Raw genomic sequence first — 57,671 nt, 5'->3', positions numbered from 1 at the left:
AACAGGCCAGGGAGGAAGGAATCGAGAAGGCCGACGTGCTGGTACCGACCGGCGGCGGCGGCTTCATTTCCGGCGTTGCGCTGGCCTTGAACGCCAAGGCCCCAGGGTTTCTCGTGCATCCTTGCGAGCCGCAAGGCTTTGACGACGTGACGCGCTCGCTGGCTTCCGGAAAGATCGAGCGCAACGCGACCCAGGGCGGTTCGCTCTGCGATGCGATCGTCACGCCGCAGCCCGGCAACATCACCTTCCCGATCATGTCGAAGCTCTGCGGCGCAGGTCTCGTGGTGACCGACGACGAAGCGTTGCATGCGGTGGCACTTGCCTTCAGCCGGCTGAAGATCGTTGTCGAACCCGGCGGGGCGGTGGCATTGGCGGCCGCTCTTTTCCATGGCGAGACGCTGGGTGAGACCGTGATTGCCGTCTGCTCCGGCGGCAATATCGACCCGGATATCTTCCGTCTGGCGCTGGATCGTTTTGGCGCCTAAAGACGCTCGCAAGGCGGTTGGGAATAATAAACCGTTAATTGCGAAGAAGGGCCGTTAAGAAAAAAGGATTTTCTACGGAACTGGTGGCTGGTTGGAACATTATCTCTATCGGCTTGGTAGAGATAAGCTAGCATAGGTCAACGTCCGAAAAGGGCGAAAGCAGAACCCGGGAGACATCCATGCGTCATATCGAGCATCAGACACGGTCTTTCGCAAACCGCGGTATCGCGGGCAAATGGCAATGGGCGGCGAATGCGGCGCTGGTGACGGCAGCCTTCATCTTTGTCGGCGCTGTGACGCTCGGCCTTTTCCCCTGAGCCTTTCAGGTTTCGCCTTTTCAAATCGAGCTTGGTTCTCCCAAGACCGAAACACCTCCCGCGCTTGCCGCTCGGGAGGTGTTTTCGTTTCGGGCTTATCTCGTCGGAAGATAGGCTTCGGCAAGTTCAATCCAGAAGCTCGTTCCGATCGGCAGCGCGTCGTCGTTGAAATCGAAACGGGGATGGTGCAGCGGCGGGTCGCTGTCGGTGCGCCTGGTGCCAAGCAGGAAATAGGTGCCCGGCCGCTCCGCCAGCATATAGGCGAAGTCCTCGGCACCCATGGACGGGCGGGGCAGGTCGATGACCTTGTCCTCGCCGACGACGCGGCGGGCGAGATCGCGGACGAAATCCGTTTCCGCCTTGTGATTGATGGTCGCCTCGTAACCTCGCTTGTAATCGAGCGTGACGCTCATGCCGTAGCTGGCGGCTTGGCCTTCGGCGACCATCCGGATCCGCCTTTCCAACTCGTTGCGGACGTCCGGATCGAAGGAGCGGATGGTGAGCAGCATTTCCGCCCGCTCCGGAATGACGTTGCTCGCCATGCCGGCATGGAAGGCGCCGACGGTGATCACCATCTGGTCGAGCGGGTGGATGTTGCGCGAGGCGATCGTCTGCAGCGCCATGATGATGCTCGCGCCGCAGACGATCGGATCCGACGTATCCTGCGGCTCTGCGCCATGGCCGCCGCGGCCATTGACCGTGATGCGGCATTCGTCGACCGCCGCCATCATCGGGCCTTCCTTGACGCCGATCTGGCCGAAGGGCAGGCTGGGGTCGTTGTGCAGCCCGAACACGGCGTCGCACGGGAAACGCTCGAAGAGGCCGTCCTCGATCATCAGTCTGGCGCCGCCAAAATTTTCCTCCGCCGGCTGGAAGATCAGGTGGATCGTGCCATCGAAATTCTTCCTCTCGGCAAGGATCTTGGCGGCGCCCAGCAACATCGCGGTGTGGCCGTCATGGCCGCAGGCATGCATCAGCCCCTTGTTCCTGCTGGCATATTCCGCGCCGGTTTCTTCCTCGATCGGCAGCGCGTCCATATCGGCCCGGATGCCGATCGACCGGCCGCTGGTGCCGTTCTTCAAGGTGGCGACAACGCCCGTCTTGCCGAGGCCGCGGGTGACTTCATATCCGAGATCGGTGAGCTGTCCGGCGACGAAATCGGATGTGTTGAACTCCGATAGGCCGAGTTCCGGATGTTGATGAAGGTAACGGCGAGTGGCCACCACTTCGGCCATATAGTTGGAAAACTGGATCGTCATCGTTCAAAACACCGAAGGTTCGATTGGACCGGTCGCGGGCACGACGAGATCGCCCTTGCGTCCACGATGAATATCAGCCGGGCCTCCGGAAGGTAAACCCTCCCCGATTAAATTTAGCCGTCCTCGCTACGGCAAGGTGCTCGGACAGGCCTGCCGCGCCGGCTCGAAATTCATCGCATTATCAACGGGCTGCTTCCGTTCAGGTTCCATTCAGGCGAGCCTCGATAGAGCCGGAACATGTGTCAATCCGCAGGAAGTGAGCAATAGATTTCAGTCAGTCGTTTGCAATATCCGGACTGCTCTCTATTTCCCATCCTCGCGGGTTTGCATCCGGCCGGTCACCATAATCCAAATGATGACTGGCGCTTCCGATGCAGGCCGAGTAAGGCGAGGCCGACAAACCCTTAGAGTTTTCAGCAGAAGCCCGTATCCATGTCATTTCACACTCCGCCGTCAGCTTCCTCGCGCGAAACCGAAGCCAAGCAGATCGATCATAATGACTCGATCCGCTCGACCTATTTCAACATCGATGCATTGCGGGAATGCGGCGAGAAACTCGGCAAGGAGGGCACGCCCAGCCTGCCGGGCTTGATGGAGTTCGAATTCTTCAAGCGGCACGAGGAGAACGAGAAGGAAATCCTTCGGGTCTACCGGGCGACGGCTACCGATGTCGATGCCGGCGCATCGATTACGCCCGCCGCCGAATGGCTGCTCGACAATTACTACATCGTCGAAGAGGCGATCCAGGAAGTCCGCCGCGACTTCCCGAAGAAATTCTTCCGCCAGTTGCCCACGATGATGGTCGGCGGCCAGGAGTTGCCGCGCGTCCTGGCGCTCGCCTGGCTCTATGTCGCCCATACCCACAGCAGCATTTCCCGCGAAGCACTGGCCTCGATGGTCCAGGGTTTCCAGGTCAAGGAACCGCTCGAGATCGGCGAGCTCTGGGCGCTGCCCTCGTTCATCCGTTTCGTGCTGATCGAGAACCTGCGCCGCATCGCGACCCGTGTCGATCGCTCGCGCAACATGCGCCGCCGCGCCAATGAGACCGCCGACGAGATCATCCGCCTCAATAACGAGGAGGCGAGCGCCGATGTCCTGAAGGGCATCGAGAACCTGACGAACGACAATACGTTCACGGCGCAGTTCCTCTATCGCCTTCGCAACGCCTCGCAGACCTCGGGTTTTGCCGTCGCCTGGCTGGAGCAGCGTCTCGAACAGGCGGGCACCGGCGTCGAAGAGGTGATGCTCGCCGAACAGAACCGCCTTTCGTCCGGCAACGTGACGATGGGCAACATCATCAAGAGCCTGCGCGAAATCGACGATACGGAATGGAGCGTCTGGTTCGAAGACGTCTCGCAGATCGACAAGATCTTCCGCGAGCGCACCGACTATCAGGCGCTCGATTTCGGCTCGCGTAACGCCTATCGCAACCGTATCGAGCAGATTGCCCGCCGCTCCCGCAAGAGCGAGGCCGAGGTGGCGGAAGCTGCCATCCAGCTCGCCGAAAAGGCGTCGGCAGAAGAAAATGCCGACCCGCGCGAGACCAATGTCGGCGCTTTCGTCGTCGGCCGCCGCCGCCGGGAGCTGGAAGCGGCAGTCGGTTACAACCTGCTGTTCGTCCAGAAATTTGTCCGCCTTGTCCGCCGCCTCAGCTGGTTTGCGATCGCCGGCCCGGTCATCCTGATTACCGTTCTCGCCATGGCGATTGCCGGCTGGTTCCTGGTGCAGGCGGATATTCCGCTGCCGGTCGTCTTCTGCTTCCTGCTGATGTTTGCACTGCCGGCTTCCGAAGGCGCGACCGGCCTGTTCAATACGCTGGTGACCTATGTGGTGAGGCCAGCCCGGCTGGTCGGCTACGAATTCAAGGAAGGCATTCCGGAAACGGCAAGAACGCTGGTTGCCGTACCCTGCCTGATCACCGACCGCGACACCGTGGACGAACTCGTCCGCAACCTCGAAGTCCATTATCTCGCCAATCCCCACGGCGAAATCTACTTCTCGCTGCTCAGCGACTGGCGCGACAGCAAGTTCGAAGAGACCGATACGGACCTCGAAATCCTCGATTATGCGAAGCGCGAGATCGCAGCGCTCAACGCCAAGTATGGAGAGGACGGCAAGGCGCGCTTCTATCTGCTGCATCGCCGCCGTCTGTTCAATCCGGCCGAAGGCGCATGGATGGGCTGGGAGCGCAAGCGCGGCAAGCTGCATGAGCTCAACATGCTGCTGCGCGGTGATCGCGACACCAGTTATCTTCCGGGTGCCAACATCGTCCCGGAAAATGTCCAGTATGTGATGACGCTCGATGCCGATACGCGCCTGATGCGCGATGCGGTGACCAAGCTCGTCGGCAAGATGCACCACCCGATCAACCAGCCGGTGCTCGATCCGAAAACCAATCGCGTCATCCATGGCTATGGTCTGATGCAGCCGCGCGTGACGCCGTCGCTGACGACTGGCAAGGAAGCCTCGGTCTTCCAGCGCGTCTTCTCCGTCGGCCGCGGTCTCGACCCGTACGTCTTCACCGTCTCCGACGTCTACCAGGACCTCACCGGTGAAGGCAGCTTCACCGGCAAGGGCCTCTATCACGTTGATGCCTTCGAGGCTTCGCTCAAGGGCCGGATCGACGAGAACTCAGTCCTCTCGCATGACCTTCTCGAAGGTTCGTTCGCACGCTGCGCTCTCGTGACCGACGTGGAACTGGTCGAAGATTTTCCGGTCCGCTACGAGGTCGAGGTTTCGCGTCAGCATCGTTGGGCGCGCGGCGACTGGCAGCTCTTGCCTTACATCCTTGATCCGAAGCGGGGCGTGACTGCGCTTGGCCGCTGGAAGATGATCGACAACCTACGCCGGTCGCTGACCCCGATCGCGTGGTTCTTCGCTTCCGTGCTCGGCTGGTACTTCATGGATCCGCTCGGCGCACTGATCTGGCAGATCCTGCTGATCTTCTCGCTGTTCGTTGCTCCGACCCTCAGCCTGGTCACCGGCCTGCTGCCGAGTTCCACCGATATCGTTCCCGGCGCGCATTTCTATTCCGTCTGGTCGGACATGCGCTCGGCCAATGCGCAGGTCGCCCTCCGCGTCGTCTTCATCGCGGATTCCGCCTGCATCATGACCGATGCGATCGCCCGGTCTCTCTACCGCCTGTTCTTCAGCCGCAAGCTGATGCTGGAATGGCGCACCGCCGCCTCGATCCAGTCGAGCGCGCAAGGGAGCCCGCAGGATTATTACAAGACGATGTGGCATGCGCCGGCAATCGCCGTGCTCAGCATCATCCTGTCGGCCATGCCAGGCGACAACGCATTCCTGGTCGGCATCCCGTTCGCCGTGCTGTGGATCTTCTCGCCGCTCGTCGCCTGGTATGTCAGCCAGTCGGCCGAGACCGAAGACCGGTTGTTCGTGCCGGAACCCGTGTCCGTCGAACTGCGCAAGATCGCCCGCCGCACCTGGCGGTATTTCGAGACCTTCGTGACGGCGGAGCAGAACTACCTGCCGCCGGACAATTTCCAGGAGAAGCCGAACCCGGTCATCGCCAAGCGCACGTCGCCTACCAATATCGGCGTCTACCTGCTGTCGACGATCTCGGCGCGGCATTTCGGCTGGATCAGCTTCACCGACACGATCGAGCGCATCGAGCAGACGATTTCGGCGGTTGAAAGAGCCGACAAGTTCCGCGGCCACATGTACAACTGGTATCATACCGACACGCTGCAGCCGCTGATGCCGCGCTACGTCTCGTCGGTCGACAGCGGCAACTTCGCCGGCCATCTGATCGCCATCTCGTCGGCTTTGCGCATCTGGGCCGAGGCTCCTTCCGCGCACCTTCAGGGCAATCTCGACGGCATCGGCGACGTTTCCGGCATTCTGGCCGAGACGCTGAAAGCTCTGCCGGATGACCGCAAGACGGTGCGCCCGCTGCGTCGCCGTCTGGAAGAACGTATCGTCGGCTTCGGCAATGCGCTTGCCGCGGTCAAGCGCGAGCATGAATTCGCGTCGATCCGGATCATCAACCTTGCCGTGCTTGCCCGCGACATCCAGAAGCTCGCCGTCAACCTCGATCAGGAAGTCCGTTCGGCGCAGAGCGACGAAGTTACCCGCTGGTCCGCGTCTCTCGTCGCCGCCTGCGAGGCGCATATCGCCGATAGCGTCTTCGACAATGCCAATATCGAATCGCTGCGGGAGCGGCTCGGCGTGTTGCGCGACCGAACCCGCCGCCTCGCCTTCGCGATGGATTTCAGTTTCCTGTTCCGCAAGGAGCGCCGCCTTCTGTCGATCGGCTATCGTGTCGAAACCAACGAGATCGACGAAGCCTGCTATGACCTTCTCGCATCCGAAGCGCGTCTGACCAGCCTGTTCGGGATCGCCAAGGGCGACCTGCCGACCGAGCACTGGTACAAGCTCGGCCGCCAGGTGGTGCCGATCGGTGCGCGAGGCGCCCTGGTCTCCTGGTCCGGCTCGATGTTCGAATACCTCATGCCGCCGCTCGTCATGCAGGAGCGCCAGGGAGGCATCCTCAACCAGACCAACAATCTGATCGTCAAGGAACAGATGAACCACGGCCGCCGCCTCGGCACGCCATGGGGCATCTCGGAAGCGGCATTCAACGCTCTCGACCATCAGATGTATTATCAATATTCGAACTTCGGGGTGCCGACGCTCGGCCTCAAGCGCGGTCTCGGACAAAACGCCGTCATCGCCCCCTATGCGTCGATCCTGGCCAGCCAGTACGACCCGATCGCTGCCTCGGAAAACCTCACCGAACTGCGCTCGCTCGGAGCGCTCGGGGTATTCGGCTTCTACGATGCGGTGGACTTCACGCCGACCCGCGTGCCGGAAGGCAAGCGCTACGCGGTAGTGTTCAACTATTATGCCCACCACCACGGCATGTCGATCGCCGCGATCGCCAACGTCGTGATGAACGGCCTGCTGCGCGAACTCTTCCATTCCGACCCGACCATCGAGGCCGCCGAACTGCTGCTGCAGGAAAAGGCGCCCCGCGACATTCCGGTGATGAGCGCCAAGCACGAAGAAACCCCCGGCAAGGGCCAGGGCGAGCTGTTGCGTTCGGAAATCCGCACCATCACCAACCCGGCCACCAAGGACCGGGAACTGGCGCTGCTCTCCAACGGTCACTACTCGGTCATGCTGACCGCGACCGGCTCGGGATATTCCCGCTGGAACGGACTGTCTGTCGCCCGCTGGAAACCCGACCCGACCGAAGATCGCTGGGGCCAGTTCCTGTTCCTGCGCGACACAACGAACGGCGAATGGTGGTCTGCCACCGCCGAGCCGCGCCGTATCGAAGGCGAAAAGACCAGGGCGATCTTCTCCGACGAACGGGCTGAATTCCACAAGACGGTCGGCGACCTCACGAGCACGGTCGAGTGCATCGTCGCCAGCGAACACGATGCCGAAGGCCGCCGCCTGACGCTGCTCAACATGGGTACCGAGGATCGCTTCATCGAAGTGACGTCCTATATGGAACCCGTGCTGACCACCGAGGACGACGACAACGCCCACCCGGTCTTCCAGCGGATGTTCGTCCACACGGAAATCGGCCGCCGCGGCGACGTCATCCGTGCTTGGCGCAACAAGCGCGCGCCGAACGAGCCGGACATGGTGATCGCCCATCTGGCCGCCGACAATGCCGGTTCGGCTCGCCCGACCGAATTCGAGACCGACCGCCGCAAGTTCCTCGGCCGCGGCCGCACGCTTTCGGAAGCTGCAGCCTTCGATCCCGGCGCGACGCTGTCGGGTACCGACGGCTTCACGCTCGATCCCATCCTGTCGCTGCGCCGGGTCGTGCGGGTGCCGGCCGGCAAGAAGGTGAGCGTCATCTTCTGGACGATCGCAGCGCCCAAGCGCGAAGAGCTCGACCAGGCGATCGAACGTTATCGCCATCCGGACGCCTTCCAGACCGAGCTCACGCAGGCCTGGACACGCACGCAGGTGCAGATGCGCCATCTCGGCGTCTCTTCGCAGGATGCGGCGGCGTTCCAGCACCTGGCGCGTTATCTCATCTATCCGGACATGCAGCTTCGCGCCGACCAGGCGACCATACACGCGGGCATGCAGCCGCAATCGTCGCTCTGGCCGTCGTCGGTTTCCGGCGACTTCCCGATCTTCACGCTGCGTATCAACGATGACAACGACATGCCGGTCGCCAAGGAGGCGATGAGCGCCCAGGAATATCTGCGCTCGCGCGGCGTCGTCACCGACCTCGTGATCTTCAACGAGCGGGCGGCCTCCTACGCGCAGGAAATGCAGCAGGCACTGGAACATCTCTCCGAGAGTTCCCGCCGCCTCAGCCAGCAGGAGGGCCAGCGCCAGCACGTCTTCTCGCTGCGCCGCGACATCATGGACGACGAGGGTTCGGAAGGCCTGATCGCCGCATCCCGCGTGGTTCTGCATGCCCGCAACGGCAAGATCAGCGACCAGCTCAACCGCACGGCGACGATCTTCGCGCCGCCGAAGGACCAGCAGATCGAGATCGACCGTCGTCCGCTGCTGAACGGTGAGATCTTCCAGCCTCCGGCTCCGATCGAGGCGCCGGCGGATCTCGACTTCTGGAACGGTTTCGGCGGTTTCACCAAGGACGGCAGCGAATATGTGGTGCGCCTGCACGGCGGCCAGTCGACGCCGCAGCCGTGGATCAACATCATCTCCAACGACAAGTTCGGCTTCCACATTTCGGCGGAAGGTTCAGGCTTCACCTGGGCCAAGAACTCCCGCGACTATCAGCTGACGGCCTGGACCAACGACATGGTCATCAACCGCCCCGGCGAGGCGTTCTACGTCGCCGACCGGGATAACGGCGCTGTCATGACGCCGTTCGCGGTCCTGTCGCGCAAGCCGGAGGTCAAGTTTGAAACCCGGCACGGCCTTGGTTACTCGGTCTTTTCGAGCGAAGAAGACGGCCTGAAGATCAGGCTGACCCAGACGGTCGACCGGACACGGGCGGCAAAGCTTTCGTCCATCCTCGTCCATAACGGCAGCTCGGAAACCCGCAGGCTGCGCGTCTACGGGTATGTGGAATGGCTGCTCGGCGCCAATCCGGCCCGGTCCATCCCGTTCATCCTCTCCAGCCGCGACGAGGAAACGGGCGCGCTTTTCGCCACCAATTCCTACAGCATCGACTACCGCCGCATTGCCTTCATGGGCATGAAGGAGACGCCGGTCGGCTTCACGGCGAGCCGCCGCGAATTCATCGGCCGCTTCGGTTCGGTCCAGATGCCGGCGGCGGTGATGTCCGCTTCGGCGCTCAGCAACGCTCTCGATCTCGATGGCGACCCCTGCGCGGCGCTCGCCTATGACATCGAGCTTGCCCCGGGCGAAGAGAAGACGGTCACCTTCTATCTCGGCGATGCCGATACCAAGGAAGAGGCCCAGGCGCTGGTCGCCCAGCTGCGCGGCGAGGAGTTCGCTCCGATCCTTGCGGCGAACCGTGACTTCTGGACCGGCTTCACCGGCCGCCTGAAGGTCTCGACGCCGGACAAGTCGCTCGACAACATGGTCAACCACTGGCTGCCCTACCAGGCGCTCGGCTGCCGCATCATGGCCCGCACCGCCTTCTACCAGGCGTCCGGTGCCTTCGGTTTCCGTGATCAGCTGCAGGACACCCTGGCTTTCCTGGTGCACGAGCCGTCGCTCGCCCGCCGCCAGATCGTCAATGCGGCCTCGCGGCAGTTCAAGGAAGGCGACGTGCTGCATTGGTGGCTGCCCGGCTCCGGTGCCGGTGTCCGGACGATGATCTCCGACGACGTTGTCTGGCTCGCCTACGGTATCCACCAGTATGTCTCGGTGACCGGCGATGCATCGCTGCTCGACGAGGAACTGGCGTTCATCGACGGTCCGGTGCTCGAAAAGAACAAGCACGACTCCTTCTTCCAGCCGACGGTGTCGACCGAGACCGCAACTGTCTACGAGCATGCGGCAAGGGCGCTGGACCTGGCGATCACGCGAACCGGCGATAAGGGCCTGCCGCTCATCCTCGGTGGCGACTGGAACGACGGCATGAACCGCGTCGGCATCGGCGGCCGCGGCATGAGCGTTTGGCTCGGCTGGTTCCTGGCCGCGGCACTGCGCAATTTCCTGCCCTATGCGGAGGCCCGCAAGGACAAGAAGCGCGTCCAGCGCTGGACCGACCATATCGAAACGCTGAAGCAGGCGCTCGAAAAGGCCGGCTGGGACGGCACCTACTATCGCCGCGGTTATTTCGACGATGGTTCTGCGCTCGGCTCGAGCACCAGCGACGAATGCCGCATCGACTCGCTTGCCCAGTCCTGGAGTGTGCTCTCGGGCGAAGGCGATCCGGAGCGTGCCGCCCAGGCGATGGATGCGGTGCTCGAAAAACTGGTCGACAGCCAAGCCGGCATCATCCGCCTCTTCACGCCGCCGTTCCAGGATACCCGCAAGGACCCGGGCTATATCAAGGCTTATCCGCCGGGTGTTCGTGAAAACGGCGGCCAGTATACCCATGCGGCAATCTGGGTCGTGCTGGCGCTGGCGGCGCTGAAGCGGGGCGACGACGCCTGGAAGTGCTTCCGGATGCTGAACCCGATCAACCACGCGCTCGACCAGGACGCGGCCGAGACCTATCGCGTCGAACCCTATGTGGTCGCGGCCGATGTCTATGGCCACGGTTCCCATACCGGCCGCGGCGGCTGGACCTGGTATACGGGTTCTGCGGGCTGGCTCTATCGTGCGGCCACCGAGGGCATCCTCGGCATCCGCCGCCAGGGCGACCGGCTGTTCGTCAACCCGACACTGCCGACCGACTGGAATGGCTTTACCGCCGAACTGACCATCGACGACACGGTACACAAGATCACCGTCGAAGGCGACAAGGTCATGATCGACGGTCAGGTGGTCAATGGGACGGAAGGTTTCCTCCTCGACGGAGCCGCTGCGAAGCGACTGCCGGAACCGGCCGAAAGCTGAGACCTCCGATCATCGGAAACCGACAAAAGAAAACCCGCCGCCATGCGAATGGCGGCGGGTTTTTCGTTGGGCTTCGGGATCGACCGGTCAGGCGGGCTGCGCCTCCGACGGGGTGTGATCCTTCGCTTCGTCGTCGGTCAGGATGCCGCTTGCCTTCAGTAGCGAGGCGAAACGTCCGCCGCTCTCGCTGAGTTCGTCATAGCTGCCCATCTCGGCAACGCGGCCGTTCTCGAGGAAGATCACCTTGTTCGCATCGCGAACGGTCGAAAGCCGGTGGGCGATGATGAAGGTGGTGCGGTTCTCGCGAAGGCGGTCGATGGCTGTCTTGACGCGAGCCTCGGTCTCGACGTCCAAGGCGCTGGTCGCTTCGTCGAGGACGAGGATCGGTGCATTCTTGAGGATGGCGCGGGCAATGGCGATGCGCTGGCGCTCGCCGCCGGACAAGCGGTTGCCGCGCTCTCCGACAGGCGTCTCATAGCCGTTTAACCGGGTTTCGATGAACTCGGCGGCGGCGGCTGCTTCCGCCGCCTTGGCGATTTCCTCTTCGCTCGCCCCTTCGCGGCCGAGGCGGATGTTTTCGCTGATCGACCGGTTCAGGAGACCGGCGTCCTGGAAGACGGTGGCGATGGAATGGCGCAGCGATTTCCGCGTCACCTTGCCGATATCGACGCCATCGATGAGAATCTTGCCTTCCTGGGGATCGTAGACACGCTGCAGGAGGTTGATGAGCGTCGTCTTGCCGGCGCCGGTCGGGCCGACGATGGCAACCGTCTCCCCGGCCCTTGCGGTGAAGGAAACGTTGTGGACGCCTTGGGTCGTATTGGCGAAGCCGAAGGAGACATCGCGGAATTCCACCTCGCCGCGAACCTCGCCGAGATCGGCGGCATCGGCCGGCTCGGCACGCTCTTCGACGGAATCCTCAAGCGCGAAGAAATCTTCGAGCTTGGAGCGCGCTTCGAAGATCTGGGTGGCGAACTGGCGCAGCAGATCGAGACGGCCGATCAGCAGGTTGGCGAAGCCGATGAAAGCCACGACATCGCCGACCCGGATTTCACCCCGCTGGACCAGAAGCGTACCGATGACCAGGATAACGCCCATGGATACCGTCGAGGCAGTACGGTTGAGCGCGCCCGCCAAGGCCCACCAGTCGAGCACCGGATATTGGGCGGCAAGCAGGTCCTTGGTATAGTCCTTGAGCGCCAGGGTCTCGGCTTCGATGCGATTGTAGCTGTGCAGCACCGATACGTTGCTGATCGCGTCGCTCACATGGGAGAAGACCGTGTGGTAATGGTTCTCGACCGAGGCCTGGCCCTCCTTGGTGCGGTTCATCACCGTGACGCCGATGATCCAGTAGAGGATGCTCAGCACCAAAAGGACGAGGCTGAGTCGCCAATCCATGGAGATTGCGGTCGGGATCAGCAGCACCAGCGCCACCGCGGTGGCGAGGTGGGTGCGCATGAATTCGAGCCACAGGCCGAACAGGCTCTCTGCGGCACGCAGCAGGGTATGCAGCGCATTGGAGGTGCCGCGGGTATGGTGCCAGGCCAGCGGCATGGAGATGATGCGTCCGAAAGCCTCGGTCAGCAGCGACGCGCGTCGACCATGGGCGAGCCTGTCGGCCTCGCGGGAGACAAGCACGTAGGCGACGGTATTGAAGACGCCGAAGCCGGCCCATAAAATCAAGACCGGAGTAACAGTACCGCCGGACGAAATGGCGTCGATGATGCGGCCGAACAGGATCGGTTCGGCAATGGTGATGACGGCCAGCACGATATTGGCGACGACGACGGCACCGACGCGCCATTTGTTCTTGGCCAGATATCTGAGGGCTCGTGCGTAAACCTGGAACAGCGTCAACTGGCGCAACCTTTTTCATGTGGAGCCGCCATGGCAGCGGCATCGGTAATCTAATGATCGTAAACGGCAATTCCGCGACGGATGCCGGAGATAATACCCTTCTGCCAGAAATGTTTCATGGAGAGCAAGACTTCCCGTATTCGGTGTCTCGAACCGGTCCACAGCTTCTCACACAACGCCGTCAAGGGCTAGATTTCGCGGTATACCTTCAACGAATGATAACTATGCTAATCGATTGTGAATAAGGGAAGTCACTGAAATTTAATACAAAGAAAAGAAGCGCCCGGAAAGAGCGCGGCGGGAGCAAGTCGTGAACATTCAGCTGGTCGTGCAACTCTTGGTACTCGTCGGGGAAGTCAAGACCGAGGCGGAGCTGACGGCTCAGCTCGAATCTCTGCTGAAAGCCTATGGTTTCGAATATTATGGATTGGTTATCCGACCACGCTCTCACCAGGGGCCGGCAGGCTTGGCCCTCGCCGAGCGCTGGCCGGAAGGCTGGCAGGAAATCTACGAGAGCCGCAAATACGTGCTGGTCGATCCGACCATCCGAATGCTCAGCATCGCGCAAAAACACTTCCGCTGGCGGGACGCGGTCCTCAGGCTCCGGAACGATCCGCATCGGCAGCGCATGCAGCGGATGATGCAGGAAGGGATGCGTTACGGTCTCCAGGACGGCTACATGTTTCCGGTCCATGGCCGCAACGGGTTACTCGGCAACATGACCATCGGCGGACGGCCCGTGGATCTTTCGCCCGCTGAAACGGCGCTGTTCGATGCCGCTGCCAAGAGGACGTTCTGGCGCTTTCTGGAGCTGCGCGGCCAGGCAGAAGAACTGGAAGCTGTCGCAAAAGTCGACACCCAGCTTACCCGCCGCGAGATGGAAGTCATCGTGCTACTGGCCGAGGGCCTGACATCCAACGAGATTGCAAAGTCGCTCGAGATCTCCAGCCATACGGTCGACTGGTATATCAACGGGCTTCAGGAGAAGCTGCGCGCCAAGAACCGCCAGCATGTCGTCGCTTCGGCATTCCGCCTCGGTCTCGTCACCTAGAAACCAGCCCCCTATTCGTCCGTCATAAATTTGTCGTCTGGCCTCCCCGACAAATTGCGCTTGCTTGATTAAGACGATACTGATTTCTTTGCAGTGCAGCATTTTTCTCGATGGCGCGTGGGGAGATCCGTCTTGTCGATTTCGAAGATACTGGTTGCCAATCGCTCGGAGATCGCCATCCGCGTCTTCCGTGCCGCCAATGAGCTTGGCATCAAGACCGTTGCGATCTGGGCGGAGGAGGACAAGCTCTCGCTGCATCGGTTCAAGGCCGACGAGAGCTATCAGGTCGGTCGCGGCCCGCATCTTTCCAAGGATATGGGGCCGATCGAGAGCTATCTGTCCATTCCGGAAGTGATCCGCGTTGCCAAGCTTTCCGGCGCCGATGCCATCCATCCGGGGTACGGCCTTTTGTCGGAAAGCCCGGAATTCGTCGAGGCCTGCAATGAGGCAGGCATCATCTTCATCGGCCCGCGGCCGGATACGATGCGTCAGCTCGGCAACAAGGTTGCGGCCCGCAATCTGGCCATCTCGGTCGGCGTGCCGGTCGTGCCGGCGACGGAGCCGCTGCCGGACGATATGGCGGTCGTTGCGAAGATGGCCGAGGAAATCGGTTATCCGGTGATGCTGAAGGCGTCCTGGGGCGGCGGTGGGCGCGGCATGCGCGCCATCCGCGATCCGAAGGACCTCGCCAAGGAAGTCGTGGAAGCCAAGCGCGAGGCGATGGCCGCCTTCGGCAAGGACGAGGTCTATCTCGAAAAGCTTGTCGAGCGTGCCCGCCACGTGGAGAGCCAGGTGCTTGGCGATACGCACGGCAACGTTGTGCACCTCTTTGAGCGCGACTGTTCGATCCAGCGCCGCAACCAGAAGGTCGTCGAACGCGCGCCCGCACCCTATCTTTCGGAAGAGCAGCGGGCGGAGCTTGCCGCCTATTCGCTGAAGATCGCTGCGGCGACCAATTATGTCGGTGCCGGCACGGTCGAGTACCTGATGGATGCCGATACCGGCAAATTCTACTTCATCGAGGTGAACCCGCGCATTCAGGTCGAGCATACGGTGACCGAAGTCGTCACCGGCATCGATATCGTCAAGGCGCAGATCCATATTCTAGAAGGTTTTGCGATCGGCACGCCCGAATCCGGTGTGCCGGCCCAGGAAAACATCCGGCTGCACGGCCACGCGCTGCAATGCCGGATCACCACCGAGGATCCGGAACACAATTTCATCCCGGATTACGGCCGTATCACCGCCTACCGTTCGGCCGCCGGTTTCGGCATCCGTCTCGACGGCGGCACGGCCTATTCGGGCGCGGTGATCACCCGCTATTACGATCCGCTGCTGGTCAAGGTGACGGCGGCCGGCTCGACGCCGGCCGAAGCGATCAGCCGGATGGACCGCGCTCTGCGCGAGTTCCGCATCCGCGGCGTCGCGACTAACCTCACTTTCCTCGAAGCGATCATCGGCCACCCGAAATTCCGCGACAACACCTACACGACGCGGTTCATCGACACGACGCCGGAACTGTTCGAGCAGGTGAAGCGGCAAGACCGTGCCACCAAGCTGCTCACCTATCTCGCCGACGTCACCGTCAACGGCCATCCGGAAACCAAAGGCCGGCCGGTGCCATCCGAACATAGTGCCAAACCGGTGCTGCCCTATATCAACGGCCCGGTCCCGGACGGAACCAAGCAGCTCCTCGACACGCTCGGCCCGAAAAAGTTCGGCGAATGGATGCGCAACGAAAAGCGCGTGCTGATGACCGACACGACGATGCGCGATGGTCATCAGTCGCTGCTGGCCACCCGCATGCGCACCTATGACATCGCGCGTGTCGCCGGCGTCTATGCGCGGGCGCTGCCGAACCTGTTCTCGCTGGAATGCTGGGGCGGCGCGACCTTCGACGTTTCCATGCGGTTCCTCACCGAAGACCCGTGGGAACGCCTGGCGATGATCCGCGAGGGTGCGCCGAACCTGCTGTTGCAGATGCTTTTGCGCGGCGCCAACGGCGTCGGCTACAAGAACTATCCCGACAACGTCGTCAAATTTTTCGTTGCCCAGGCCGCCAAGGGCGGCATCGACCTCTTCCGTGTCTTCGACTGCCTCAACTGGGTCGAGAACATGCGCGTCTCGATGGATGCGATCAACGAAGAGAACAGGCTCTGCGAGGCGGCGATCTGCTATACGGGCGATCTCCTGAACTCCGCGCGCCCGAAATACGACCTCAAATATTACGTCTCCCTGGCCGAAGAGCTGGAGAAGGCGGGCGCGCATATCATCGCGCTGAAGGACATGGCCGGCCTGTTGAAGCCGGCTGCCGCACGGGTGCTGTTCAAGGCGCTGCGCGAGGCGACTTCGTTGCCGATCCATTTCCACACCCATGACACGTCCGGCATCTCGGCTGCGACCGTGCTTGCCGCGGTGGACGCGGGCGTCGACGCGGTCGATGCGGCGATGGATGCAGTATCCGGCAATACGTCCCAGCCCTGCCTCGGCTCGATCGTCGAAGCGCTGTCCGGCTCCGAGCGCGATCCGGGCCTCGATCCGGAATGGATCCGCCGCATCTCCTTCTATTGGGAAGCGGTGCGCGGTCAGTATGCGGCCTTCGAAAGCGACCTCAAGGGGCCGGCCTCGGAAGTCTATCTGCACGAGATGCCCGGCGGCCAGTTCACCAACCTCAAGGAACAGGCCCGCTCGCTCGGGCTTGAAACCCGCTGGCACAAGGTCGCCCAGACCTATGCGGACGTGAACCAGATGTTCGGCGACATCGTCAAGGTGACGCCGTCGTCCAAGGTGGTCGGCGACATGGCGCTGATGATGGTCTCCCAGGACCTCACCGTCGCCGACGTCGAAAACCCGGCGAAGGACATCGCGTTTCCGGATTCGGTCGTGTCGATGCTGAAGGGCGATCTCGGCCAGCCTCCCGGCGGTTGGCCGCAGGCACTGCAGAAAAAGGCGCTGAAGGGCGAGGCGCCCTATACGGCGGTGCCCGGCTCGCTTCTAGCCCCGGCGGATCTCGCTGCGGAGCGCAAGGTCATCGAGGACAAGCTGGAGCGCAAGATCGACGACTTCGAGTTCGCCTCCTACCTGATGTATCCGAAGGTGTTCACCGACTTCGCGCTGGCTTCGGACACTTACGGCCCGGTCTCGGTACTGCCGACGCATGCCTATTTCTACGGGCTGAAGGATGGCGAGGAACTGTTCGCCGATATCGAGCGGGGCAAGACGCTGGTTGTCGTCAACCAGGCGATGAGCGGCACGGATGCCCAAGGCATGGTTACCGTATTCTTCGAACTCAACGGCCAGCCGCGCCGCATCAAGGTGCCGGACCGGGCGCATGGGGCTTCCGGCAGTGCGGTGCGCCGCAAGGCGGATATCGGCAATGCCGCTCATCTCGGCGCGCCGATGCCGGGCGTCATCTCCCGCGTCTTTGCGACAACCGGCCAAACCGTGAAAGCCGGCGACGTGCTGCTGTCGATCGAGGCGATGAAGATGGAAACCGCGTTGCATGCCGAAAAGGACGGAACCATCGCCGAAGTCCTCGTCAAGGCCGGCGACCAGATCGACGCCAAGGATTTGCTGATCGTTTATGGCGCCAGCTAAGGGGAGGGGCGTTCAGCGGCCTTACCTCAAGGCCCGGCGTTCCCCACCGAGCCCTTCGCCGAAAATGATCGTCAGGCCGGCGCAATCGTTCAGGATTGCGCCGGTGCCCGCGTTGGCCCGCGGCGAATGACATGGCCGCGAACATTTTTCCGCGTTGCAGGTTTCGCCTCGATACAATTTGTGAGAGGGAGGGTTTCTTCGCGACGTTGCAAATTCAATCGATTTAAATATGTTCGCGACGATCGAAAGGAACCTATCCATGGACAGTCGCGCACCTTCAAACGCTTCCTCCAGCTCCCGCGCTTTCTTCACCCGCGAAAGGGCGGGCGTATCGCTGCTCTTCTTGATGAACGGTTTCATGATCGGTGCCTGGGCGCCAAAAATCCCGGAATTTGCGAGCCGCCTGAGCTTGAGCGAAAGCTCGCTCGGATTGATGATCCTGACGTTCGGTCTCGGATCGCTGCTGCTGATGCCGCTTGCCGGCAGCCAGATCGCCCGCTTCGGGTCGAGCCAGGTTTCCAAATATACCTCGGTATTGCTGACGCCGACATTGCTCCTTCTCACCTGGGTCGGCAGCATATGGTCAGGCGCCGTGGCAATCTTCCTGTTCGGCGGCCTGATTGGCGCGATGGACGTGGCGATGAATGCCAATGCTGTCTCGGTTGAGAAGAGCATGCGCCGGGCGATCATGTCGTCCTGCCATGCCTTCTGGAGCCTGGGCGGGTTGATCGGCTCGTCGACGGGCGGTTTCCTGATCGAACATATCGGTGTTTCCGCGCATGCCATCCTGGTCACGGTGCTGGCCGCGGTGATGATCGTTGCTGCCTGGCCGACCGTTTTGCATGATGCGCCGCATCCGGACGAAGCCAAGCACGGTGGAAGCCGCCTGCCGCTTTCGCCGTTGCCCTGGCTGATCGGCATCATGGCGCTGTTCTGCATGATCCCGGAAGGCGCGATCCTCGATTGGGGTGCGCTTTACCTTCGCAACGAGTTGGCGGCTTCCGTCACGCTCTCCGGCTTCGCGTTCGCTGCATTCTCACTCACCATGGCGGCGATGCGTTTTGCTGGCGACCTGATCCGCGACCGTTTTGGAGCGGTGATGACGCTGCGCGTCTGCGCCGTCATCTCGATCTTCGGCCTCTTGCTGATCGGCTTTGCCCAGAATGCGCCGATGGCGATTGCCGGCTTTGCGCTGACGGGCATCGGCATTTCCAATATCGTGCCGATCGCCTTTTCGGCAGCTGGCAACCTGCCGGGCATGGCGGCCGGCGTCGGCCTCTCGGTGGTCACGACCATGGGCTATTCCGGCATCCTGGTCGCTCCATCGGCGATCGGCTTCATCGCCGAACATACCGGGCTGGCGGCGATCTTTGCCGGGCTTTCGGCGCTCATCATCGTGGTGCTGGTCCTCTCGCCGTTGGCCAGACATGCCGACACGGCGCATCATTAGGTGCGTCAGCCTGCCGGGCTGGAACGGGAAAGGCCTGTGCTATAAAGTGAGTGTCGCGGCGGTTGACAAGCCGCGAGCCATACGCCACCTGAAAGGCGCTTCATTCCCAAGGCGACGAGACTTCCGATGACCGCACCCATCGATTACGATCCGAAACCGCGCCGCGCCACGGTCGCTGTCGATGTCGGCGGCGTCATCGTCGGCGGAGGGGCGCCCGTCGTCGTGCAGTCGATGACCAATACGGACACTGCCGATATCGACGGAACGGTCGCCCAGGTCGCGGCGCTTTACAAGGCGGGCTCCGAGCTGGTGCGCATCACCGTCGATCGCGACGAGAGTGCCGCCGCGGTGCCAAAAATCCGCGAGCGGCTGCTGCGTCTCGGCATGGACGTGCCGCTGATCGGCGATTTCCATTATATCGGCCATAAGCTGCTCGCCGACCATCCGGCCTGCGCCGAGGCGCTCGCCAAATACCGCATCAACCCGGGCAATGTCGGTTTCAAGGACAAGAAGGACAAGCAGTTCGCCGACATCATCGAGATGGCGATCCGCTACGACAAGCCTGTGCGCATCGGCGTCAATTGGGGTTCGCTCGACCAGGATCTGCTGACCACGCTGATGGATCGTAACGCCGCGGACGGTTCGCCGCTGTCGGCCCGTCAGGTCATGCATGAGGCGATCGTCCAGTCGGCGCTGATTTCGGCCGAGCTTGCCGAGCAGATCGGTCTGCCGCGCAACCGCATCATCCTGTCGGCCAAGGTCAGCCAGGTTCAGGACCTGATCGCCGTCTATTCCATGCTCACAGAGCGTTCCAACCACGCGCTGCATCTCGGCCTCACTGAAGCCGGCATGGGCTCCAAGGGCATCGTCGCCTCGTCGGCTGCCATGGGTTATGTGCTCCAGCACGGGATCGGCGACACGATCCGCGTTTCGCTGACGCCGGAGCCGAACGGCGACCGTACCCGCGAAGTGCAGGTGGCGCAGGAACTGTTGCAGGTCATGGGTTTTCGCCAGTTCGTTCCCGTCGTCGCGGCCTGTCCGGGCTGCGGGCGTACGACTTCGACGGTGTTCCAGGAGCTTGCCCAGAACATCCAGAACGACCTGCGCAAGAACATGCCGGTCTGGCGCGAGAAATATCCGGGCGTCGAAGCCCTCAACGTCGCGGTCATGGGCTGCATCGTCAACGGTCCGGGCGAAAGCAAACACGCGGATATCGGCATCTCATTGCCGGGCACCGGGGAAACGCCGGCAGCACCTGTCTTCATCGACGGCAAGAAGGCGATGACGTTGCGTGGGGTCAACATCGCCGCCGATTTCGAGAAGCTCGTCATCGACTATATCGAGCAGCGCTTCGGTCAGCGGACGGCTGCCGAGTAATCCCATGAGCCAATATTGGTCGCCGATCGTCAGCACGCTGAAACCCTATGTCGCGGGCGAGCAGCCGCGCATCCAGAACCTCGTCAAGCTCAACACCAACGAAAACCCCTACGGGCCGTCTCCAAAGGCGGTCTCCGCGATACAGGCGGCGGCGGATGATGCCCTGCGGCTTTATCCCGATCCGTCGGCGACCGCATTGCGCGAAGCGATCGCTGTACGTTTCGGCGTGCAGGCGGATCAGGTTTTCGTCGGCAACGGTTCGGACGAGGTGCTGGCGCACACGTTCCAGGCGCTGCTGAAGCACGACGAGCCGCTGCTTTATCCAGATATCACTTACAGCTTCTATCCGACCTATAGCCGGCTCTACGATATCGACGTGGTCGAGATCCCGCTCGATGGGGGCTTCCGGGTCCGGCATGCCGACTACGATCGGCCCTGCGGCGCGATCATCATCCCCAACCCGAATGCACCGACCGGCATCGGCCTGGCCCTCCCGGATATCGAGGCGCTGGTGGCGGCGCATCCCGACGTACCGGTCGTGGTGGACGAGGCCTATATCGATTTCGGCGGCGAGACGGCTGCCGGCCTCATCGGACGCTATCCAAATCTCCTCGTCATCCAGACGCTGTCGAAATCCCGCTCACTGGCGGGGATGCGCGTCGGTTTCGCGCTTGGCCAGCGGCATCTGGTCGATGCCCTGGAACGGGTGAAGGACAGTTTCAATTCCTACCCGCTCGACCGGCTGGCCCAGGTTGCCGCGACGGCTGCGATCGAGGATGCCGAATGGTTCGAGACCTGCCGGCAGAAGATCATCGCGACGCGCGACCGCGTCAGCGGCGAATTGCAGGCGATGGGTTTCGATGTGCTGCCGTCGCAGGCGAATTTCGTCTACGCCAAACATCCGGCACTCGCGGGCGCTGAAGTCTATTCAGCGCTGCGGGCCGAGGGCGTGCTGGTGCGGCACTGGAACAAGCCGCGCATAGCCGACTATCTGCGCATCTCGATCGGCACGGATGCCGAATGCGACCGGCTGCTCGACGTCCTGAAGAACCTGCCGGCCGCCGGCTGACCGTGACTATTCTCTCGCAATAGACGTTTCCTCGGCCAGGGCCTTTGCCAGCATGGCCTGGGCGGACCAGCGGACGATCCGTTCGCCCTCCTGCGGGTCGACATTGCAGATGTCGCGCAGCACGACGAGGGACTCGATACCCGTCAGCATCGACAGTCCATGAATCAGCCGGTCGAAGGCCTCCTTCGAGAGCCTGGGCCGCACCGGCTCCAGCGCTTCCGCCAGCCAGGGAAGGCGTCGGCCGCCGCGCCGCACCTGGGTATCGTTGGTGATCGAGGTGGCGAGAAAGGTGCGGAAGACGCTTTCGTTCTCCGCCACCATGCGAAAAATCTGGGCGACCATTTCGTCGAGCCGTTCTTCGACGCTGCCGCTCATGGCAAGATTGTCCGGCAGGCGAACACTGTCGGCCACCGCGTCGAGCACCGCTTCGTGCACCATTTCATCCGGGGTCGAGAAATAACGGTAGGCCGTGGCACGGGAAATGCCCGCCGCATCGGCGACTTCCGCAACTGAGGGGTGCCCTCCGGCCTCGATCAACTGCCTTGCGGTGCGCAGCAACTCGACCCGCGTCCGCTTCTTCTGGTTCACCCGTTCTGTTTTCTTCACGTCATTCACTTGACTTGGTACCTCACTCTCGTTATGAGATTTATATCTCATTAAGAGCTAAGTGTATCACAACGAAATCAAGGTACAAGACCATGAACACGGTTTCCACATCTCCCGCCGGGGGTTCTGTTGCGCCCCTGACGGTGCATTTTCTCGGCAATATCCTGACCTTTCGTGCCCGTTTCGCGGACACCAAGGAAAACTTCACCGTCATCGATGTGCTCACTGCACCGAACGCCGGTCCGCCGCCGCATACGCAGACCGATCAGGAAGCATTCCTCGTTCTTGACGGCCGATACGAGATCATCGTCGGCGATGAGGTCAAGCATTGCGGCCCCGGCGATTTCGTCCATGTCGCGCCCGGCACGATGCATTCCTTCCGCAATATCGCCGAGACGACCTCACGACTGCTGCTGATCAATTTCCCAGGCGACCTGCACGAGGAATTTTTCGTGGCCATCGGCGATCCGATGCCATCCGGCTCGACGGTATTTCCGGAGATGCTGCCGCCGGATGTTCCGAAGATCGTGGCGACCGCCGCGCGTTTCGGGATCGATATCCCCGTCCCGGCAAATGCTTGAGGACAGGACAATGACACTCCCACTGATCAACAATCTTCTCGCCTCCCGCTCTTTCGGTATTCTGGCCCGCGTGCTTCTCACATTCGTGTTCTGGTCGAGCGGTCTTGCCAAGGTTATCGACTTCGGTGGCGCGGTCGCGGAAATGGAGCGCTATGGCGTGATGCCGGCCGTTCCGATGGCGATCGCCGTCATCCTCGTCCAGCTCGGTGGCTCCGCGCTGGTGATTTCCGGCCGTTGGGTCTGGCTCGGCGCCGGCGCGCTCGGCGTGTTCACGATGATGACCATTCCGATCGCTCATGCGTTCTGGACGATGACCGGCGAAGCGGCGTTCATCGAGATGATGTTCACCTTCGAGCATGTCAGCCTGATCGGCGGATTGGTGGTGATCGCCGTCCTGCGGCGGGAGGCGCGTGTGGCAGGCGCGCCAGCACTTGCAAGCTTCTGACGGTGAGGGCATCGACATCGCGCCGGCCTCCTCGCTATTGCCGCAATTCATGGTAAATGAGGTGGCACCACTGACGACGGGGACATCGATTTACATGCTCAAGAAAATTGCAATCGTCGCACTTTGCGCGACCTATCTTTCCGCCTGCACCACGACCGACCCCTATACGGGCGAGCAGAAGGTTTCCAACACAGCCGGCGGCGCTGCCATCGGTGCCGGCCTCGGCGCGCTTGCCGGCGGCTTGACCGGCGGACGCCATGCGGGCCGCAATGCGCTCATCGGTGCCGGTATCGGTGCGCTCGCCGGTGGCGGGATCGGCGCCTACATGGACAATCAGGAGGCAGAACTGCGCGCCCAGCTGCAGGGCACTGGTGTTTCCGTGACCCGCGTCGGCGACCGCATCATTCTCAACATGCCGTCGAACATCACGTTTGCCACCGACCAGGACCAGGTGATCCCGCCCTTTTACCGGACGCTCGATGCCGTCGCGATCGTGTTGAACAAGTTCAACCGCACCTTGATCGACGTGAACGGCCATACGGACTCGACCGGCAGCCTGCAGCATAACCAGGCGCTCTCTGAACGCCGCGCCGCTTCCGTCGCGAACTATCTCGGAAGCCGTGGGGGTGTGGACCAGCGCCGCATGTCGACGATGGGCTTCGGACCGTCGCAGCCGGTTGCCTCCAACGCGACCTCGGATGGCCGCGCGCAGAACCGCCGTGTCGAAGTGGCGATCGCACCGATCACCCAGGGCTGATCAAAAAAAGGCTGATAAGGAAGGCGAGCCGTTCAGATGCGGCTCGTCAGCAGCTTCAGGCCGGCGACGCTGTAGAACACCGCCATCGTGCCTTCGACCCAGCGCCGCGCGGCCTTGTAGCCGCGCAGCGCATGGGATGTCGAAAAGACCATCGCATAGGTGGTGAAGATCAGCATGCTCGAGCTCATGCAGACGGCGATGATCAACAGGATCGCAGAGGTCGGCGCATTGTCCGGCAGGCCGAGTGAAATGATTGCCAACCAGGCAAAGATCGCCTTCGGATTGGTGACGTGGATCGCGTAACCGCGCAGCCAGAGCTGGCGCGCTGTATAATTTGTTTTCGTATTGCCGAGGGCGACCTTGGAATCCGGCAGGCGTGCGGACTTGTAAGCCTTCCAGGCCAGGTAGATCAGGTAGATCCCGCCGAGCACCTTCATGATCTCCAGCGCGATCGCATAATTGCGGAGCAGCGCCGCAAGACCAAGCGCTGCAGCCGTCGCCCAGGTCAGCGAGCCGCTGGCGATGCCGAGTGCGGTGATCAGGCCGGCGCGGCGCCCTTGAGAGATCGAGGTGCCGATGATGGCGAAATTGGCCGGGCCTGGGCTCGCGACATTGATGACATAGGCCACATAGGCCGGCCACATGTAGGGCAGATAGCTCAGGACGTCCGGCATTCTCGTTTCCTATCCCTTTTCAGTTTTCCCGGCTGGCGATGAAGCGTGCCGTCTCCTGCAGAATGGACGCTTTTTCGCCGTAGGGCGCAAGCAGTTCTATGGCTTCCTTCGTCAGAACATCGAGCCGGCCTTCCGCCCATGTTATACCGTGCAGCGCCACGAGCGTGCCCTTGCCGCGTCCCGCATCCTTGCCGGTTGCCTTGCCCATGGTTGCCGCATCCGAAGTCAGGTCGAGCAGATCGTCGGCGAGCTGGAAGGCAAGGCCGATCTTCTGGCCGAACAGCCGCAGCCTTTCGCGATGCTCCGGTTCAGAGCCTGCGATGATCGCCCCCGCCTCGCAGGCAAAGCGCAGCAGCGCACCCGTTTTCATCGCCTGCAATATGGTGATGCCGGCCTCGTCGGGGGGCGATTTTTCGGCGGCGAGATCGAGCGCCTGGCCGCCCGCCATGCCGCCCGGTCCCGCAGCGCGGGCAAGCGCCAGGACGAGTTCCGTCTTCAGTCGGTCGGCCAGCATGGTTTCCGGCGCGGCAATGATGTCGAAGGCGTAGGTCAGGAGACTGTCGCCGGCGAGGATGGCGGTCGCTTCGTCGAAGGCCTTGTGCACGGTCGGCTGGCCGCGGCGCAGGTCGTCGTCGTCCATGGCCGGCAGGTCGTCATGGATCAGCGAATAACAATGCAGGCATTCGAGCGCGACGCCGACCCGAAGCGCCGCATCCGCCGGACCGCCGAGCAGAGCCGCACTCTCGCGGACGAGGAAGGGCCGCAGTCGCTTTCCGCCGTTCAGCGACCCGTGCCGCATGGCGGCCATCAGATGCGCCGGGCGGGTCGTCTCGTCGGAAAGAGGGGTATCGGACAAGAGAGACGAAAGCAGGGCTCCCGTCTCGGCGGCGCTCTGCCGCAGGCGTATTTCGAATGCCGTCTTCGCGTCCGTCATGGCCGCTGTTTGGCATGCCGATTGTTGGCTGGCAACGGCGATTCACCAGGACACGCGAAGTTTTCGGCACCGGACTCGCCTTGGCCACGTTGAGCGGTTATGAAACTCAAAACGAGGGACGAGTGCGATATTGGACATCACACCCGAACAGCAGGTGCAGGAGGAGGAGCCCGTGAGGCCCCGCTGGCAACGGCGCCCGGTTTCCGGAACTCTGATCCGCCGGATCGTGCTGATCGCGATCGCGCTGGTGCTGCTGCCCTATCTGCTGATCTTGGTTTATGCGCTGCCGTTCACCCGTCCTGTCTCGACGCTGATGCTGTCGGAACTGGCGCTGTTTCGCGGGTATGACCGGCGCTGGGTGAGCCTCGACGAGATCTCGCCCAATCTCGTCCGTTCGGTGATGATGTCGGAGGACGGCCAGTTCTGCTTCCATGGCGGCGTCGACTGGAACCAGATGCGTGGCGTGGTCGAGGATGCTCTCGACGGCGAGGCGACTCGGGGCGCGAGCACCATTCCGATGCAGACCGCCAAGAACCTGTTCCTCTGGAACGGGCGCTCGTTCATCCGCAAGGGGCTGGAGCTGCCGCTGGCGCTGGGTGCAGACTTCGTCTGGTCGAAACGCCGGATGATGGAGATTTATCTGAACATCGCCGAATGGGGCCCGGGCATCTATGGTGCGGAAGCGGCGGCGCAATATCATTTCAAGGTGCCTGCTTCGAAACTGAGCGCCCGGCAGGCCGCACTTCTGGCCGTAGCACTTCCCAATCCGATCACCCGCGTCGCCAGCAAACCGAGCCGCGGCGTTCAGCAACTGGCCGTGCTCGTCGAGCGCCGGGCGCGGGGATCCGGCGATTACATCAAATGCATTTATGATTGAGGTCTATCGATTTCATTGGTCGTCTCCTGGCAAGGCCATTATGAGGCTAATAAACCAACCGGAGAGCGGCCCGTGGAAAAGCTTACCCTTTATATAGGCAACAAGAATTATTCCTCCTGGTCTTTCCGCCCCTGGATCGCGCTGACGGCGGCCGGCATTCCTTTCGAGGAAGTGCTGATCCCCTTCGATTTCCCGGCCGGCAATCCGAAATTCAAGACGATTTCGCCGACCGGCAAGGTGCCGGTGCTGCACCAGGGCGACATCAGGGTGTGGGAATCGCTTTCAATCATCGAATACGCCGCCGAGCTTTTCCCGGACAAGGGCATCTGGCCGAAAGCTGCCGCCGACCGCGCGGTGGCGCGTTCCGTTTCGACGGAGATGATTTCCGGCTTCGGCGCACTTCGCAACGCCTGTCCGATGAACATGCGCCGTCCGAAGGCGAGCATCGCTCTTGCCGACGGGGTGATGGACGATGTCGCTCGCATCGAGACGATCTGGCGCGAGCTCCGGGCAAAATCCGGCGGCCCCTTCCTGTTCGGCGAATTCTCCGGAGCGGATGCGATGTTTGCGCCGGTTGTCAGCCGTTTCGACGTCTACGATCTCGTGACGGATCCGGAAACGCTCGCCTATGTCGCGGCAATGAAATCGCATCCGGCGTGGCTCAAGTGGCAGGACGCAGCCCTTGCCGAAACCTGGATCGTGCCGGAAGACGAAGTTTGAGCGGGAATTCTGAAAAAATAGGCTTGGGGACTGGTCAAAGCCCCGGGGGGCATGTATAAGCCGCCCAAATTTCCGAGATCGAGACATGTCCAATCGGCCTCAGTTCCGGCCGGGGATTATGTTTTGCACGCAAGTGGAGTAATCAAAATGGCTGTACCGAAGAGAAAAACGAGCCCGTCGAAGCGCGGTATGCGCCGCTCCGCAGACGCACTCAAGGCTCCGACCTATATCGAAGACAAGAACTCCGGCGAACTGCGCCGTCCGCACCATGTCGATCTGAAGACCGGCATGTATCGCGGTCGTCAGGTTCTGACGCCGAAGGAAAGCGCATAAGCGTTCCTGGTTTCTATTGCATCGAAGGCCGGCTCTGCCGGCCTTTTTTGTTGCGCGAAGACTTGTTTTATTGCGCGAAGACTTGCGAAAGCAGGGCAAGCACGTACAGTCCGGCCACGTCGACTGGAGTTCTGGACCATGCTTGCCGCATTGCCGCTGATGATCATCCCGTTCATTCTCTACAATCTCGCCATGCTCGGCATTCTGGGCGGCGGCGGGGTCGCGTCGCTCGGCACCGTCATCAGCTCGCTTCAGATGCTGTCGGGTGCCGTCTGGACCATGACGCTCGGCGACGTGATCATCGTCGTCTCGCTGGTCTTCCTGTTCGTTGAAATCCTGAAAGCCAGCCGCAATGGCCGCGGCTCGCTGATCAACCACATGCTGTCGATGCTGGTTTTCATCGCCTATCTGGTCGAATTTCTGCTGGTGCGGGATGCCGCGACGCAGATATTCTTCATCCTGATGACGATCACCTTCGTCGACGTCATCGGCGGCTTTGCGGTAGCAATCCGCTCGGCCGGCCGCGACGTGTCGATCGGGCTCTGACGGCCCATCCAGATTTTAAAGATTGTCGAGGCGGCTCTGCAAGTTGCGGAGCTGTTCCTTCAGCTCGTCGATATCCTTGGCGTCGGTCTTCTTGGCGGTAGGTGCCTGGGGCTGCCCCGCAAACGGTGAGAACATCTGCATGGCCTGACGGAACATGTCCGTGTTGCGGCGCACGTGCTCTTCCATCATCTGGATCGGCATCTGCAGGTTCTTGCTGAGCGGCGTATCGCCGAAGGCGCGCGTCATCTGCTCGCGCATCTGAACCTGCTGGTCGGTAAAGGCCTTCATCGAGTGTTCGAGGAATGTCGGCACCACCATCTGCATCTGGTCGCCGTAGTAGGAAATCAGCTGTCGCAGGAAGGAAATCGGCAGCAGCGTGTTGCCGGTCTTGGATTCCTGCTCGAAGATGATCTGCGTCAGAACCGAATGGGTGATGTCATCGCCGCTCTTGGCGTCCTGAACGGTGAATTCCTCGCCCTTCTTCACCATCTTCGCCAGGTCTTCCAGCGTCACATAGGTGCTGGTGCCCGTGTTGTAGAGGCGCCTGTTGGCATATTTCTTGATTATGATTTCGCCTTCGGTCTTCGCCATGATTGCCTCCTGCTCCCGTCAATATGGTTTGGTCATTATCGATTGGCATTCTTCTCCCGACAGGAATGTAAGCCTAAATGACGAGGACTTACAAACGATTTGTGCGGCGCGGTGATTGCTTTGTTGCGCAGCAACCCCGTGAAATCTAACGGGCATTTTCGAAACGTCCGACGGTTTCGTCGCGGCGTTCGGCTGCCGTTTGACTCTCGGCTCAAGCTTTGCCAGTCTCGCAGACAAAATAACGGATAAGAGGAAACGTCCATGTCCAATCCATCCATCGTGATCGCAGCCGCTGGCCGTACGGCGGTCGGCTCCTTCAATGGCGCCTTTGCCAATGTCCCGGCGCATGAACTGGGTGCGGCGGCGATCAAGGGTGCGCTCGCGCGCGCCGGCGTTGAGGCGGCGGAAGTGGACGAGGTCATCCTCGGCCAGGTCCTGCCGGCGGGCGAGGGCCAGAACCCGGCCCGACAGGCGGCCATGAAGGCCGGCGTGCCGAAGGAAGCCACAGCCTGGGGCATCAACCAGCTCTGCGGCTCGGGCCTGCGCGCCGTTGCACTCGGCATGCAGCAGATCGCGCTTGGCGACGCCAAGATCATCGTTGCTGGCGGTCAGGAATCGATGTCCATGGCGCCGCATTGCGCGCATCTTCGCGGCGGCGTGAAGATGGGCGACTTCAAGATGATCGACACGATGGTCAAGGACGGCCTGACCGACGCGTTCTACGGCTACCACATGGGCATCACGGCGGAAAACATCGCCCGCCAGTGGCAGCTCTCCCGCGAGGAGCAGGACCAGTTCGCCGTCTCTTCCCAGAACAAGGCCGAAGCTGCGCAGAACGCAGGTCGGTTCAAGGACGAGATCATCCCCTACATCATCCAGACGCGGAAGGGTGACGTGACCGTCGAGAACGACGAATACATCCGTGCCGGCGCGACGCTCGATTCGATGGCCAAGCTGCGCCCCGCCTTTGACAAGGAAGGTACCGTCACCGCCGGCAACGCCTCCGGTCTCAACGACGGCGCGGCGGCTGCCGTGCTGATGACGGAAGCCGAAGCCGCCCGCCGTGGCATCACGCCGATGGTTCGCATCGTTTCCTGGGCGACCGCCGGCGTCGATCCGCAGATCATGGGCACCGGCCCGATCCCGGCTTCCCGCAAGGCGCTCGAAAAGGCGGGCTGGAAGGTCGGCGATCTCGATCTTATCGAGGCCAATGAAGCCTTTGCTGCGCAATCCTGCGCCGTCGTCAAGGATCTCGGTTTCGATTCGTCGATCGTCAACGTCAATGGCGGCGCAATCGCCATCGGCCATCCGATCGGCGCGTCGGGTGCCCGGATCCTCAACACGCTCCTCTTCGAGATGAAGCGCCGCGGCGCCAAGAAGGGTCTTGCTACGCTGTGCATCGGCGGCGGCATGGGTGTCGCCATGTGCCTTGAGGCCATGTGATATTTTAGAAGATTGTGGATAATCCCGCCGGCGTTGCAAAACTTCGTGGCGGGACTATCTCCCCGACAAGAGCATGTCAAAATAGGTAAGTATCCGGTCACACAGAAGGATCGGATCACAACGCAAAGGGGACGGCCGCATGAGCAGGGTTGCATTGGTTTCGGGAGGAACGCGGGGGATCGGGGCAGCCATCTCCATCGCGTTGAAGGCGGCAGGTTATCGTGTCGCGGCAAATTTTGCTGGCAATGAGGAAAAGGCGAAAGCCTTCCACGACGAGACCGGGATTCCGGTCTTCAAATGGGATGTCTCCAGCTACCAGGCCTGCGTCGAGGGCATCGCAAAAGTGGAGGCCGAACTCGGTCCGATCGAGGTGCTCGTCAACAATGCCGGCATTACGCGTGACGGCATGTTCCACAAGATGACGCCTGAACAGTGGAACGAGGTGATCGGGACGAACCTGACCGGTCTCTTCAACATGACCCATCCCATCTGGAACGGGATGCGCGATCGCGGTTTCGGCCGGGTCGTCAACATCTCGTCCATCAACGGCCAGAAGGGCCAGATGGGCCAGGTGAACTATTCGGCAGCCAAGGCCGGCGATCTCGGCCTTACCAAGGCGCTGGCGCAGGAAGGTGCTGCAAAGAACATCACCGTCAATGCCATCTGCCCCGGCTACATCGCTACCGAAATGGTGCGGGCGGTGCCGGAAAAGGTGCTGAACGAGAGGATCATTCCACTGATCCCGGTCGGGCGCCTCGGCGAACCGGAAGAGATTGCCCGTTGCGTCGTCTTCCTTGCCTCCGACGATGCCGGTTTCATCACCGGCTCAACGCTGTCAGCGAATGGTGGCCAGTTTTTCGCGAGCTGATTTGCGGCATTAACCTTTGAACGTGTTTCGGCGCCTATTGCTGCGCCGAAACAGCTTATCCATATGGTTAACGAGTTGTTTTTCCACGAGATGTTGCGGTGAACAAAGCGGGAAACAGGCGATGTCGCCGATTCGTCGGCGATTCGTTCCGCCTTTGGCCAAGAGTTAACGCCGACAGTCTCTTAGAGGCAAAACAAAACCGGCGCCGATTGCTCGGGCGCCGGTCCTGAGGGACTGGATTGTTGCCAGCGATTAGCGGCAACGGGCCTCGTAGCGGCGGCCGTAACGGTCGCGATAGATGCAGTATCCGCGGCGCTCCGAGGAGTGACCGATTGCAGCGCCGACAAGGCCGCCGGCCACTGCGCCGACTGCTGCGCCACCCCAGCTGTTCGACACCGCGCCACCGATGACGGCACCGGTGCCGGCACCGATTGCCGTGCCGCGTTCAGTCGCGGTGCAGGAGGCGAGCGTGCCGATCATGCAGCCCGCAATCAGAATCTTCTTCATCATGTTAGTTTCCCTTCCCTTGGTACACACGGCTACGCCGCCTTTAAATCCTGCCCATCAGCAGCAGGATAATGATGATAAGGACTACAAGGCCCAATCCGCCCGACGGACCATAGCCCCAGCCCCGGCTATATCCCCAATTCGGCAAGGCGCCAATGAGCAGCAGAATGAGGATAACAAGCAATACGGTTCCGAGCATGATCTTCTACTCCGCTAGACAATCCGAGATGGATTTGGCGAGGAAACGTAGCGCCGCGATTTTTGTTCCATGGCTTGCAAACGTGTGCTCTCACATGTGGTTAAAGTGCGTTAGCCAATGTTAATGGCACCTGAACGATTCGCTTTCGAGGTCCTTACCCGCGACGATTTTCTTGCGGGTCTCTCCTGGTAACACCTACCATATCTTGTGAGAACAAATGGCGAAGACATGGATGTCCGTGATTCGTCGGCGATTCGTTCCGCCTTTGGCCTGAATCTTAATTCCGTGCTCGAAGGAGCGTGGAACAGCCTGAATCGATTGATAAAATGTTAACCATATCAATGGATTGACTCTTCCGATTCTTCGTGAAAGCGCAGCTTCGGGATGAATCCTTCGGTTGCATGCACCCAATCCTGATGCAAATTCAGGATGTCGTGGGGAAGGCGAGAGTCGCATCAACATATAGCAGTGAACAAAAGCTGAATCTTCTCGAGTCTGCGATTCGTCTCCGATTCGTTCGCGTCTGTTCCTTTGCGTTTAAAATTCGAATCGCCGAGCCTCGATTTGCCGCCTTTAGCGATCGTTCTTCGGCCGCAAAGCCATTCTTGAGGCTTGCGTTTACCCGCCGAGATCGCCATGTGTTGCGTGGCTTTGAGTTTTGGGTGAATGCGCAAAACACCGAGCCTTATGTGATGCGCGGAACCAGGCTTTGAATTTCCAGCCCATGATCCTCAGCGGGCGCGGCGTCACCGCCGTCCTCGGACCCACCAATACCGGCAAGACCCATTATGCGATCGAGCGAATGGTGGCGCATGGTACCGGCGTGATCGGCTTGCCGCTCCGGCTGTTGGCGCGCGAGGTCTATACGCGCCTTGTCGAGAAGGTCGGCGTCGCCCAGGTGGCGCTGGTCACCGGCGAGGAAAAGATCACTCCGCCGAATGCACGCTTCTCCGTCTGCACCGTCGAGGCCATGCCGCGCGAGACGAAGGCCTCTTTCGTGGCGATCGACGAGGTGCAGCTCGCGGGCGATCTCGAGCGCGGCCATATCTTCACCGACCGAATCCTGCACCTGCGCGGGCGCGATGAAACGCTGCTCCTCGGTGCGGCAACCATGCGGCCGATCCTCGAGAGGCTTCTGCCGGGAATAACCATCGTCGAGCGGCCGCGCCTCTCGCAGCTCTTTTATGCGGGCCAGAAAAAGATCACCCGCCTGCCGCAGCGTTCTGCGATCGTGGCGTTTTCGGCCGACGAGGTCTATGCGATCGCCGAGCTCATTCGCCGCCAGCGCGGCGGCGCGGCGGTGGTGCTTGGGGCACTCAGCCCCCGCACCCGCAATGCGCAGGTCGGCCTCTACCAGTCCGGCGACGTCGAATATCTCGTCGCGACAGACGCGATCGGCATGGGTCTCAACCTCGATGTCGATCACGTGGCGTTCGCCCAGGATCGCAAATTCGACGGTTACCAGTTCCGCAGCCTCAATCCGGCCGAACTCGCACAGATCGCCGGACGCGCCGGCCGACATGTGCGGGATGGGACATTCGGCGTGACCGGCCAGGTCGCGCCTTTCGAGGACGAATTGGTCGAGCGAATCGAAAGCCACCACTTCGATCCGGTCAAAGTGCTGCAGTGGCGGTCGAAGAACCTCGATTTTTCGTCGCTCAAAGCTCTGCGGGAAAGCCTGGATGCCGCGCCGACCCTTCTGGGCTTGACGCGGGCGCTTCCTGCGACCGACAGCCAAGCCTTTGATTATCTTTCGCGTTATCCCGAAATCAAGGACATTGCGACCACCCCCCAGCGGGTCGAGAAGCTCTGGGAGGCCTGTGCCCTGCCGGACTACCGACGAATTGCGCCGGCGCAGCACGCCGACCTTATTTCGACTCTTTTTTCCGATCTTGTGCGCTTCGGGACGGTGAACGAAGAATTCATGGCGGAACAGGTCCGCCGCGCCGACCGCACTGATGGTGAAATCGACACATTGTCGGCCCGCATAGCGCAGATCCGGACCTGGACCTACGTCTCTAATCGCCCTGGTTGGCTTGCCGATCCGACACACTGGCAAGAAAAGACACGGGAAATAGAGGATAGGTTATCGGACGCGCTACATGAAAGGTTGACGAAACGCTTTGTTGATCGCAGGACATCTGTGCTCATGAAGCGCCTGAGAGAGAATGCGATGCTGGAAGCTGAAATCAGTGTGAATGGCGATGTCTTTGTAGAGGGACATCACGTCGGGCAATTGGCCGGTTTCCGGTTCACGCCCGTTTCGGGAACCGAGGGGCCCGACGCCAAGGCGGTGCAGGGTGCCGCTCAGAAAGCGCTGGCGCTCGAATTCGAGGCGCGGGCGGCAAGACTTTATGCATCGGGCAATAGCGACCTGGCGGTCGGCTCCGATGGTTTCGTGCGCTGGCTCGGCGAGCCTATCGCCCGTCTTGCGGCGAGTGAGCATGTCATGCGTCCGCGCGTCATCCTGCTTGCCGACGAACAGCTGACCGGCCATGCCCGCGAACATGTGCTCGCCCGTCTTGAGCGCTTCGTCAATCATCACATCGCGACGGTTTTGAAGCCGCTCGACGATCTGTCTCGTGCCGAAGACCTTCAGGGCCTCGCCAAGGGGCTGGCCTTCCAGCTCGTCGAAAACCTGGGCGTGCTGTTCAGGCGCGACGTGGCCGACGACGTGAAGTCGCTCGATCAGGATGCGCGCGCTTCGATGCGCCGCTACGGCATCCGTTTCGGCGCCTACCACGTCTTCATGCCCCTGCTTCTGAAGCCGGCGCCGGCCGAGCTCATCACGCTCCTCTGGGCGCTGGGGAACGACGGCCTCGACAAGCCTGGTTACGGCGATCTCATTCCGGCTCTGGCCGCGGGGCGCACGTCGGTCGTCGCCGATCCGACATTCGAGCGGATGTTCTACAAACTCGCGGGTTTCCGTTTCCTCGGCAAGCGCGCCGTGCGTATCGACATCCTGGAGCGCCTTGCCGATCTCATCCGTCCGCTTCTGCAGTGGAAACCGGGCTCCACGCCGCGTCCGGAAGGCGCATATGACGGTCGCCGCTTCACGGCCACGACCGCCATGCTCTCCATTCTCGGCGCTACGCCAGACGATATGGAAGAAATCCTCAAGGGTCTCGGGTACCGGGCCGACGCCGTGAAGGCGGAAGAGGCACAGGCATTCCTCGCAGGCCACGATGCAAGTTCCGTGAACGCTGTTGCTGCTCCGGCTTCGGCAGGAGATGCGTCGGAAGTCTCCGAAACAGATGACGCCGATGCGAGTGAGGCTCCGGCCGAGACTGCAACGGAAACCGCTCCGGCCGAGAATGCGACGGAAGCAGCCCCCACCGAGGCCGCGGTCGAGGCTGCGCCGGCTGAGACGGCCACTGCAGAACCGGTTGCTTCGGAAGACGCTCCCGCGGAGCAGGCTCCGGCTGGCGACGTGACCGACGAGGCAAAGTCTGCCGAGGCTGGAGAGCCGAAGCCGGTCCTGTTGTGGCGCCCGGGCGGCGGCCGTGAAAACAATCAGCGTGGCGGACGTCCGCAACACGGCGATCGTCGTGGTCACGGCGGCCAACGCAATAACGCCCCTGGCGAGGCAGGTCAGCCGGCCCAGGGTCGTCGTGATGACCGTCGCGACAACGGCGGCGAGCGGCGTGAGGCACGTCCGAACGGCGAACGTAGCGGGGGTGACCGCAAGGACGGCGGCAAGCCGAACCGCGACAACAATCGCCGGCCGGACAACAATAACAACAGCAGCAATAACAATAACCGCGGGGGCGATCGCCCGAACCGTGGGGAGCGCCACGAAGGTGGTCCTCGTCCGGACCGCAACGACCGCGGCAAAGGGCCGCAGCCGGCTCGCTTCGAGGCAAAGCCGCCACGCAAGGAAAAGCCGATCGATCCGGACTCGCCCTTTGCAAAGCTTGCAGCTCTCAAGGAGCAGATGAAGAAGTAAGCCCATGACGGAAAAGCAGCCACAATCCGGTTCGCGCCAGCGCATCGACAAGTGGCTGTTTTTTGCCCGCATGGCGAAGTCCCGGTCGATCGCCCAGGATCTCATCCGCTCCAACCACGTGCGGGTGAACGGCGATCTGGTGTCCCAGCCGAGCTCCCAGGTGAAGCCGGGTGACCGCATCGATCTCAAGCTTGAGCGTCGCGATCTCGTGCTGGTGGTGAAGACCGGCGGGGAGAGGCGAGGGCCTTTCGAGGAGGCCCGGCTGCTCTACGAAGATCTCAGCCCAACTCCGGACGAGACAAAAAGGCTGACCCTTTTTGAGCAGGCGCAACGCGCGCAGGGAAGCGGACGACCGACCAAGAAGGAGCGCCGGGAGACCGATCGGCTGTTTCCGGGGATCGACGCGGACCTAGATTAGAAAAAACGACCCGCTACGCTTGGGTTTTCAGCACGGATATCCTTGCTAACCAAAGCCAAAGGCTTTACCTGACTGTCGAAAAGCCGGATCGCCTACCTCCTGTCATTTTCGCAGTTGGGTTTTCGCCTCTCCCGGCTTTCCGGTGTGCCGGCGCTCCTCATCCGTCGACGTGCCGCTGATCCGCGATGGTTCCTGGAGTGCCGCATGACGTATGTCGTGACCGACAATTGTATCCGCTGCAAATATACCGACTGCGTCGAGGTCTGCCCGGTCGACTGTTTTTATGAAGGCGAAAACTTCCTCGTCATCCATCCCGACGAGTGCATCGACTGCGGCGTCTGCGAACCGGAATGTCCTGCCGAGGCGATCAAGCCGGATACGGAACCGGGTCTCGACAAATGGCTCAAGATCAATACCGAATTCGCTCAGATGTGGCCCAACATCACGGTCAAGCGCGACGCGCTGCCCGAGGCCAAAGAGATGGATGGGGTCCCCAACAAATACGAGCAGTATTTCTCAGCCGAACCCGGCAAGGGCGATTGAGATTTGCCGTGACGGCATGGCTCTGAGCCGTTTCGAATCGCTTTGCCTTTTTGTTGGGCAGAGCGTGGATAAAGCGCTCTGTGCACGTGCAAAAGCAAATTATTGATTTCCGCACTTTTTTGTGGTAGACAACAAGAACTGTTCCACAAGGCGGCACGTGCGTGCCCAAAAAACATCACGAAAGCAACAGACCACCCAAAGCGCGGTTTCCGTGACATTGCAACGCTTGAATGTTGTCGGTCGCAGTTCGCGAGGGGTGTTTTTTCGCTCGCGTTGGTCGGACCAGTATGGAGTGACCCGACGGTTTCCCCCGTCTCATCCGGGCCTGACAGACCCGGTTCCCCCGACCCGACTACGGGTGAGTAACAGGGAGTTTGTGAAACGAATGACGACTCAGCAGAAAAAGACTTCTCCCGCACGCCAGGGCTTCAAGACTGGTGAATCGATTGTATACCCCGCTCATGGCGTAGGCACTATCTCTGCGATTGAAGAGCAGGAAGTTGCCGGCATGAAGCTCGAGCTTTTCGTAATCGATTTCGAAAAGGACAAGATGCGCCTTAAGGTGCCAGTCGCAAAGGCCGTCAGCATCGGCATGCGCAAGCTGTCCGAAACGGATTTTGTCGAACGCGCTCTCAAGGTTGTTCAAGGCAAGGCTCGCGTGAAGCGCACCATGTGGTCGCGCCGCGCCCAGGAATATGATGCCAAAATCAATTCCGGCGATCTGATCTCGATCGCGGAAGTGGTTCGCGACCTCTATCGCGCCGAGAACCAGCCGGAACAATCCTATTCCGAGCGCCAGCTTTACGAAGCTGCCCTTGACCGCATGGCTCGTGAAATCGCTGCCGTGAACAAGATGTCCGAAACTGAAGCCGTCCGCCTTATCGAGGTCAATCTCGCCAAGGGCCCCAAGCGCGGCAAGAACGTCGAGGAAGATGAGGCGCAGGAAGAAGCGGCCTGATCATCCGACCTATAATTCTCTCAAAAACCCGGCCTTCGAGCCGGGTTTTTTATTGGAACTTTTTGCCTGCCTCCGCGTTAACCCGCCGGAACGGCGAACTAACGGCGAACTGATGTGCGTCGGTTTGCGTTCGGACAGCTAAGTGCGGGGCGGAAGATCGGTCTATCGAGCCGATGTGAATCCCCGACAGAACTCAAGACGAGGGGAGCAAAGGCGGCAGGAATCTCACCCATCATCGTTCGGGCTTGTCGCGTGCACGGTGTTTTCGGTTTGTGCCTCGCTGTCTTTGTCGGATCAGACCGTTCACGGAGAACACCATGACAGCCATGTCCGCAGACCGCACGATGATCAAGATAGCAATGTCCGCTCCATATCTCGCCCGGGAGGAGGAGCGCGATCTGGCGGTCCGCTGGAAGGACGATCAGGACCAGGATGCCCGAAACCAGATTGCCCTTGCGCATATGCGTCTGGTTATCGCCATGGCTTCGAAGTTTCGTGGCTTCGGTTTGCCGATGAGCGACCTCGTTCAGGAAGGCTATGTAGGGCTGCTCGAAGCGGCGGCAAGGTTTGAACCGGCTCGCGATGTGCGTTTTTCCACTTATGCCAGCTGGTGGATCCGCGCCTCGATGCAGGATTATATTCTTCGGAACTGGTCGATCGTGCGGGGCGGCACCAGTTCGGCGCAGAAAGCGCTGTTCTTCAATCTCCGCCGGCTGCGCGCCAAACTCGCCCGCGGCGATTCCAATCTCACCGCCCGGGCCATTCACGAAGAGATCGCCGTGGCCCTCGGCGTCAGCGTTGCCGATGTCCAGACCATGGATGCCCGGCTTTCCGGCAATGATTCCTCGCTGCAGGCGCCGTCGATCGCCGGCGATGCGGATAGCGGCGAACGGCTCGACATGCTTGCCAGCGCCGAGCCGCTGCCGGACGAACAGGTCTCCGGGATGATCGACGGCGAGCGCCGCCTGAAATGGCTGCAGGGCGCGCTCACCAAGCTCAACGACAGGGAGAAGAAGATTATCCGCGCCCGGCGTCTGACGGACGATGGCGCGACGCTCGAAGCGTTAGGGGCCGAGCTCGGTATCTCCAAGGAGCGTGTGCGGCAGATCGAAAGCCGGGCGATCGAAAAGCTCAAGTCGGCGCTGGTTTCAGCCAATCCGCAGATGGCTGCGGCCGCCTGCTGAGGCGACCTCTCACCCTCATTCCGCGATGATCTTGAACTTCTGGCCGGGCGAGATCGTCGCGCCGACCGGCAATGCATTGATCAGCTTGAAGAGATCGAGCTTGCGATCCGTACCCATCATGCGGGCCGAAAGCGATGCGACGGTATCGTCCTTGGTCGCTGTGACGATCCGTATCCTCAGCGGCTTCAGTGCTGCTATTTCCTGAGGTGTCATTTTGCGGAAGGTCGAGCGCAACGTTTCGGCGGCCGTCGCGAGTGCCGGGCTTCCTTTCGGTACTGCCGTCAGGAAACGGAAAATCTGAGTGTCGACGCGAATGACGGTCACATCGAAATCCCAGCGTTCGGCGGAAGCCCGTGCGGTCGCCGCGGGCATGCCATTCACCTGGATCTCCCGCACCGTTTCAGGCTGCAGACCGGCGACCCAGCCGCTCGTCAGATAATTCGCCAGGTTGTCATTATCGCCGGCGGCAACGCCGTCGAAACGAATCGCTGTCTCGCCAGGGCCGGTCGCGAGCACTGCTTCCACCTTGTTGTCGATGCGGAAGTCCGGCGGGACGTCGAAACGGATGCCAAGGTTGCCATGCATAAAAGTCTGGCCGCGGACATAGCCTTCCTGCGGGCTGTCGCCGTAGAGCAGGCCATCGATGCCGGCGATGTAATAATCGCGGCCCTTGTCGCCGACTGTGCCTTCCTGGCCGAAATTACGGGCATGGCGGCGGGCAAGATCAACGCGCTGGGCGGAGTTCGGATGGCTCGACAGGAAGTCGAGGCTCTGGTCGTTGTCCGGGTCGACCGCAGAATAGCGGGCATAGGCCGCCATCGAATCGAGGAAGCGCGCTGCGGCATAGGGGTCGTAACCGGCTTCGCCGAGCATCCGCACGCCGATCACGTCGGCCTGCAGTTCCTGCTGGCGCGAGAAGGCGGCGAGCCTGAGCTTGCCGCGGGCAAGCGCCTGTTTCCCGGCAAGATCGCTGGAGAGGACTTCGGCGACGACGCGGCTCGCAATCACTTCAGCCTCTTCGCGGCGCTGGCGTTCGATGCCGTGGTTTGCGGTGACGTGGCCCATCTCGTGGGAGAGCACGGCCGCGACTTCCGATGCATCATTGGCAAGCGCCAGAAGGCCGCGTGTCACGTAAAGATAACCGCCGGGCAATGCGAAAGCGTTGATCGCCGGCGAATTCAGGATGGTGATGCGGAAGGACTGGTTGGGGTTTTCCGAAACTGCCGTCAGCGCGCCGGCAATGCGGGCGACCAGCCGCTCAGTCTTTGCGTCGCGATATTCGCCGCCGTAGCTTGCGACGATGCGCGGATGCTCGCGCGCGCCCATCTGCGCCCGCGGATCGTTCTTCTGTACCTCGTCGACGATCTGCGGCGAGTCAGAGGGAGAGACATTCGGGGTATAGGCCTGATCGAAGAGCGACTGGCAGCCGGAAAGGACCGCACCGCTGAACAGCAGGGCGCCCACGGCCCGCCAACCGGGCAGCGCACGGACAATCGTCCAGACAGCCGGGATCGCCGTGTCGCGCCTCATCGTCCTCGTCTTCCGCACCATCATTCCCAAGGTCCGCCATCCAGCTTGGCTGAGGTCCTCTCGATCCAAGCTGGCTCCTTCTCTATGTCGCTTAGCGATTTTCGCGTCGAATGCACAGATGCTCTTATTGAAATATGTCTTGCTGGTGCGTTTGCAATGAAAATCCCCGCTGCCTTTCCGCGATGCCATCGTGGCACGTCCAAATTGTGGCGAGTTCCATAACGGTCTGGCAGCGCTCGTCGCCAAACGTGATCACGCAAATAGTGACTTGCAAATTGCAAGTTACGTATGCCACAAGGCTGCGTCTCGTCGGGGAAGAAACCCATGAAACGAACAGGTCCCATCGATACCGGATGCCCGGTGTTGCGCAGTCTCAAGCATGTTGGCGAGGTCTGGAGCTTCCTGATCCTGCGCGACGCACTGACAGGTGCAACACGTTTCGACGAATTCCAGCGCAACCTCGATATTGCCCCAAACATCCTGACCAGCCGGCTGAACTCGCTCGTCGAATCCGGGCTGATGGAACGCCGGCGTTATTCCGAACGGCCGCCGCGGGACGAATACCACCTCACGCAGCGCGGCCGCGACTTCAAGCCTGTGGTGCAGGCGCTGCTTGTCTTCGGAAACCAGCATTTCGCGCCGGAGGGCGAAAGCGTGGTGATCGTCAACAGGGAGACCGGAGAGCAGGCCGAACCGGTGATGATCGACCGCTGTAGTGGCCGGCCGCTAAACGATCCGGTCTTTACCAACGCGGCCGGTCCGGCTGCGAGCGAACGTATCCGCCGTCGTTATCCATCCGTGAACCAGCTATTGCCACATAGAGAGGCTGATCGATGAGTGCCGTGACCACCGAAGCCGTCGAAGCGGCGTCTCCCTTCGAAGATACGGACGCGGCGCCGATCAATCCGCGGACCCGGCAGCTGCTGCAGGATCCGATCCTGCCGATGCTGATCCGGCTCGCATGGCCGAATATCCTGATCATGCTCGCCCAGGCCTCGACCGGCCTCATCGAAACCTGGTGGATTTCACATATGGGCACCGCGGCGCTGGCTGGCATGGCCCTGGTCTTTCCGGCCGTGATGCTGATGCAGATGATGTCTGCCGGCGGTTTCGGCGGCGCGATCTCGTCTGCCATCGCCCGTGCGCTCGGCAGCGGCCGGCGCGGGGATGCCGACCTGCTTGCCTGGCATGCCGTCGTCGTCAATGTCGCGATCGGGCTGTTGTTTTCGGCGGTCATGCTCGCCTATGGCCGACCGATCTATCGGGCGCTCGGCGGCGAAGGTGCGGAACTCGAGGCTGCGCTGGTCTATTCCAACGTGGTGTTCGGCGGCATGATCTTCGTCTGGCTGATGAACGGCCTGGCGAGCGTCGTGCGCGGCACGGGCAACATGCTGTTTCCGGCCCTGGTTACCTGCGTCGGTGCTGTACTCCTCGTGCCCGTATCGCCGCTTCTCATCTTCGGCTTCGGCCCGTTCCCGGGGCTCGGCATTGCCGGCGGCGGTCTGGCCCTGGTGCTCTACAGTTTCGGCGGCACTGCGGTGCTTGCCTGGTACATCCTCTCCGGCCGCAATCTCGTGCGCTTCGGCGTCGGTCCGCTCCGCTGGACGATGTTCCGGGATATCGTCCGCCTCGGCGCTGCCGCGGCGATCAATTCCATTCTCACCAATGTGACCATCGGCATCGCCACGGCTCTGGTGGCCACCAAGGCGGGTGTCTCTGCCGTCGCCGGTTTCGGTACCGGCGCGAGGCTCGAATATCTGCTGATCCCGGTGATCTTCGGCATCGGTGCGCCGATGGTGGCGCTGGTCGGCACGAACATGGGCGCCGGCCAGAAGGACCGGGCGATGCGCATCGCCTTCACCGGTGCTGCGATCGCTTTCGTCATCACCGAGGTGATCGGCCTGATCGCGGCGATCTTTCCGGTCGCGTGGATTTCGCTGTTCAGCGAGGAGCATGGAGCGATCGATGCGGGCGTTGCCTATCTGCAGATCGTCGGGCCGGTTTATGGTTTCTTCGGCGGCGGCCTGGCGCTCTATTTCGCCTCTCAAGGCGCGGGCCAGCTGCTCTGGCCGCTTGCCTGCGGTTTTCTGAGACTCGCCATTGCAGGTCTCGGGGGCTGGCTGGCGCTGGAATTTACCGGATCGCTCAACGGTTTGTTCTTCGCGCTGGCAGTTGGTCTGGTCGCCTATGGCGGGATCCTGTTCCTCGCCATCCGCTCCGGGGTCTGGTTTCGCGGAAAGGCTGCCTGATCAACCGGAAAGAAATTCGGCGAGTGCCGGAATATCGCGCCGGGTGAGGAATTCCTCGGCCGGCGCCTGCAGCAGGATCTGGCCGTGGTCGACGAAGATCGCATGGTCGGCCAACCGGCCAACCTCATCCGGGTCGTGGGTCACGATCAGCACCGTATTGCCCGTCTCGCGATGCAGGTCGATGAGCAGGCTGGCCATCGAAAGCCGGAGGCCGGGATCGAGCGCCGCGAACGGCTCATCCATCAGCAGAACCGGCTTTTTGCGCACCAGAGCCCGGGCGAACGCGGCACGCTGCCTTTCGCCGCCGGAAAGTGTCCCCGGCATCCGTTTCTCAAAACCGCTTAAGTCCACGCGTTCCAGCGCCTGCGATATCGCGGCCCGGTCACCGCTGGAAAGTTTCAGCGAAGGGCTGATGCCGAGCCCGATATTGGTGGCCATATCCAGATGGGCGAAGAGGTTGTTGTCCTGAAAGACCAGCGATACGGGACGCTCGGAGGGATGTTTTTCCGTCACGTCCCCGCCCGCGATCAGGATACGGCCGCGGTCCGGCGTCTCGAAGCCGGCAACGAGGTTGAGGAAGGTCGACTTGCCGGAGCCGGATGGACCGGTAATCGCCGTCACGGCGCCGGCCGGCAAAGCACAGTCGAAGCGGAATTCCTTGGTGCCGAGCTTCAGTTCAACCTTGTCCAGGGCGATGCCGTCAGTCATGGCTTGCTTCCCTCCGGCCAGCAGTGCCGATCATCGTCAGCCCCAGGCAGATGATGCCGAGGATGAGCGCCAACCCGTCCGCATCATTGGTGCGGTAGCTGGATAGCCGGCTATAGACAAGCCAGGGGAGGGTGATGAGATCGCTGGAGCCGAACAGCGCTACAGCGCCGAGGTCGCCGAGCGACAGCGCCATGGCGAAGGAGAGCGCCGTCAGCAACGGCCTAGCCAAGACCGGCAGATCGATCCTCCATGCCCGCGAAAAGCCCGAAAGGCCGAGGCTGGCCGACAGCCTGCCTGTCCGCTTGCGGTGCGTTTCGACGGCCGGCGCGAGGACGCGCATCACGAAAGGAAGCGCCATCAGCATGTTGATGATCGCGACCAGCGCCGGGGCGAAGCGAGCGACATCGCCGAACGGGCGCAGCATCAGGAACCAACCGGTGCCGAGCACGACCGGCGGAACGAGCAGCACCAGCGAGGACATAGCCACGAGTGACATGGAAAACATCTTGGCAGTTCCGCCGGGCCTCTTCATGTCGGTTATTGCCTCGCGCCCGGCAATAATCGCCAGCGACGCCAGAACGGCGAGCAGGCCCGCGGAAAGCGCGATCGTGAAACTGGTCCATGCGGCGCCCAGGAAGGCGGGGCTGGTGACGAGGCTCCGGAGATTGGCCTGAACGCCGGCAGCGACGATCGATGCGAGCGGCAGGATCAGGAAGGCGGTAGCCAGCAGGATGGCGAGCGTGTCCCAAAGGCGTGTCGGCAACGTTCGGCCATCGAAGCGGCGGGTAGTTCGGCCTGCCGAGATTCCACTATCATCAGGCGCCGGGAAAAGCGAAATCGCGATCAGGATCAGCGCCGTCATGCCGATCTGCAGCAGCGACAGCGCGATGGCGCGGGGCGGATCGAAATCGAAACGGAGCGACTGGTAGATCGCCACTTCGAGCGTGGTCGCGGCCGGTCCGCCGCCGAGCACCAGGACAAGCGTGAAACTCGTGGCGCAGAGCATGAAGATCAGGCCGGCAATGCCGGGGATGACTCGCCGCGCCGCCGGCCATTCGATGAAACGGAAAACGGAGAAGGGTTTCATCCCGAGGCTGGAGGAGAGCAGCCAGTATTCCGCCGGCTGGCGCTCCAGCGCCACAAGCAGCAGTCTCGCAGCGAGCGGCAGGTTGAAGAACACATGGGCCAGCAATATGCCGGAAAGCCCATAAATGCTGACCGGATGTTCCAGGCCGAGTTTCAATAGTAGGCTGTTCATCACCCCTTGCCGGCCCCAGATGCCGATCAGGCCGAGCGCGCCGATCAGCACCGGCAGGCCCATCGGCAATGCCATCAGCCGGATGACCCACACGCGGCCCGGAAAACGTGGACGGCGTGCGAGCGCGAGTGTGACGGGAAGGGCGAAGACGACCGACAGCAGCGTCGAAAGAACCGCCTGCAGCAGGGTGAAGCGCAGAATTCGCCAGGTATAGGCGGTGAACAGCCGGCTTTGGGCGTTGCCGGTGTCCCAGGAGAGAAGGGCGGCAACCGCGATGCCGACGAAGAGGGCGATGCCGGCGAGGCTCAGCAGCCCCCAGCCTATCCCGCGTCTCCGCTCGGCCCTGGTCAGCATGGGATCAGTTCAGGCTCATGGCGGTCAGCCATTCGTCGATCCAGGCCTGCCGGTTCTTGGCCACCTCGTTCGACCCCATCAGGAAAGTTTTCGTCGGCTGCACCAGCTTGTTGAACGCGTCGGGGAGTGGCTGGGAAGTCTTGGCGGCCGGCATCATCCAGTTGGTGGTCGGGATGACATCCTGGAAGGCCGGTGAGACCATGAATTTCAGGAACTGTTTCGCCAGATCCTTTTCCTTCGCCCCCTTCAGCAGGCCGGCGACCTCGATCTGGATATAGTGGCCTTCTGAGAAGGAGGCAGCCTGGTAGCGGTCCGTCTTCTCCTCGACCACGTGATAGGCGGGCGAGGTCGTGTAGGAAAACACCATCGGCACTTCGCCCTTGGTGAACAGGCCATAGGCCTCCGACCAGCCTGGCGTGACAGTCAGCACGCGTTTCCTGAGCTTGGCCCAGGCCTCCGGTGCCTTGTCGCCATAGACCGATTTTACCCAGAGCAACAGGCCGAGGCCGGGTGTTGAGGTGCGCGGATCCTCGATGGCGATCTTCTGTGCCGGATCGCCTTCCACCAGTTCCTTCAGGCTCTTCGGCGGGTTCTTTATCGCCTGGGTATCATAGACAACGGCGAAATGGCCGTAATCGTAGGGGATGAACGTGTCGTCGCTGTAATTGCCGGGGACCTTGGCGGCCGAGACGTCGAGCCCATGCGGCTCGAACAGACCGGTCGCCTTGGCCTCGGAGATCAGGTTGGTATCGACGCCGAGCGCGATATCGGCGTCGGTGCCTTTGCCTTCCAGCTTCAGGCGGGTGAGAAGCGCCACGCCATCGGCGACGCCGACGAAATTCAGCCTGCAGGCGCAGGTCTTTTCGAAGGCTTCCTTGACCTTGGGACCGGGACCCCAATCGGAGATGAAGCTCTCATAAGTGTAGATGGTCAGCGTCTTTTGCTGCGCTTCGGCCGGCGCGGAAAGGGAACAAGCGGCAGCGGCCGCAAATATCGAAAGAATGGTCTTGCGCATCAGCGCCTCCTCTTTTTGCTAACAAGGGGAATAGGCGCTGATAAAGAGCCGTCTAATCCCTCCGCCGGTGTTAACCGGATCAGGTTCCGCGGGTTGGCCAGAAGCCTCTCAGCCGCGCGAAAACGCGCGGCACCCCGTTAGAGCGAGATCAGATTTAGCGGTGAGGCGAATGGCTGGCAAGAGGCGCACTCGGTAGGAGCAACATTGGCTCAGTGGTTCTGCGGAAACACTTTCAGTTCACGCGGAACGATCGCCATGCCGCCGAGTCGGTTGGCAACGGCGTAGTCGATCGTCTTCTCGACTACGTCAGGCATGACCGGTTTGGTGAGAACGCCGAGCGAGCCCTTGACGCCGGCTTCCACATCGTCCGGATTACCCGTCATGAAGACGACGGTGATGCCATATTGCTCGGCAAGCTCTCGGCCGATCTCCGGACCGGTCCGGCCGTCCGAGAGATTGACGTCGACCAGGGCGATATCGGCATAGGCGGCGAGCGCCAGGGCGTGTTTGCGGGCATTGGCAAAACCGGCGACTTTAAGGCCCATGGCTTCGATCGTCTCGGCAACATCGAGCGCGATCAGAAACTCGTCTTCGACAATCATAACTCTCTGATTCATCGCCTCAGCGGCCAGCCGACGACGCGTAACATTTGTCAGCATTGGATGTCCCTATTCGGTTGATCGGTTCCTGGCAGGCCGATGCGTCCCCGGGACATTTCGACCACTATTCATACCCAGAACGTCTCGGGACATCATATGTTCCGGTCCGCGACAAATATTTTTTCAGCTAACTATCTGTTAAGCTTAATAAATCGCAAACTAGCCCTCGATTTCCTCACGCAGCATTTCGAGCTCCAGCCATTCTTCTTCCATTTTGCTGATGCTTTGGCGCAGCTTTTCCATCTCCGCAGCCAGCTTGTTGAAGGCGGCGGGATCCTTGGTGAAGAGGTTGGGATCGGCCATCTTCTTCTCGCGGGCGGCGATCTCGGCCTCGGCTTTCGCCATTTCCTTCGGCAGGTTCTCGAGCGCGAATTTCTGCTTGAAGGAAAGCTTGCCTTTGCCCTTGTTGGTGCCGGAAGCCGGTGCCGCAGTATCGGTTTTTGCCCTGTCGGCTTTCTCCGTGCGGCGCCTTTCCTCCAGCGCGCCCTTGCGCTGCGCCAGCATGTCCGTGTAGCCGCCGGCATATTCGATCCAGCGGCCGTCCGGTGCGTCCGGATTGGCGGGGGCGATGGTCGAGGTCACGGTGCGATCGAGGAAGTCGCGGTCGTGGCTGACGAGGATGACGGTGCCGGTATAGCCGGCGACGATTTCCTGCAGCAGATCCAGCGTCTCGATGTCGAGGTCGTTGGTCGGTTCGTCGAGGATCAGCAGGTTGGACGGCCGGGCCATGATGCGGGCCAGCATCAGCCGGGCGCGCTCGCCGCCCGACAGGTTCTTGATCGGTGTCCTGATCTGCTCCGGCTGGAACAGGAAGTCCTTCATGTAGCCTGCGACATGCCGCTGTTCGCCGTTGACCAGCAGCGTCTCGCCGCGTCCATCCGTCAGATAATGGGACAGCGTGTCCTCGGGGTCCAGATCCTCGCGTTTCTGGTCGAGTGTCGCGATTTCCAGATTTGTACCGAGCTTGACGGTACCGGTGTCGGGCGCCAGCTGGCCGGTCAGCATTTTCAGGAGCGTGGTCTTGCCGGCGCCGTTCGGGCCGACGAGACCGATGCAGTCGCCGCGATGCACGCGGATCGAGAACGGCGCGACGATGATCCGCTCGTCATAATTTTTGGTGATGAACTCGGCCTCGATGACCAGCTTGCCGGATTCGCGGCCTTCGCTGACGCTCGCCTGCACCGTGCCCTGCGGCCCCTTGTGACCGCGGTAATTGCCGCGCATCGTGTGAAGCTCGCCGAGGCGGCGCATGTTGCGCTTGCGGCGGGCCGTCACGCCGTAGCGCAGCCAGTGCTCCTCGCGCTCGATCGCCTTGCCGAGCTTGTGCTGTTCCAGCTCTTCCGCCTCCAGCACCTCGTCGCGCCAGGCTTCGAAATCGCCGAAACCGCGGTTCAGGCGTCGCGAGGTGCCGCGATCGAGCCAGACCGTGGCATTCGAGACTTTTTCGAGGAAGCGACGGTCATGCGAGATCACCACCAGCGCGCTTCTCGTCTTGCGCAGCTCCTCTTCCAGCCATTCGATGGTCGGCAGGTCGAGATGGTTGGTCGGCTCGTCGAGCATCAGGATGTCCGGCTCGGGCGCCATGACGCGGGCCAGTGCTGCGCGTCGGGATTCTCCGCCGGAGAGCGTGTTCGGGTGTTCCTGGCCGGTGAGGCCCAGATGTTCGAGCAGGTAAGTGACGCGGTAGGGATCGTCGCCCGGGCCAAGGCCCGCTTCGGCGTAGGCCTGCACCGTCGAATAATCGGCGAAATCCGGCGCCTGTTCGAGATAGCGGATGGTCGAGGAGGGATGGCGGAACACCTCGCCCGATTGGGGCTCGACCATGCCGGCGGCGATCTTCATCAGCGTCGATTTGCCGGAACCGTTGCGGCCGACGAGGCAGATCCGGTCGCCCGGCTCCACCTGCATGCCGGCACCGGCGAGAAGCGGCGCGCCGCCGAAGCTCAGGAAAATATCGTCAAGTTTCAGAATTGGGGGCGCCAACAGTCAGGCTCCTGTAAAGTCGTGGGGGCGGGCAAGGATCATGGCCTTGCCCTTCCTCAAATGGAAATCCACCTGGCCTTCCGCAACGTTCGAGACGGTGCGCGAGGAGCCGAAGGGGAGTGAGAAGTTGTCGAGCGGATAACGTGCGCCGATGATATCGAGCCCTTCCAGGTCGGAAAAACCGATGACCGAAAACAGCGAACCCTTCGGCAGGTCGAGCGTCCTTGCGCCCGGCAGCAGCGGCAAGGCTTCCTCGTCGCCTGACGTCAGCAGGATATCGAGGCCGCGTTCGGCAAGGCCCATGGCGTGAAAGAGGTGCTGGAGCGCATGGTCGCTGCGCTCGCCGCCGAGTGCGCCGACGAAGATCAGTCTTGTGGCACCGCGGTCGGTCGCTTCCGAGGTTGCGATCTCGCCGTCGGTTTCGGACTTGGCGGGCGGGTAGGTCTGTCGCTCGACGTCCGGGAACTGCGCTATCAGCGCGGCATCCGAGGAGTCGAAATCGCCGACCCAGAGTTCCGGCTTCACGCCGAGCGCCACCGCATGGCGCATGCCGCTGTCGGCCGCGATGAAGCGGCTGCCGTCGATCGCGTCCCGCAGGCGGTCGGTGACGGTGAGACTGCCGCCGAGCAGAATGGTGAAGGTCGAATGGGTCATGTGCATTGCCCATAGCGCAAAGCCGATGGAAAGGGAAAGCTGTTGCACCGCCGCGGGTGAGCTTTTAGTTTGCGGCGCGTTTACCGATCAGGATCACGAGATGCAGTTTCAGGGTACAGCTGACTATATTGCCGACAAGGATCTGATGGTGGCGGTCAATGCTGCGATCCGGCTCGAACGTCCGCTGCTGGTGAAAGGCGAGCCCGGCACCGGCAAGACCGAGCTTGCGCGGCAGGTGGCCGCCGCCCTCGGGCTCGATCTGATCGAGTGGAACATCAAGTCCACCACCAAGGCGCAGCAGGGGCTCTACGAATACGACGCCGTCTCGCGGCTGCGCGACAGCCAACTCGGCGACGAACGCGTCCACGACGTGGCCAACTATATCCGCCGCGGCAAGCTATGGCAGGCGTTTGCCTCCGACAGGAAGCTCGTCCTGCTGATCGACGAGATCGACAAGGCGGATATCGAGTTCCCGAACGACCTGCTGCAGGAGCTCGACCGCATGGAATTCCATGTCTACGAGACCGGTGAAATGGTGTGCGCCAAGGTCCGGCCGATTGTCATCATCACCTCCAACAACGAGAAGGAACTGCCGGACGCCTTCCTGCGCCGCTGTTTCTTCCATTATATCCGCTTCCCGGACGTCGATACGCTCGCCCGCATCGTCGAGGTCCATTACCCCGGCATCAAGCAGGCGCTGGTGCGCAATGCGCTCACCCAATTCTACGAGATCCGCGAGATGCCGGGGCTGAAGAAAAAGCCCTCGACCTCCGAAGCGCTCGACTGGATCCGGCTGCTGGTCTCGGACGATGTCGACCCATCGGATCTGCGCGGCGACGCCCGGAACGCGCTGCCGAAGTTGCATGGCGCTCTCCTCAAGAACGAGCAGGACGTGCATCTCTTCGAGCGAATGGCCTTCATGGCGCGGCGGGAGCGGTAAGCGGAAGATTTTGCTCCCATTGACGGGGCCTGTAGCAAGGCGTATTTGAACTCTCGAGAATTCGTGGTGATTTGGCCGGCCGGCTTGCAGCCACGTTAAAAAAGTCGCTAAAGGGCCGCGAGAAGATGTCTTCCCACGGACCGGTCGCGATTTATTTTGCCGCCGGTTTTATTTTTGTTGGGTTGAGACATGCCGATCAAGATTCCCGATACGCTGCCCGCATACAGCACCCTCGTTTCCGAGGGCGTCCGGGTGATGACCGAAACCATGGCGGTGCGGCAGGACATTCGTCCGCTGCAGATCGGGCTGCTCAACCTCATGCCGAACAAGATCAAGACCGAGCTGCAGATGGCGCGCCTCGTCGGCGCCTCGCCGCTGCAGGTCGAATTCTCGCTGATCCGCGTCGGCGGCCACAAGGCGAAGAACACGTCGGAGGATCATCTCCTTTCCTTCTATGAAACTTGGGAAGAGGTGAAGCACCGCAAGTTCGACGGTTTCATCATTACTGGCGCACCGATCGAGACACTTCCCTTCGAGGACGTCACCTATTGGGACGAGATGAGACAAATCCTCGACTGGACCGCGACCAACGTGCATTCGACCATGAATGTCTGCTGGGGCGCGATGGCGGCGATCTACCATTTCCATGGCGTGCCGAAATACGAGCTCAAGGAAAAGGCGTTCGGCGTCTATCGCCATCGCAACCTCGTGCCGTCCTCGATCTATCTCAACGGCTTTTCGGACGATTTCCAGGTGCCGGTATCGCGCTGGACGGAAGTCCGCCGCGCCGATATCGAGAAGAACCCGAACCTCGAAATCCTGATGGAATCCGAGGAAATGGGTATCTGCCTGGTGCACGAGAAGGCCGGCAAGCGGCTCTACATGTTCAACCATGTGGAATACGACTCCACCTCGCTGGCCGACGAATATTTCCGGGACGTCAATGCCGGCGTACCGATCAAGATGCCGCATAACTACTTCCCGCATAACGACGACACGCTGACGCCCTTGAACCGTTGGCGCAGCCATGCACATCTTCTGTTCGGCAACTGGATCAACGAGATCTACCAGACGACCCCTTATGATCCGGAGAAGATCGGTACCGAATAGGTTTTCGACGCGATGTTCATTCCCTTCTTCCTTCACCTCAAAGAAGCGAAGATCCCGGTAACACTCCGGGAATTCCTCGACCTTCTGGAAGGGGTGGAAGAAGGGATCGCGGATTTCGACGTGGAGGCCTTCTATTTCCTCGCCCGCACGGCGCTGGTGAAGGACGAGCGGCATATCGACAAGTTCGACCGGGTCTTTTCGTCCTATTTCCGCGGGCTCGAAATGGTCTCCGGGGAGCCTGGCCTGGACGCCGCCAATATCCCTGAGGAATGGCTGCGCAAGCTCACAGAAAAGCATCTGAGCGACGAAGAGAAGAAGCTCGTCGAGTCGCTCGGCGGGTTCGAGAAGCTGATGGAGACCCTGCGCCAGCGGCTCGAGGAGCAGAGGGGTCGGCATCAGGGCGGCTCGAAATGGATCGGCACTGGCGGCATGTCACCTTTCGGCGCTTATGGCTATAATCCGGAAGGCGTGCGGATCGGCCAGGACCAGTCCCGTCACCGCCGGGCGGTAAAAGTCTGGGACAAGCGCGAGTTCGCCGATTTCGATGACAAGGTGGAGCTCGGCACCCGCAACATCAAGCTTGCGCTGAAGCGGCTGCGCCGCTGGGTGCGGGAAGGGGCGATCGAGGAGTTCGATCTGCCGGGCACGATCCGCTCTACTGCCGAGCATGGTTATCTCGACGTCCAGACCCGGCCGGAACGACGCAACGCGGTGAAGCTGCTGATGTTCTTCGATGTCGGAGGGTCGATGGACGACCATATCCGGGTGGTCGAAGAGCTGTTCTCGGCAGCCCGCGCCGAGTTCAAGCATATGGAGCATTTCTACTTCCACAACTGCCTCTATGAAGGCGTGTGGCGAGAGAACCGCCGCCGGGCCGACCGGACGCCGACGCTCGACCTCATCCGCAGTTATGGCGCCGACTACAAGGTGATCTTCGTCGGGGATGCCTCGATGAGCCCCTATGAGATCACCCATACGGGCGGTTCGGTGGAGCATTGGAACCAGGAACCGGGCGAGGCCTGGATCAGGCGCGTCACCGACCACTTCCATCGCTGCGTCTGGCTCAATCCGCTGCCGCAGGACCATTGGAGCCATACGACCTCGATCGGGGTGATGCGGCAGCTGATGACCGAACGGATGTTTCCGCTGACGCTCGGCGGGTTGGAACAGGCGACGCGCGCGCTCACCCGCTGACTTTGCTTTTCCATGAACTTTATCGGTCACCGGCGTTGCGGCCTGCCGTCAAATCGCGCAGTTTGCCGCAAAACATATTGGTGGAGGAGCAGTCTCATGGCGGACCAGAATATGGCGGACCAGAATTTCGAAGTTTTCGGCACCACGGAAAAGGGCGAAACCGTCTATCGTGTCCGGATCTCCGGCGGCGGGCTCACCGCCAGTGTCATCACCTGGGGCGCGGTGATCCAGGACCTCCGGCTCGACGGCCATCAGCCGCCGCTCGTGCTCGGCTTCGGACGGTTTGAGGACTATCTGAAGCATTCCCCATATTTCGGCGCGACGCCCGGCCGTTCGTCCAACCGTATCGGCGGTGGCCGCTTCACGCTGGATGGGAAGCAATATCAGCTGGAACTGAACGAACGGGGCGTCACCCATCTCCATGGCGGCTCGGATGGCATCGGCCGCAGCAACTGGACGATCGTCGAGCATGCTGCCGACAAGGTGGTGCTGCGGATCACCGATCCCGACGGCCGTGCGGGTTATCCTGGAAACTGCACGATCACCGCGATCTACCAACTCAAAAGTGACGGCGTTCTTTCCGTCGTCTACCAATCCACCACGGATCAGCCGACGCTCGCCAATATCTGCCAGCATACCTATTTCAACCTCGACGGCCACGAGGATGCGCTCGGTCATGACATCATGATCGCAGCCGACCATGTGCTCGTCCTTGACGACAATCAGGTGCCGACCGGCGAATTGATGCCGGTCGCGGGCACGCCTTTCGACCTGCGCGACATGGGGCCGATGAAGCGGTTCGACGGCGAGGCTCAGGTCCTGTTCGATCATAACTTCTGCCTGTCGCCGGAGCGAACGGCCAAACGTGCGGTGGCTTTGGCGCGCAGCATCCATTCCGGCGTGTCGTTGGAGGTTCGCACCACCGAGCCCGGCGTGCAGCTTTATGCCGCTTTCAAGCTGTCGCAGATCCCCGTGCCGGGCCTCGATGGCCGCCGATATGGGGCTTTTGCCGGGTTCTGCCTGGAAACCCAGGTCTGGCCGGATGCCATCAACCACGCCAACTTCCCGAATGCGGTGCTGCGCCCGGGCGAGGTGTTGCGGCAGGAAACCGACTATGTCTTTTCGAAACAATGATCGCAGCGGGCCGCGTCCGGACCAGCTCATGCCGACACATTCAAATAACTCTTGTCATTCAAACGGGGCTTGCTTCGGTATCCATGTAAAATCGGTAAGCCGTGGATTCCAGTTGTAACGCTACCGCGGCGCACGGTTTCCGGAGCAAAGTTACCGCCTCGTGTTTTACATTGTGGAACGCAATGGGATTTTGACATTAGTTAAATTTCAACCGATTTCGACATAGTTTTCTTCAGGATTGGCATTGCCACCCGCCGGGCGGCAGCCCTTTGCTTTTGCAGAGCACAATTCGAGGGACATATGAACGAGATCAGCATCAGGAAGCCATTGTCGAGACGGCTTACCTTCTTCGGTTTTGCAGCCGTGCTTTTCGCGAGCGTGGTAATCGGCGGGCTTGCATGGGAACGCCAGTCGAGCATGACCGAGCAGGCGCTGCAGACGGAGCTTGATAGCGATCTCGCGGTCATCCAGGACGACATGGCCGCCCAGGGGCGTGCCGCTTCCGCGCTGGCGCTGACGATCGCTTCCCTGCCGGAAACTTCCCCGCTCATTCTCGCCAACGATCGGCAGGGCCTGCTCTCCCGCTATGCCAGCATGAAGAGCGTCAAGGACGCGAGCGGGCTTGAAATGATCACCTTCAGCACCGCGGCGGCCGATGCGGTTGCCCGCGTGCACGATCCGGATGTCTTCGGCGACAACATCAAGGCACGCCGCAAGATGGTCGCGACTTCGCTCAGCGACAAGAAACTGGTGGTCGGCATCGAGACCGGTCGCACCGCCGTCAGCCTGTTTGCAACCGCCCCCGTCGTCACGGACGGCAAGGTCGTCGGTGTGGTGGATGTCGGGCTGAAGCTCGTCGATGCCTATTTCTCCCGCCTGACCAAGGAAGCGAACGCCTATGTCGCGCTCTACACCAAGGGTGCCGACAAGTTCGACAAGCAGGCTTCCACCTTTGGCGGCGAGCCGATCCTGAGCGGCGCCGAGCTTCAGGAGGCCTATGACAAGGGTTCCGTGCGGCGTTATGCGGATATCGGCGGCAAGCATTACGCCGTCGAGGCGGTGCCGCTCCTCGACTTCTCGGGCACCAAGGTCGGCGTTCTCGAAATCGCCTCTGATATCACGCCGCTGGTTACGGCCAGCGAGACGGCGCTGTGGATGACCGCACTCGGCACTGTCGCCGTTTCGATCCTGTCGCTGATCGGCTTCCTGATCTTTGCCCGCTCACTCGGCGGCACGGTCCGTCGCCTGACCGTGACGATGGCGAAGCTTGCCGCCGGCGATCTTAGCGCCAAGGTGGAAGGCCAGGAGCGCCAGGACGAGATCGGAGCAATGGCGCGTGCCGTCCAGGTCTTCAAGGCATCAGCCGAGGAGAATGTTCGGCTGGAGCACCAGGCGTCGGAGGCCCGCGAGGCGCAGGAACATCAGCGCCAGCGCCAGTCGGCGATCGACAGTGCCAAGGGCGAGGACCTGCGCGCTTTCGTCTATGCGATCGAGGAAGGCTTCAACCAGCTTGCCGGCGGCGATCTGACGGTCCGTATGGACGGTGCCGTCGCAGCAGAATTCGAGCCGATCCGCGCCAAGTTCAACAGTTCGGTCGGCAATCTCGAAGAGGCGATCGGCTCGGTCGTCGGAGCCGTCGGCACGATCCGCGCGGGTCTGCAGGAAATCTCGATCGCCTCCAACGATCTTGCCAAGCGCACGGAACAGCAGGCCGCAAGCCTTGAAGAGACGGTTGCCGCTCTCGGCCAGGTGACCTCGGCCGTCAACGACAGCGCCGGCGGCGCAAGCCGCGCCCAGGGCGTCGCATCGCTTGCGCAGCAGAAGGCCCAGCGCGGCGGCGAGATCGTCGCCAGTGCGGTCGCCGCCATGGCTGCCATCGAAGGCTCGGCCGAGCAGATCAGCCGGATCATCGGCGTGATCGACGACATCGCCTTCCAGACCAACCTTCTCGCCCTCAACGCAGGGGTCGAAGCCGCCCGCGCCGGCGAGGCTGGTCGCGGGTTCGCAGTCGTCGCCCAGGAGGTCCGCGGGCTCGCCCAGCGTTCGGCCGATGCCGCCAAGGAGATCAAGACGCTGATCTCGACATCGTCCGCGCAGGTCAAGCAGGGCGTCGAGCTCGTCACCGCTTCCGGCAAGTCGCTCGACGACATCGTCGGCGAAGTCGCGCAGATGAGCACGTTCGTCAACACGATCAGCTCAAGCACCAGCGAGCAGGCGATGAGCCTGCGCGAAGTGGCGGCCTCCGCCGACCAGATGGACAAGGTGACCCAGCAGAACGCCGCGATGGTGGAAGAAACCACTGCCGCCGCCCAGAGCCTGACGCAGGAAACCGACAGCCTCGCCGACATGATGGCCCGCTTCAAGACAAATGGCGGTGCACCCTCGCAGACCTATGCTTCCGGCGGTTATCGCTCGCGCGCGGCCTAATCGGGCTTTTCCGGATTGACGACGCCGCTGGCCGAAAGCCGGCGGCGTTTTCTGGTCATGTCAGTTGACGGATGCGGCGCAGCTCTCCTTCCAGCAGCGTCATGTTCACCGGTTTTCGAATGGTCGTCCGGTTTTTGAAGCTGTGGTGATCGTCGAGCTGCTCGTATCCGGTGCAGAACAGGAAGGGCACGCCATGGGTCTGCAGCCATTCCGCAAATGGGTAGACGGGGTTTCCCCCGAGATTGACATCGAGGACGGCGACGTCGGGAAGTTGCGAGCCGCCGACCAGGCGCATGGCTTCATCGGTAGTTGCCGCTGGTCCGATGATTTCCCAGCCACGCGATTCAAGTTCGTTGCAGAGCTCCATAGCGATGAGGGTCTCGTCCTCGACGACAAGTATCCGCCCCGCCGAACCGGCCTCCAGCGATTTGGGCGCGACCTCCTCGCCGGAAACTGAGCCGGTTGAAATGTCGGGCCGATAGACGGATCGGGGCAGCGTCGCGATCAGGCGCATGCCGGTTGGTGGCCAGCTGATGTCGAGTTCACCCGCCAATTGACGGGTGGCGACTTCCGTCACCAGAGTGGAGCCGAAACCCCTTGTTTCCGGCTTCTGCACGGCCGGGCCGCCGGTCTCGGTCCAGCGGAGCTCCAGTTCCAGGGAGGGCAGGATGCGCCAGGAGACATCGACGCGCCCTTCTGTGACCGACAATGCCCCGTATTTGACGGCGTTGGTGGCAAGCTCGTGGATGAGGAGGCTGACCGGCTGCACGGCATTGGGGGTGAGAGTGACTGAAGGCCCGCCGATCATCAGCTGGTTGACGCTCTGATAGGCCCGGGTTTCCTCGGTGAGGACCGCTGCGAGATCTCCGCCCTCCCACCGGTTCTGGGCGAGCAGCGAATGGGCGCGGCTCAGCGCCGAAACGCGGCCTCGAACTGCAACGATGAAAGCCTCCTTGGTTTCGGCACGGGTCAGGGAGACCAGGGCCTGCACCACAGCCAGGGCGTTCTTGGCCCGGTGATCGACCTCGCGGGCCAATAGCTGGCGGGAATCCTCGTTGGCCTTGCGTTCGGTGATATCGCGCAAGATGACCGTTGCCAGCTTTCCATCGCCGATCCGGACCTGCGAAATCGACGCCTCGACCGGGAATTCCTCACCATTGGCGCGCAGGCCGCTGATCGCCCCCAATGCGCCCATCCGGCGGTTTGTAACGCCGGTCTCCTTGAAGAGGCGGATATGTGCGGCATGCCCATGCCGAAACCGCTCGGGGATGAAGCGTTCGATCGGCGAGCCGATCGCATCCTTGGCCGCGATGCCGAACATGCGCTCGGCGGCCGGGTTGAACAGCACGATCTGCTGGCCTTCATCGACGGTAATCAGCGCGTCCATCGCGGATTCCACGATGCCCTCCATGCGTCGCCGGCTTTCCAGCAGGGCATCCTCCGCGGCCTTTCGCTCGGTGATGTCGCGCAGGATGACGGTGGCCAGCCGCTCGCCGCCGATCTCGACCTGCGAGATCGACGCCTCGATCGGAAACTCCTTGCCGTCTGCGCGCAGGCCGCTGATTGCACCGAGCGATCCCATCTGGCGGTTGGTTACGCCGGTTTCGGTGAAACGATGAATGTGCGCCGCATGGGCCGGACGATGGCGTTCCGGCATGAAACGGGAGATGTGCTGGCCAAGCGCCTCGTTGGCCGGCAGGCCGAACATGCGCTCCGCGGCCGGATTGAACAGGATCACCCGTTGCTCGTCATCGATGGTGATGATCCCGTCCATAGCAGAGGCGACGATGCCCTCGAGCCGTTGCATGGTCTCAACGGCGGTTTTCTGACTGAGCTTTGGGTGGTGCGGGCGAGATTCCATGACGGCACATCTCCATTCAACCCCCGAATCACTGGCGCGATATCGCATGGGCGGTTGCAACCAATA

The 57,671-nt window shown here is 61.8% G+C and carries 46 protein-coding genes and 2 riboswitches (1 of these 48 running past the window's edge); of the genes, 29 read left to right on the top strand and 17 right to left on the bottom strand.

Annotated features, from left to right (window positions below):
* Positions 1 to 485: the end of a threonine ammonia-lyase gene (locus tag RG540_RS18900; protein ID WP_038591088.1), read on the top strand. It extends 490 nt beyond the left edge of the window; only the last 485 of its 975 coding nucleotides appear in the window; the start codon falls outside the window, past its left edge; it ends in the stop codon at positions 483 to 485.
* A gap of 179 nt (positions 486 to 664) precedes the next feature.
* The gene (locus RG540_RS32410; RefSeq protein ID WP_155414713.1) at positions 665 to 802 is read left to right on the top strand and encodes a hypothetical protein; all 138 of its coding nucleotides are present in this window, start codon (positions 665 to 667) and stop codon (positions 800 to 802) included.
* A gap of 95 nt (positions 803 to 897) precedes the next feature.
* Here RG540_RS32410 and RG540_RS18895 read toward each other — a convergent pair whose 3' ends face one another.
* Positions 898 to 2,061 carry a M20 aminoacylase family protein gene (locus tag RG540_RS18895; RefSeq protein WP_038591084.1) on the bottom strand — a complete coding sequence of 388 codons (1,164 nt, stop codon included), beginning with the start codon at positions 2,059 to 2,061 and terminating at the stop codon, positions 898 to 900.
* Between the two features lie 432 nt (positions 2,062 to 2,493).
* Between RG540_RS18895 and RG540_RS18890 the strand changes: the two genes are divergently transcribed.
* Entirely contained in the window at positions 2,494 to 10,998 is an 8,505-nt protein-coding gene (locus RG540_RS18890) for a GH36-type glycosyl hydrolase domain-containing protein (protein WP_051909522.1), read from the top strand.
* Between the two features lie 87 nt (positions 10,999 to 11,085).
* On the opposite strand, the gene RG540_RS18885 is transcribed toward RG540_RS18890, so the two are convergent.
* Complete coding sequence (locus tag RG540_RS18885) at positions 11,086 to 12,855, bottom strand: glucan ABC transporter ATP-binding protein/ permease (RefSeq protein WP_038594239.1); 1,770 nt, start codon at positions 12,853 to 12,855, stop codon at positions 11,086 to 11,088.
* Positions 12,856 to 13,165: 310 nt separating this feature from the next.
* Between RG540_RS18885 and RG540_RS18880 the strand changes: the two genes are divergently transcribed.
* Both RG540_RS18880 and pyc read left to right on the top strand, forming a co-directional pair.
* Complete coding sequence (locus RG540_RS18880; RefSeq protein ID WP_038591081.1) at positions 13,166 to 13,906, top strand: LuxR family transcriptional regulator; 741 nt, start codon at positions 13,166 to 13,168, stop codon at positions 13,904 to 13,906.
* Positions 13,907 to 14,038: 132 nt separating this feature from the next.
* Positions 14,039 to 17,503, top strand: coding sequence for a pyruvate carboxylase (gene pyc / locus RG540_RS18875; RefSeq protein ID WP_038591078.1), 3,465 nt, complete (start codon positions 14,039 to 14,041; stop codon positions 17,501 to 17,503).
* A gap of 21 nt (positions 17,504 to 17,524) precedes the next feature.
* On the opposite strand, the gene RG540_RS32765 is transcribed toward pyc, so the two are convergent.
* Complete coding sequence (locus RG540_RS32765) at positions 17,525 to 17,863, bottom strand: hypothetical protein (protein WP_162182791.1); 339 nt, start codon at positions 17,861 to 17,863, stop codon at positions 17,525 to 17,527.
* On the opposite strand from RG540_RS32765, the gene RG540_RS18870 reads away from it, so the two are divergent.
* The 3 genes from RG540_RS18870 (at position 17,763) to hisC (ending at position 21,399) form a co-directional block, all read left to right on the top strand.
* A complete protein-coding gene (locus RG540_RS18870; protein WP_038594236.1) occupies positions 17,763 to 18,953 on the top strand; it encodes an MFS transporter in 1,191 nt (396 codons plus the stop codon). The genes RG540_RS32765 and RG540_RS18870 overlap by 101 nt on opposite strands.
* A 126-nt stretch (positions 18,954 to 19,079) precedes the next feature.
* Positions 19,080 to 20,330: a flavodoxin-dependent (E)-4-hydroxy-3-methylbut-2-enyl-diphosphate synthase gene (gene ispG / locus RG540_RS18865; protein ID WP_038591075.1), complete on the top strand. Its 1,251-nt coding sequence runs from the start codon at positions 19,080 to 19,082 to the stop codon at positions 20,328 to 20,330.
* 4 nt (positions 20,331 to 20,334) lie between these two features.
* The gene (gene hisC, locus RG540_RS18860) at positions 20,335 to 21,399 is read left to right on the top strand and encodes a histidinol-phosphate transaminase (RefSeq protein WP_038591073.1); all 1,065 of its coding nucleotides are present in this window, start codon (positions 20,335 to 20,337) and stop codon (positions 21,397 to 21,399) included.
* Positions 21,400 to 21,405: 6 nt separating this feature from the next.
* Here the strand turns inward: hisC and RG540_RS18855 are convergent, their stop codons facing one another.
* Positions 21,406 to 22,005, bottom strand: coding sequence for a TetR/AcrR family transcriptional regulator (locus tag RG540_RS18855; protein WP_038594233.1), 600 nt, complete (start codon positions 22,003 to 22,005; stop codon positions 21,406 to 21,408).
* A gap of 92 nt (positions 22,006 to 22,097) precedes the next feature.
* On the opposite strand from RG540_RS18855, the gene RG540_RS18850 reads away from it, so the two are divergent.
* From RG540_RS18850 to RG540_RS18840, 3 genes are all read left to right on the top strand, one after another.
* Positions 22,098 to 22,586: a cupin domain-containing protein gene (locus tag RG540_RS18850; protein ID WP_038591070.1), complete on the top strand. Its 489-nt coding sequence runs from the start codon at positions 22,098 to 22,100 to the stop codon at positions 22,584 to 22,586.
* A gap of 10 nt (positions 22,587 to 22,596) precedes the next feature.
* A complete protein-coding gene (locus RG540_RS18845) occupies positions 22,597 to 23,031 on the top strand; it encodes a DoxX family protein (RefSeq protein ID WP_038591067.1) in 435 nt (144 codons plus the stop codon).
* Between the two features lie 94 nt (positions 23,032 to 23,125).
* Positions 23,126 to 23,788 (top strand): OmpA family protein, encoded by a 663-nt coding sequence (locus tag RG540_RS18840; RefSeq protein WP_037085819.1) that lies wholly within the window; start codon positions 23,126 to 23,128, stop codon positions 23,786 to 23,788.
* A 32-nt stretch (positions 23,789 to 23,820) separates the two neighbouring features.
* Here the strand turns inward: RG540_RS18840 and RG540_RS18835 are convergent, their stop codons facing one another.
* Both RG540_RS18835 and RG540_RS18830 read right to left on the bottom strand, forming a co-directional pair.
* Positions 23,821 to 24,462, bottom strand: a complete 642-nt coding sequence (locus RG540_RS18835; RefSeq protein ID WP_038591065.1) for a LysE family translocator — start codon at positions 24,460 to 24,462, stop codon at positions 23,821 to 23,823.
* Positions 24,463 to 24,481: 19 nt separating this feature from the next.
* Positions 24,482 to 25,396, bottom strand: a complete 915-nt coding sequence (locus tag RG540_RS18830; protein WP_038591062.1) for a polyprenyl synthetase family protein — start codon at positions 25,394 to 25,396, stop codon at positions 24,482 to 24,484.
* 130 nt (positions 25,397 to 25,526) lie between these two features.
* Here RG540_RS18830 and mtgA point away from each other — a divergent pair, with 130 nt between their 5' ends.
* The 4 genes from mtgA to RG540_RS18810 all read left to right on the top strand — a co-directional run bounded on the left by mtgA (position 25,527) and on the right by RG540_RS18810 (position 27,872).
* Entirely contained in the window at positions 25,527 to 26,273 is a 747-nt protein-coding gene (gene mtgA / locus RG540_RS18825) for a monofunctional biosynthetic peptidoglycan transglycosylase (protein ID WP_038591059.1), read from the top strand.
* Between the two features lie 72 nt (positions 26,274 to 26,345).
* Positions 26,346 to 26,993, top strand: a complete 648-nt coding sequence (locus RG540_RS18820; protein ID WP_038591057.1) for a glutathione S-transferase family protein — start codon at positions 26,346 to 26,348, stop codon at positions 26,991 to 26,993.
* A 147-nt stretch (positions 26,994 to 27,140) separates the two neighbouring features.
* Positions 27,141 to 27,326 (top strand): 50S ribosomal protein L32, encoded by a 186-nt coding sequence (rpmF, locus tag RG540_RS18815; RefSeq protein WP_038546808.1) that lies wholly within the window; start codon positions 27,141 to 27,143, stop codon positions 27,324 to 27,326.
* Between the two features lie 138 nt (positions 27,327 to 27,464).
* Positions 27,465 to 27,872: a hypothetical protein gene (locus tag RG540_RS18810; RefSeq protein ID WP_038546806.1), complete on the top strand. Its 408-nt coding sequence runs from the start codon at positions 27,465 to 27,467 to the stop codon at positions 27,870 to 27,872.
* A 15-nt stretch (positions 27,873 to 27,887) separates the two neighbouring features.
* On the opposite strand, the gene phaR is transcribed toward RG540_RS18810, so the two are convergent.
* Positions 27,888 to 28,463, bottom strand: a complete 576-nt coding sequence (phaR, locus tag RG540_RS18805) for a polyhydroxyalkanoate synthesis repressor PhaR (RefSeq protein ID WP_038591054.1) — start codon at positions 28,461 to 28,463, stop codon at positions 27,888 to 27,890.
* A gap of 261 nt (positions 28,464 to 28,724) precedes the next feature.
* Between phaR and RG540_RS18800 the strand changes: the two genes are divergently transcribed.
* A complete protein-coding gene (locus RG540_RS18800; RefSeq protein WP_038591051.1) occupies positions 28,725 to 29,906 on the top strand; it encodes an acetyl-CoA C-acetyltransferase in 1,182 nt (393 codons plus the stop codon).
* Positions 29,907 to 30,045: 139 nt separating this feature from the next.
* Positions 30,046 to 30,774: a beta-ketoacyl-ACP reductase gene (gene phbB, locus RG540_RS18795; RefSeq protein ID WP_038591048.1), complete on the top strand. Its 729-nt coding sequence runs from the start codon at positions 30,046 to 30,048 to the stop codon at positions 30,772 to 30,774.
* Positions 30,775 to 31,026: 252 nt separating this feature from the next.
* Here the strand turns inward: phbB and RG540_RS18790 are convergent, their stop codons facing one another.
* Positions 31,027 to 31,284, bottom strand: a complete 258-nt coding sequence (locus RG540_RS18790; RefSeq protein WP_038546799.1) for a YMGG-like glycine zipper-containing protein — start codon at positions 31,282 to 31,284, stop codon at positions 31,027 to 31,029.
* 40 nt (positions 31,285 to 31,324) lie between these two features.
* Positions 31,325 to 31,480, bottom strand: coding sequence for a DUF3309 family protein (locus RG540_RS31440; protein ID WP_007775119.1), 156 nt, complete (start codon positions 31,478 to 31,480; stop codon positions 31,325 to 31,327).
* A 724-nt stretch (positions 31,481 to 32,204) separates the two neighbouring features.
* Here RG540_RS31440 and RG540_RS18780 point away from each other — a divergent pair.
* The 5 genes from RG540_RS18780 to RG540_RS18760 all read left to right on the top strand — a co-directional run bounded on the left by RG540_RS18780 (position 32,205) and on the right by RG540_RS18760 (position 38,529).
* On the top strand, positions 32,205 to 35,426 hold the full coding sequence (locus tag RG540_RS18780; protein ID WP_038594230.1) for a helicase-related protein: 3,222 nt from the start codon (positions 32,205 to 32,207) through the stop codon (positions 35,424 to 35,426).
* Between the two features lie 4 nt (positions 35,427 to 35,430).
* Entirely contained in the window at positions 35,431 to 35,844 is a 414-nt protein-coding gene (locus RG540_RS18775; protein WP_038591041.1) for an RNA-binding S4 domain-containing protein, read from the top strand.
* Positions 35,845 to 36,048: 204 nt separating this feature from the next.
* The gene (gene fdxA, locus RG540_RS18770; protein WP_038591038.1) at positions 36,049 to 36,387 is read left to right on the top strand and encodes a ferredoxin FdxA; all 339 of its coding nucleotides are present in this window, start codon (positions 36,049 to 36,051) and stop codon (positions 36,385 to 36,387) included.
* 385 nt (positions 36,388 to 36,772) lie between these two features.
* On the top strand, positions 36,773 to 37,345 hold the full coding sequence (locus RG540_RS18765) for a CarD family transcriptional regulator (protein ID WP_038546790.1): 573 nt from the start codon (positions 36,773 to 36,775) through the stop codon (positions 37,343 to 37,345).
* Positions 37,346 to 37,662: 317 nt separating this feature from the next.
* Positions 37,663 to 38,529, top strand: a complete 867-nt coding sequence (locus RG540_RS18760) for an RNA polymerase factor sigma-32 (protein ID WP_007771992.1) — start codon at positions 37,663 to 37,665, stop codon at positions 38,527 to 38,529.
* A gap of 15 nt (positions 38,530 to 38,544) precedes the next feature.
* On the opposite strand, the gene RG540_RS18755 is transcribed toward RG540_RS18760, so the two are convergent.
* Positions 38,545 to 40,059 (bottom strand): M48 family metalloprotease, encoded by a 1,515-nt coding sequence (locus RG540_RS18755; RefSeq protein WP_080724981.1) that lies wholly within the window; start codon positions 40,057 to 40,059, stop codon positions 38,545 to 38,547.
* 324 nt (positions 40,060 to 40,383) lie between these two features.
* Here RG540_RS18755 and RG540_RS18750 point away from each other — a divergent pair, with 324 nt between their 5' ends.
* Together RG540_RS18750 and RG540_RS18745 are read left to right on the top strand one after the other, a co-directional pair.
* Positions 40,384 to 40,896: a winged helix-turn-helix transcriptional regulator gene (locus tag RG540_RS18750; protein ID WP_038591035.1), complete on the top strand. Its 513-nt coding sequence runs from the start codon at positions 40,384 to 40,386 to the stop codon at positions 40,894 to 40,896.
* On the top strand, positions 40,893 to 42,308 hold the full coding sequence (locus tag RG540_RS18745; protein ID WP_038591032.1) for an MATE family efflux transporter: 1,416 nt from the start codon (positions 40,893 to 40,895) through the stop codon (positions 42,306 to 42,308). Before RG540_RS18750 ends, RG540_RS18745 begins: the two co-directional genes overlap by 4 nt.
* On the opposite strand, the gene RG540_RS18740 is transcribed toward RG540_RS18745, so the two are convergent.
* The 6 genes from RG540_RS18740 to RG540_RS18715 form a co-directional block, all read right to left on the bottom strand.
* On the bottom strand, positions 42,309 to 43,016 hold the full coding sequence (locus tag RG540_RS18740; protein WP_038591030.1) for a thiamine ABC transporter ATP-binding protein: 708 nt from the start codon (positions 43,014 to 43,016) through the stop codon (positions 42,309 to 42,311).
* Positions 43,009 to 44,628, bottom strand: coding sequence for a thiamine/thiamine pyrophosphate ABC transporter permease ThiP (thiP, locus tag RG540_RS18735; protein WP_038591027.1), 1,620 nt, complete (start codon positions 44,626 to 44,628; stop codon positions 43,009 to 43,011). The genes RG540_RS18740 and thiP overlap by 8 nt, the downstream gene beginning before the upstream one ends.
* A 4-nt stretch (positions 44,629 to 44,632) precedes the next feature.
* Complete coding sequence (gene thiB, locus RG540_RS18730) at positions 44,633 to 45,643, bottom strand: thiamine ABC transporter substrate binding subunit (RefSeq protein ID WP_038591023.1); 1,011 nt, start codon at positions 45,641 to 45,643, stop codon at positions 44,633 to 44,635.
* A 39-nt stretch (positions 45,644 to 45,682) separates the two neighbouring features.
* A riboswitch (TPP riboswitch) is annotated at positions 45,683 to 45,790 on the bottom strand.
* Positions 45,791 to 45,852: 62 nt separating this feature from the next.
* Positions 45,853 to 46,302: a response regulator gene (locus tag RG540_RS18725; RefSeq protein WP_038591020.1), complete on the bottom strand. Its 450-nt coding sequence runs from the start codon at positions 46,300 to 46,302 to the stop codon at positions 45,853 to 45,855.
* Positions 46,303 to 46,461: 159 nt separating this feature from the next.
* Complete coding sequence (locus RG540_RS18720; protein WP_038591017.1) at positions 46,462 to 48,285, bottom strand: ABC-F family ATP-binding cassette domain-containing protein; 1,824 nt, start codon at positions 48,283 to 48,285, stop codon at positions 46,462 to 46,464.
* A 3-nt stretch (positions 48,286 to 48,288) separates the two neighbouring features.
* Positions 48,289 to 48,945, bottom strand: coding sequence for a thiamine diphosphokinase (locus tag RG540_RS18715; RefSeq protein WP_174479301.1), 657 nt, complete (start codon positions 48,943 to 48,945; stop codon positions 48,289 to 48,291).
* A 94-nt stretch (positions 48,946 to 49,039) separates the two neighbouring features.
* Between RG540_RS18715 and RG540_RS18710 the strand changes: the two genes are divergently transcribed.
* From RG540_RS18710 to RG540_RS31180, 5 genes are all read left to right on the top strand, one after another.
* Positions 49,040 to 49,879 (top strand): AAA family ATPase, encoded by an 840-nt coding sequence (locus tag RG540_RS18710; protein WP_038591011.1) that lies wholly within the window; start codon positions 49,040 to 49,042, stop codon positions 49,877 to 49,879.
* A gap of 53 nt (positions 49,880 to 49,932) precedes the next feature.
* A riboswitch (SAM riboswitch) is annotated at positions 49,933 to 50,010 on the top strand.
* 58 nt (positions 50,011 to 50,068) lie between these two features.
* Positions 50,069 to 50,989 carry a homoserine O-acetyltransferase MetA gene (gene metA / locus RG540_RS18705; protein ID WP_038591008.1) on the top strand — a complete coding sequence of 307 codons (921 nt, stop codon included), beginning with the start codon at positions 50,069 to 50,071 and terminating at the stop codon, positions 50,987 to 50,989.
* Positions 50,990 to 51,001: 12 nt separating this feature from the next.
* Positions 51,002 to 52,183, top strand: coding sequence for a vWA domain-containing protein (locus RG540_RS18700; protein WP_038591005.1), 1,182 nt, complete (start codon positions 51,002 to 51,004; stop codon positions 52,181 to 52,183).
* 96 nt (positions 52,184 to 52,279) lie between these two features.
* Positions 52,280 to 53,317 (top strand): aldose epimerase family protein, encoded by a 1,038-nt coding sequence (locus RG540_RS18695; RefSeq protein ID WP_407668835.1) that lies wholly within the window; start codon positions 52,280 to 52,282, stop codon positions 53,315 to 53,317.
* Positions 53,318 to 53,617: 300 nt separating this feature from the next.
* Positions 53,618 to 55,744: a methyl-accepting chemotaxis protein gene (locus RG540_RS31180; protein ID WP_051909520.1), complete on the top strand. Its 2,127-nt coding sequence runs from the start codon at positions 53,618 to 53,620 to the stop codon at positions 55,742 to 55,744.
* 55 nt (positions 55,745 to 55,799) lie between these two features.
* On the opposite strand, the gene RG540_RS18685 is transcribed toward RG540_RS31180, so the two are convergent.
* Positions 55,800 to 57,605, bottom strand: a complete 1,806-nt coding sequence (locus tag RG540_RS18685) for a PAS domain S-box protein (protein ID WP_038591002.1) — start codon at positions 57,603 to 57,605, stop codon at positions 55,800 to 55,802.
* Between the last annotated feature and the right edge of the window lie 66 nt (positions 57,606 to 57,671).

Origin of the sequence: Neorhizobium galegae bv. orientalis str. HAMBI 540, from assembly GCF_000731315.1 — a bacterium.
Taxonomy (GTDB): domain Bacteria; phylum Pseudomonadota; class Alphaproteobacteria; order Rhizobiales; family Rhizobiaceae; genus Neorhizobium; species Neorhizobium galegae.
This window is presented reverse-complemented; position numbering and strand designations above follow the sequence as displayed.

Bases quoted from the DNA above. Each gene is read 5' to 3' on its own strand.
- RG540_RS18895 (WP_038591084.1), bottom strand. From the start codon at position 2,061: ATGACGATCCAGTTTTCCAACTATATGGCCGAAGTGGTGGCCACTCGC.
- metA (WP_038591008.1), top strand. From the start codon at position 50,069: ATGCCGATCAAGATTCCCGATACGCTGCCCGCATACAGCACCCTCGTT.
- RG540_RS18725 (WP_038591020.1), bottom strand. From the start codon at position 46,302: ATGCTGACAAATGTTACGCGTCGTCGGCTGGCCGCTGAGGCGATGAAT.
- RG540_RS18715 (WP_174479301.1), bottom strand. From the start codon at position 48,945: ATGCACATGACCCATTCGACCTTCACCATTCTGCTCGGCGGCAGTCTC.
- RG540_RS18775 (WP_038591041.1), top strand. From the start codon at position 35,431: ATGACGGAAAAGCAGCCACAATCCGGTTCGCGCCAGCGCATCGACAAG.
- thiB (WP_038591023.1), bottom strand. From the start codon at position 45,643: ATGCGCAAGACCATTCTTTCGATATTTGCGGCCGCTGCCGCTTGTTCC.
- thiP (WP_038591027.1), bottom strand. From the start codon at position 44,628: ATGCTGACCAGGGCCGAGCGGAGACGCGGGATAGGCTGGGGGCTGCTG.
- RG540_RS18835 (WP_038591065.1), bottom strand. From the start codon at position 24,462: ATGCCGGACGTCCTGAGCTATCTGCCCTACATGTGGCCGGCCTATGTG.
- RG540_RS18765 (WP_038546790.1), top strand. From the start codon at position 36,773: ATGACGACTCAGCAGAAAAAGACTTCTCCCGCACGCCAGGGCTTCAAG.
- RG540_RS32765 (WP_162182791.1), bottom strand. From the start codon at position 17,863: ATGAAACCGTTCATCAAGAAGAGCAGCGATACGCCCGCCCTTTCGCGG.
- RG540_RS18780 (WP_038594230.1), top strand. From the start codon at position 32,205: ATGATCCTCAGCGGGCGCGGCGTCACCGCCGTCCTCGGACCCACCAAT.
- RG540_RS18845 (WP_038591067.1), top strand. From the start codon at position 22,597: ATGACACTCCCACTGATCAACAATCTTCTCGCCTCCCGCTCTTTCGGT.
- hisC (WP_038591073.1), top strand. From the start codon at position 20,335: ATGAGCCAATATTGGTCGCCGATCGTCAGCACGCTGAAACCCTATGTC.
- RG540_RS18870 (WP_038594236.1), top strand. From the start codon at position 17,763: ATGGACAGTCGCGCACCTTCAAACGCTTCCTCCAGCTCCCGCGCTTTC.
- RG540_RS18745 (WP_038591032.1), top strand. From the start codon at position 40,893: ATGAGTGCCGTGACCACCGAAGCCGTCGAAGCGGCGTCTCCCTTCGAA.
- RG540_RS32410 (WP_155414713.1), top strand. From the start codon at position 665: ATGCGTCATATCGAGCATCAGACACGGTCTTTCGCAAACCGCGGTATC.
- RG540_RS31180 (WP_051909520.1), top strand. From the start codon at position 53,618: ATGAACGAGATCAGCATCAGGAAGCCATTGTCGAGACGGCTTACCTTC.
- RG540_RS18810 (WP_038546806.1), top strand. From the start codon at position 27,465: ATGCTTGCCGCATTGCCGCTGATGATCATCCCGTTCATTCTCTACAAT.
- ispG (WP_038591075.1), top strand. From the start codon at position 19,080: ATGACCGCACCCATCGATTACGATCCGAAACCGCGCCGCGCCACGGTC.
- RG540_RS18695 (WP_407668835.1), top strand. From the start codon at position 52,280: ATGGCGGACCAGAATATGGCGGACCAGAATTTCGAAGTTTTCGGCACC.
- RG540_RS18710 (WP_038591011.1), top strand. From the start codon at position 49,040: ATGCAGTTTCAGGGTACAGCTGACTATATTGCCGACAAGGATCTGATG.
- RG540_RS18800 (WP_038591051.1), top strand. From the start codon at position 28,725: ATGTCCAATCCATCCATCGTGATCGCAGCCGCTGGCCGTACGGCGGTC.
- RG540_RS18890 (WP_051909522.1), top strand. From the start codon at position 2,494: ATGTCATTTCACACTCCGCCGTCAGCTTCCTCGCGCGAAACCGAAGCC.
- rpmF (WP_038546808.1), top strand. From the start codon at position 27,141: ATGGCTGTACCGAAGAGAAAAACGAGCCCGTCGAAGCGCGGTATGCGC.
- RG540_RS18750 (WP_038591035.1), top strand. From the start codon at position 40,384: ATGAAACGAACAGGTCCCATCGATACCGGATGCCCGGTGTTGCGCAGT.
- RG540_RS31440 (WP_007775119.1), bottom strand. From the start codon at position 31,480: ATGCTCGGAACCGTATTGCTTGTTATCCTCATTCTGCTGCTCATTGGC.
- RG540_RS18760 (WP_007771992.1), top strand. From the start codon at position 37,663: ATGACAGCCATGTCCGCAGACCGCACGATGATCAAGATAGCAATGTCC.
- RG540_RS18755 (WP_080724981.1), bottom strand. From the start codon at position 40,059: ATGAGGCGCGACACGGCGATCCCGGCTGTCTGGACGATTGTCCGTGCG.
- RG540_RS18740 (WP_038591030.1), bottom strand. From the start codon at position 43,016: ATGACTGACGGCATCGCCCTGGACAAGGTTGAACTGAAGCTCGGCACC.
- RG540_RS18685 (WP_038591002.1), bottom strand. From the start codon at position 57,605: ATGGAATCTCGCCCGCACCACCCAAAGCTCAGTCAGAAAACCGCCGTT.
- RG540_RS18790 (WP_038546799.1), bottom strand. From the start codon at position 31,284: ATGATGAAGAAGATTCTGATTGCGGGCTGCATGATCGGCACGCTCGCC.
- RG540_RS18700 (WP_038591005.1), top strand. From the start codon at position 51,002: ATGTTCATTCCCTTCTTCCTTCACCTCAAAGAAGCGAAGATCCCGGTA.
- RG540_RS18830 (WP_038591062.1), bottom strand. From the start codon at position 25,396: ATGACGGACGCGAAGACGGCATTCGAAATACGCCTGCGGCAGAGCGCC.
- phaR (WP_038591054.1), bottom strand. From the start codon at position 28,463: ATGGCGAAGACCGAAGGCGAAATCATAATCAAGAAATATGCCAACAGG.
- fdxA (WP_038591038.1), top strand. From the start codon at position 36,049: ATGACGTATGTCGTGACCGACAATTGTATCCGCTGCAAATATACCGAC.
- RG540_RS18850 (WP_038591070.1), top strand. From the start codon at position 22,098: ATGAACACGGTTTCCACATCTCCCGCCGGGGGTTCTGTTGCGCCCCTG.
- phbB (WP_038591048.1), top strand. From the start codon at position 30,046: ATGAGCAGGGTTGCATTGGTTTCGGGAGGAACGCGGGGGATCGGGGCA.
- RG540_RS18840 (WP_037085819.1), top strand. From the start codon at position 23,126: ATGCTCAAGAAAATTGCAATCGTCGCACTTTGCGCGACCTATCTTTCC.